The following is a 57,671-nucleotide window of genomic DNA, read 5'->3' as shown; positions in this document are numbered from 1 at the left end:
CATGAGTAAATTATTTAAATACATGGAAAAATATCCAAAATCCAGCAAGTTTTTGATCTGGCGTGAGGATAAAGATTTTAAACAATTATTAACTCAAAGTGATGCACTATATGAGGAAAAAGAATTACATACAAAAATTCCGAATTATAATGTAAACACCAATAAAAACCTAATCAAAGTTAATCTCAAACCAAATTTTAAATTTAATTATAAATTATGAACTACGAATTATAAACTACGAATTATTATGACTGCTATTCATCATCTCTGGCTACCTACACCAACAAATTTAACTTTGCTACCGGATGAGATTCATATCTGGCGCATAGACCTTGAGCAACCAGAAACACAACTGCAAAATTTAGCAGCAATTCTTTCCAGTGACGAAACAGCTCGTGCTGAACGGTTCTATTTTCAGGAACATCGGCAGCGTTTCATTGCTGGTCGTGGTATTTTGCGAACTATATTAGGTCGCTATTTGGATATCCAGCCGTTACAAGTGCAGTTTAATTATCAACACCGTGGCAAACCAGTATTAGCAGATACATTTGCCGATAGTGGACTGGCGTTTAACTTGTCTCATTCCCAAGGGTTGGGTTTGTGTGCGGTGAATTGTACCCGCCCAATTGGTGTAGACCTAGAATATATTCGCCCGATGTCTGATTTGGAAGCTCTTGCCAAAAGGTTCTTTTTACCGAGAGAATATGAGATGTTGCGATCGCTATCTCCCAACCAACAGCAAGAAGTATTTTTCCGTTACTGGACTTGTAAGGAAGCTTATTTAAAGGCAACTGGAGACGGACTATCCCAGTTAGAGCAAGTTGAAGTATCGCTGACTCTCACAGAACCAGCCAAGTTACAGATAACTGAAGACTGGAGTCTTTTTGAATTAGTACCTGCTAACAATTATGTTGCTGCTATTGCTGTAGAGAATTTTGGCTGGAACTTAAAATGCTGGCAATATTAATGTTGATTAAGGTCATCTCCTGGGTGAAACAAGAGACATTTTGTGGACAAATGACAAATGACAACCAGCTTACTTATCTTCCTGCATATTTCGTACAATTTTTGTCACCAGCTTTCTGGGTACAAATCTGACACTTTTTGCAAGTAATTTATTCATAAAGCCAGGAATCGCAATGGTTTTGCCCTTCATTAAGGCGTGAAAACCAATTTCGGCTACTGTTTGTGCATCCATCATCCTCTTACCCTTGAGCAACTTAGAGTCAGCCATTCCGGTTCTTTCATGAAAGGCAGATGCAGTTGAGCCTGGGCAAAGAACTGTCACAGTGACACCTGTACCTTCTAATTCATTAGCGATCGCTTCTGAAAAAGATAAGATATAAGCTTTAGTCGCAAAATAAACTGCCATCAAAGGTCCTGGTTGAAAAGCAGCGGCTGAGGCAACGTTTAATATTTTACCCTCACCTTGCTTTACCATGCCCTTCACGAATAGCTTAGTTAAATGGGTGAGGCACACCAAATTTACCTGTAGCATTTCCAGCTCAGTAGCTAGGTCTGTTTGGTGAAATAATCCATAAATCCCAAATCCGGCATTATTTACCAGGACATCAACATTTATATCGGCTTTTTGCAACTCTGTAAAAATTTCTTCAGGAGCCGTCGATATAGATAAATCCTTAACAATAGGTTTGACAAAAATTCCAAATTCTTCTTGGAATTTAACAGCAATTTCTACTAGCTTTGGCCCATTTCTGTCTACTAAGACCAGATTATAATCATGAGCAGCAAAAATACACGCTAATTGGTAGCCAATTCCACCAGCTGACCCAGTAATAAGAGCAGTTTGTTTGCTCTGTCCTTGATGTGTTGTGTTCATGTAAGAATGTTGATGAATTCAATTTGATGAAGCTGCGTTGCATTTACAGTCGTTCTCGTTCTACAATTAAGTATGCGTAATATCTCAACTGACGAGAAATGTCTTGAGTTATTACCCTTTCAAATGCTTGTGTGATGCCTTGGATAGATGTAGCAATCCGAACGCAAATTTAGGATTTATGCATCGAATAAGTTGGGCATTAAAGAAGTTCAGTTATTTCAAACTACTAGCGTCTGGCTTTTGATTACTCACAAAAGCCAGCAGGTAAAATAAAACTTTTATGCCCGATACTAACCATTCTATCCTCAATTGCTTCTGTCAAGAGTTGAATTCTAAAAATTTACATTATTGGGCATAAAAAAACAGGGCAATTATATTGCCGCTGTTAGTCTATAAGTTGTTGCTGGCATCTGAAAAATTGGCTATTCAGTAGTACTGAGTTTAAAACAATGGACTAAATAAAATTATTTTGTAGTGGAGCCAGTGCGTTGTGAAGGTTCCTCACACTCGATAGCGTAGCGTTACCATTAGCGAAGCGGTAGCGAGTAATCGAGCGTCCGTAGGAACGTCTGACTTGCTAACGCTGCGTTATCCCTTGTCGCAACTGGCGTTGTGTTACAGCTTCTGTAACGCACCGAAAATATCTGGGACGGTGCGTTAAGTTCCTAACACATTCTACGCAATTTTTGAGTTTCTAAGCGATATTTAAGAAGCCACTTTGAATCAAGTACGCGGTGTAAGTCATAAACAATTGAGAGTTAATTGGGGGACAAACAATAGAACTACCTGCTAGTGCATTTAGAGTATCTTGGCAGCTAATATGAGGTCTTCTAGCTTGCAAGTACAAATCAGGAATAGTCAGTTGTTCATCAGACCAGCGTTCTAGTAAAAATGGTCGCAGAGTGTATAAAGGATTGTCCACAGAAGACACATTATTGATTAACTCTGCTTGCCATTTTTCATAGGGAATCATCTCAACTGAATAACCAAATGAGCGTATCCACTCAACTAACATTTTCAAAGCAGCAGGTTGCGGATGTTGTAAATTGAAAGCTTTACCTATGGATTCTTTTTGACGTGATAGATAAACAATTGCTTTACTTACATAGTCTACAGGGGACATATCCAACATATAATCTACATCAGGGAAACTTCCCATTTGTAGACAACCCTTGGTCATCAGATTGATAAAGTCATGTGTGTTACAAATACCTGTTTTACTATCACCGGAAATCAGTGGTGGTCTATGGATAGTTACAGGAAGTCCACGGTCACGAGCAATTTTGACTAACTTTTCAGCTACCCATTTAGTTTGTGAGTAACCAAGATAAATACCTTCCCAATGATTGAATTCATCTTGTTCTTTGACAACCTTACCAGCATAGGCAGTGGATTCAAAAACAGCCACACTAGAAACATAATGTACAGGCTTGACTTTAATTTGACATGCCAATCTCAAAACTTCTTGAGTGCCTAAAACATTGGCTGCCTTCAGTGCTGAGTAGGGAAAAACATAATTCAACAAAGCACCACTATGATAGATAGTATCAATATTGGCAGCTAAAATTTGAAACTGTTCAGAGCCGACACCTAATAATGGCAGAGATAAATCGCCAACAATAGGAATAATTCTGGAGTTAAATTCCTCCTGCCAAATTGCATACTGTTGCAGATTATTTTGGAGTTTGCTTTTGCCTTCTTCAGTATTGGCAGCACGCACTAAACAATAGATATCGGCATTGGTTTCTTGTAGCAATTCCCGGATGATAAAAGCTCCTAAAAAGCCTGTTCCTCCAGTTAAAAAAATGTTCTTGGGTTCACCCACAAGCACATTAGATGCAGCGCCGGGATGGATGGTAGGGTCAAGAACAGCCTCGGCACTTAAATCTAGAACAGAGGGTGCAGCATTGGCATTAGAAGCTGTCACCCCTCTATCTTGAACTGGTGAACCTTCTTGCACTTCCTCAGCTAAACGCTGTGAAAGAGCTTCAATATTTGGGTAATGCCACAGGAGCAATGGAGACGGTTGAAATCCTAGTAACTTTTCTAATTTACTTACTAGAATCATTGCTTGGGCTGAATCCAAACCATAGTTTTCTAAATGTTCTTTGACATCTATTTCATCAGTTGCGACTCCTAGCAAATTAGCTAAGTTAGATATCAAAAATATTTGAATATCCTCTGCTGTAAAAGACTGTTTTATAGCCATTTTAAACCTCCACTAATGTAGAACGAACAGGGTGATACTGACTGTAATAATCGGAAGTTTGCAGTCCTTGAATTTTCAAATTTTGGACACGATACAAAAAGGCTGCACCAGTCATAATTTGATTAGCAACATCAACTACACCACGATTATTTGGTTCAGAAAGGTAAGAACCGCGTACCCAGTCATTGAAACCGCCCATTGCCGGGCCACACCAAATTTGATAATCGACTTCTCTACCTTTTTCACCAGAACTAGACCAGCGAGAAGATAATCCTAGATACCAGCGAAAAATCAACGCCATTTTCAGTTTAGGATTATTAACTGCTTTCCCAAGTTTCTCAGGATTCTTTTGGGACAAATAAGCAGCAGTTCCTTCCCACACTTGTGCAATAGTTTTGCGGAAAACTTGTTTTTCTAATTTCTCTCTTTCTGCTAAAGGAATTTCTTCAATGGAATCATAAGCGCGATAGAGTTCAAATAACTTCTGCGCTCGCATGGGGAACATTGTACCCCGTTTGAGAACTTGTAATTTAACTCCCATTTCAAACATATCTGCTGCTGGGGCCATAATCATATCAGCCATTTCTGCTTGAGCTAATAACTTTTTGGTATGTTCACAAGCCCCAGATTCAATGCATGATTGATTAATGGAACCAGTCATTATATAAGCAGCACCCATCATAAAGGCTGCTAATGCTGATTGTGGTGTACCAATTCCCCCTGCAACTCCGATTCTAATGGGTGTTTGATAATGATATTGTGCTTGAATTTCATCGCGCAAAGCAATAATAGAAGGTAACACACAAACCAGGGGACGATTATCTGTATGACCCCCAGAATCAGCCTCGACGGTAATATCATCAGCCATTGGAACTTTAGCTGCAAGGGTTGCTTGTAACTCAGTAATTAATCCTTGTTCCAGAAGTTCTTTGAGTATTCTCGCTGGTGCTGGTTGCAGAAATTTAGTAGCAACTTCTCGGCGAGAAATTTTGGCAATGACTTTATTTTTGATTTCAATTTGATTGGCATTATTCAAACCCAATCCAGCAACACGGTAATAAACAATGTTGGGGGTCAAGTCGAGAAATGCAGATGCTTCTACTGTTCTCACTTGATATTTGAGATATAAATCCACAGTCCGGCGTTCAATCGCAGGTTCATTAGGGCTGTGAATTAAATTAAATGCATAAGGGCCTTGAGGTAAAGCTTGTTGAATGCGATTTATGGCTGCTTCTAAACGTTCTAGAGTTAAACCACCTGCACCAAAGGAACTCAAAATTTGCTCTTTTCCGAGTGCAATGACCATTTCTTCAGAAGCAATCCCGCCAGCCATTGCGCCGGTCACGTAGGCATATTTTACTCCATGAAAGGAGAGAAAATTCGGATCTCCAAACTGTTGAATGCGGATTGGGGCTGCAAATGTTAGCAGTTCTACTTGTGCTGTTGTGCCATTATCACCAGGGGATAAATACCCCTCATTCGTGACACCGATTTTTCCGGCAACTTTCACGATGTAGCAGGGTTTATTTAACACCATCAATTTATCTTTGATGGTTTGTTTCTCAAAAGATACAGTTTCTAAAGAACCTTTCCAAACCTGGTTTTTGTTATAAGACCAGGCGGAGAAATTAAGGCCATTATCGTGTTTACTTAGTACCGTATCTACGGTTGTCACAGCAGTTATCCCTCGGATTATGATTACTAAAAAAGGGGAGTGGTGAATAGGGAATGGGGAAGAAATGTTTACCTTTTACCAGTTAACCTTTCCCCTTCCCAAAGGTCATTGATGGTTAAAGTATGTAGACTTATGTCAGGATTCGTCGTTAAGCAAGTTTTGGGCGCAAGCTAGTTGCAATTGAATGATTTCATTCATTTGCTGACTGTAATCTTGTCTAGCTTGTAAAAAGGCAGTATGCGCTTTAGTTATCTTTGAATTATTAGCATTGAGCTTTTGATACTGTGTCTTATTTAAATCGAACATACTAATGATGCTACTAATTTTTTGAGTGATGACAGGTGGGTAAGAAGGAAGAATTGGCTGTTTAATTACACTTGACTCAGAAGATTGTAATTGTTCTCTTGTTTCAAAACCGTTATCAATGATATTTTTCGGTTTTACTTCTTCTGGCTGAGGCAAGATGTTAGAAGAATAACTTTCTTCTGGGGTTATTTGGTTGGAAGTGTTAAGAGAATATGTGATTTCAGATTGTTGGAAATTAGGTATATTTAGATGCTGTTTTTTGAAGCGATCGCACTTAAGATCCTCACCCAAATTTTCAACAAGTTTGCGATTTTCGTTGCTCAAAATTGTAGCAGCAATTGCTTTTCCACCCAAGGTAACTGTTCTCAATGTTGCTTTATTTTGATTATCAGTTCCTTGAGCTTTGTTGTACAGTGGTGATAAATCCACGTTCACTTGATGACTGAGTAGTTTTGCTAATGCTTTGACCATTGCAGCATGGTCATCCATTCCTCTACGATTTAGAGAGACTGTGATATGTTCTTGATTGCCAAGAATTTTATCAATCCATCGTGAACAGACATTACCTGCGCCTGCTTCTAAAAATATTTTGACACCATCACCGTAGACACGATTAACTAATTGCGGAAAATCAAGTTCTTGGCACAATCCTTTGGCGATATTGTGAGCGATAGCATTACTTTCAAGTGCGACTGGTTGATAATCGGCGGCAGAATAAAACACAATACCGGGAAGAGTTTGCGATGGTAACGTGTTTACCTTCTTGATTTCCTCGAACTGCGATCGCATCGCTTCACAATGTATCACATGGTCGAAGGGAGCGGGGAAAGAATTACAACCTAAAGTTTGAATTACTCGCTTACAGGCGGCATCATCACCAGCAATTAATACTTCTTCTGGTGTATTGATTTGAGTTAAGTAGACATGATTCTCATGTTTCAGACATTCTTTAACTTGGGATGGAGTCGCCATGAGAACATAGGTATTCCAAAAATTGTTGTTTGGTGAATCTGTTAATCCCCAATATTCACGCACAGCATTTTTTGGTCCAGATAACTTATCCCCAAATAGAGGTGATGAGTTTAAGGTGTTACTTCCGCCCTCAAAATCACTCCAAACTCCTTGGGCAACCATCATACTAGTTTCACCCAAACTATACCCAAAAACACATTGCGGCTTGACTTGAAAATCATCTCGAAAAATTGCCGTCATGTATCTAGCAAAGGCAATTTCACTTTCAAACATTGCCAGGGAATCATCTAACAATTGCTTTTCGAGAGTTTCTAGTTGCCTGGTTGTCAATTTAGGCAAGCTTCTGGGATAAACTAATTTTTCCACATCGGCAGCACGGTTGTAGAGATTGTTACTTTTTAAGTCCTCAAAAACTTTAGGAAATAAACGGAATACACTGCGACCAATGCCAATATAAGAATTGACTGCTGCGGGGTAAACATAAGCAACTGCTCCAGTTTTACCCAATGGTTTTGCGGTGAAATAACTTCCTAAAGGTGTTTGCCAATCTGTGCCGTTTTCAAAAGCATTGTTTACACCTTTGCGGGCAGATTCAATTTCTTTGAGTAAATCTTTTGTGTTACGTCCTGTGATTGATAAGACGTATTTTGCATCAGAATGCTGTTCAAAAGTAGCGAATGTTTCGCTGGCGGTAGCTGATAAAGAAGAACTAGCTTCAATGGATTTTTGGAGATTGTTAAGTAAATCGGGTATAGTGGAGCGATCGCTAACTGCGATGGGAAACAAATGAAAAGGCATTTGCTGCAAATATCTGTTATCGCGCTCCTCTTGGCTGGGTTCTTCCGATAAGATTAAATGGGCGTAACTGCCATCTATACCCATGCTATTAATTGCTGCTATTCTGCGTGTGCCGCCTTTATCGACAAACCAAGGTCTTGATTCCATTGCCACATAGAAGGGACTACCTTCCCATACTTGCGGTGTTTTGACACCAGACCATTTGGGTGTGGCGGGAATATACCTGTAATAAAGACAGAGAGCGGTTTTGATTAAGCTAGCAATCCCCGATGCTGTATAGGTGTGTCCGATATTGGCTTTGACGCTGCCCAATGCACAGTGCAGACTATTGCCCACTTTCGGATAAGCCTGGAGTAAACCTGTGATTTCGGCTTCATCCTCCTGGGGAATGCCACTACCGAACACTTCCACATAGTTAACCTCTGTAGGTTGAATCTCTGCCATCTGGAAAGCTTGTTTGCAGACATTATTGATAGCTGAGGCATCAGGTTTTACCAGAGCGTTACTCAAAGTAGAATTACCTTGTGCGAAACTCATGGCATCAATTACTGCATAGATGCGTTCATTGTCTTCTTTAGCAGCTTCGTAGCGCTTGAGGACGACAGCACCCGCACCTTCGCCAACCGTCCAGCCATTGGCTTGTTGGTCATAACCTAACGTGTTGACACCCGTATTAATTGGTGCAAATTGGCTGCGGAATAAGACATTTTCCACACCACCCGCTAAATCTACTGCACCAACAACCACCGCATCAACTTCTCCCGTAGCGAGTAGCATTTGTGCAACTTCCAACGCCTTGAGGGCAGAATTTTCGCCAGCCGTCATCGTGAATGCAGGGCCAGTGAAATTCCACAAAGCAGAAATCCGACTCGCCATAATGTTGGCGATGTGACTCACATATTCGCCGATTTCTACTGGTTGGTGAATGCTATCTTTGACAATGGTTTCCAGTTGCGCCAGCTGTTCATCAGGTAAAGATATTCCTTGGTTGAGTAAGCCATCCTTAACTTGCCAAGATAGATTCCATCTTTGCTGTAGCTGATGCACAGAGAATTCTGTCTCGGCGGCGACAATCACTGCCACATTGCTGCCTTCCTGTAGTTTGGCATCTTTCACGGCGCGATCGCTAACTTTCAGGAGCAATAATTGTTGTGGGTTTAACTTCTCTATTTCATTCGGTGGGATTTTGCACGATAAAGTATCGATTTCAAAATCTTTGATGTATGCCCCTATTGGTGCTTTTCCATCTGTTAAACCGTACTCTTTCAGGACATTCTCTTGATTTTCTATACCATGCCATCTTTGAGGCGGTAGGGAAGTAAAATGCTGTGTTCCATCATAAATACTGCGTTCAAAAGCATCCAAGCCATTGCAATTACCGAAAAAGGCATCCATGCCGACAATGGCAATTTTGACAGGTGGAACAGGTGCAATTGAATCAACTGATTGTGTTGTAGTTCCTTGTTCTAAAATCAGATGAGAATTAGTACCACCAAATCCAAAAGCGCTGATGGCTGCCCGTTTAATTGGTGCATTAGTATTGGGCCATGCCGTAGCTGTTCTAACAATTTTGTCAGTGGAAATTGTACTACTTTCGGAAGTTAAAGGTTCAGTAATATTAATGGTTGGTGGAATTACGCCATGAGACATACTCAAAACCACTTTAGTCAAGCCAACCATGCCAGCAGCAGTTAGCAAATGGCCAGTATTTGCCTTGACTGAACCTACTAGAGGTGCAGCATCATTATTTTCACCAAAAAATGTTTCTATAGAGTTGACTTCAGTTGTATCTCCCAGTAATGTACCAGTAACATGACACTCTAAATAATCGAGAATTTTGGGATTAATTTTTGCCTCATTATAGGCTCGCTCAAAAGCTAGGATTTGTCCTTTAGAATTAGGACTGAGTAAGTGCTTACCCTTGCCATCATTGGAAAGTCCATTACCGCAGATAGTGGCGAGAATATTATCACCATCTCTGATGGCATCAGAATATCTTTTCAGCATCACCATCCCAACACCATCGGCGGGAATTAGCCCTCTTGATGACTTATCTAAGGGGCGGCTGATGTCGTTTTCTGGATACCCTTGAACACCGGAAAATAACATCCGCACAAATAGGGAATCTGCACTACTGATGGCTCCAGCTAACATGGCGTCAGCTTTCCCAGACCATAAGTAATGAGATGCTACTTTAATAGCATAAAATGATGATGAACAAGCAGCATCCAGACAAAAATTAATCTGGGATAGAGATAGAGCTTGAGCAATTATAGATGCTGGTAAGCCAGATATCATGGCATTGTACAAAGATGCTTTAGTTGCAGTTGAGACAGCTAAATCAAAGTCTTCATACTGCAAAAGTTCTCTGACAGCAGGTGCGATCGCTTTTTGGTAAAGGGGAGAAAATAATTGATTAGATAATTTCGTAGGAAGCGAAAGATTACCTAAAATTACACCACATTTAGAGAGAACAGTTTGATTCCCCCAATAACCACTATGTACAATTGCTTGTTTAGCAGCATACAACGACCATTTAAAGGTATTATCTAAACCAGCAACAAATTCTGATGGTAGATTGTATTCACCAGGGTCAAACTGAAAGTTCCGGATGTATCCTCCCTTGAGAGAATAGGTTTTATCTGGTGTACCTTTAACTGGATTGTGAAAGATTGTCGGATCTACTCCGATTTCTTCGACTGTTGCAGAGGATGTCGAATCTTTTTGATTAACAATATTCTGCCAGAATTCTTCGGGGTTTTTAGCATCGGGAAATAGACATGATAATCCGATGATCGCTATTTTTTCCACTAGTTATATCCTTAAGGTTTGGGTATTAGGCAAGAGATATTTAAAACGCAGGATTTACGCTGTTCCCCAAACTTTAAAAAGGCGGTTGCTGAAGAAATAGCTCACGTATGAGACAAAAGAGGCGCAGAGAGAAGAAGTTGAAGATTACTAGCTTCTGAGTGATTTCATCGACCAAATAATTGCGTGGGCACCGAGCATACGCGAATATATTTGTCCTTGACGGTCATGTATGATAAAGTCAGCGATCGCACTAGTTGCTGTTTTCGCTTTCACTTCACAAGAAACGTAAAAAGGTTTGTTATGTGGTGTAGCTACAAACTGTTCATATTTTTCCACCCTACCAGGTAAACAAGCTTCTTGATAAAAGTGCTGTGTCCAAATCCATAACCCGTGCATACTCAAGTCAATCGTATAAGGATTGATCCATTGCACTGGAAATTGTCCTTGTTGCTTGTCGCTGATTTCTTGCCAAAAACATTCTGTAGTGATTTTTTCAGGGCTAATGTTTAAGACTTTTTGGACTTCTTGAAAAGCAGGGCCATGAAATAATGTACTTCCTCCATTTTGGTAAAAAGCTTTTCCTGTTGCAGTGATGATGTTATCCTGTTCAAGATTAATTGATTCATAAGGGCGGCCAATAGGAATTTCTTGCCGGAGATTGAGTTGAGCGCTAAAATGATAATGAATTTTTCCTTCTGCGTTTTTACTCCAGATTTTCGCTTTAAGTTCGATGCTTTCAAAGCTCACCTTGGAAATTTCTTCTATTTCTAAAATATGTTCCTTTGCTAAAGATTCATTGAAAGTAATTCCCTTCAAAATTTTAAAGTTTTTGTGATAAAACAATCTGTAACCTGGATAAAGTTGTTCACAGGCGTTGATCATCCATGACATTGCACAAGTTGCTGGTAAAACTGGAGAACCAGCGATAGTATGATCCAGCAAAAAGGGATTATCTGCTAGTATGATTTGGCGACGAATATGATGGGTTCGTAGTTGAGAATCTAGTTCTGTAGCAAGTGGAGCAAGTGTGCTACCAATCACAACTTGTGCAGTTGCATCAGTAGCGCTATTTATTTCTTGAACGAGCATTTGTGCCCCAGCTGCGATCGGAATTACTTCAATTCCACGCTCTTGAAAAACTTTTTTTAATTCCGGTGTCACCATACCACTATCCCAAGCTCCCCAATTAATCGCAACTACATGGCATGAGGGATAGTTTTGCTTGATTAGATGGGCTGATTTATTGAGAATTTCATTAGCGATCGCATAATCAGACTGCCCAATATTTCCATGAAAACCTGTTACAGAAGAAAATAAAACTAAATGCTGAAGTTGACTAGGGTTAATGCAAGTAAGTAGATTTTCTAATCCTTGCACTTTAGCAGTGTAAACTTTTTCAAAATCTTGTTCTGTTTTTTTTTCAATTAACTTATCGGCTAAATTCCCAGCTCCGTGAATGATTCCTGTAATTGGGCCCATACGTTGTACAGAAGTGGCAAGTTTTTCCTGTAAAGCTTGCGTATCTGTGACATCAACGCTGATATATTCTGCTTTAGCTCCTGTTTTTTGAATTGCTGCTAAAGTCTTTTTAATTTCGCGGCTGGAGGTAATTTTGTTATATATCTTTTGCACGCTCATGGGTGTGGGCTTTTCTCCTTGGGAAAGAAGATTTTCCATGATGCGTTTTTTCAATGCTGATTCATCACAATCTTGAGCAAAATCTGGCTCGATTTCTAAAAGTTCGGAGCGACCGAGAAGGATAAATTTGCAGGGTTGCTGCTGGGCTAATCTGATAGTACACTCAGCCGTAATCCCTTTTGCACCGCCGCTCACGACAAAGACAGATGATGGACTAAGCTGGGCTGTTTGGGTCATAAATCCTCGTAAATACCTGCATAAATTTGTTTTTTTCTTCCTCCGTGTCCTCTGCGCCTCTGCGGTTTTTTTTAACGAACCACAGAGACGCAGAGAGCGCAGAGACAAGAGATGAAGTGATTAACCTTCAGCAATTAAAGTGACTCGTCCTTGTGAGCCGTAGCCAACTTCACTAATATAAAGATTGGGGTCGTGAAGCTCGGCAATGATGTTTTGTACTGACTGTTTAGCGTCAAGTCTGGGACTTAAGTCGATCGCACGAGTAAATACTTTTGGCCATTCCCATCTCAGAGTTTTGGTTAATCCGAACAAACCAGCGCCGATCGCACCGAAGTTAACTTTGTACTCTAACCCGAAGGCTCCATCAAGGTGAGCAACTGTGCAGAAACAACTACGTCCATGACGCGCAGCTTCATTTAGGGAAGGTTTAAGATGTTTCGCCATCAAAAATACGTGCTTGACGATCGCCTTTTCTTGTTCGTGATAGGGAATTGTCCCGGTGTGATTGGCTACAAAGATCGGATGGAGATGGATGAAGGCCCCAATCGCTCCACAGTGAGATGCGATCGCTTGCAATTGTTGTTGGAGATGTTCTTCACTCAAGTTTGCTAAGGTAACGCGGGTTACTTCTGTGGGTAAGGGCGCTTGTTGGGCGATCAGCGATTGGGGGAAGCTGATAACTACTACTTTCCAGCCTTTGGCCATTAGGGATTCAGTTAATTTATAAGTGGTGAGGGAACCATCATCGGTAATTAAAGCGATGTGTCCCTCTGGTAACGTGAAATCCAAATAATCGGGCTGTGGTAGGCTTTTGAGTTTGATAGGATGGCGCTGGATATTATGCTCTAATTCTGGTGGCTGTTGTTGGACAAACTCAGGCTCAGATTTTTTTTTTTCGCCTCCAGCTAACTGCTGTAGGTAATCAACTATTTGACCGATGGTGCGGAGGTCTCCGAGTTCTTCGATATTGGGCTTAGGTAAGTTGGGGTACATTTCTTGCATCGCCCCTAAGATTTCTACCCGTTTGATGGAGTCAATTCCTAAGTCGGCTTCCATGTCCATTTCCAATTCCAGCATCTCAACTGGATAGCCGGTCTTATCACTAGTGATGGCTAACAGGGTTTCACCTAAGTTTGCAAATTCATCACTTGTAACGGCTTCTGGTTCTGGGGTGAATGCGACAACTAGGCTTGGTTCTGGTGAAGTGACTACCTCAACTACGCTTGTCTCAGGTGAAGTGACTACCTCAACTACGGGTGCAGTCTCTACTAGAATCTCAGTTGCTTGTTGTACTTCGTGAACTGCAATTTCTACAGTAATACTTTTGGAAGCGTGGGATTGCAGATACTCTACAACTTGACCAATGGTGCGTTTTTCTGCTAGTTCTTCTAAATTGGGCTTGGGTAGGTTGGGGTACATTTCTTGTAGCGCCCCTAAAATTTCTACCCGTTTGATAGAGTCAATCCCTAAATCCGCCTCCATATCCATATCCATTTCCAGCATCTCTACTGGGTAGCCCGTTTTGTCGCTGGTGATGGCTAAGAGGTTTTTATCCAAGTCAACAATATCGATGGTTGCGCCAGATACAGGTGCAGCAGTTGTGGGTGCTGGTTCTGGGGTGAATGCAACAACTTCATTGACTGGAGGTGAGCTAATTTTGACTACAACCTCGGCTTGGGGTTCTACAACTGGAGGAATTGGTGATGCCGCTACAAGCTCTACTGTCTCTGTTGAGAAAAGATTAGGGAGCAAAGAAGAGGAATTTTCATCCTTCTTAGCAGTCGGGGATACAGGAGTTTCAACTACAGGTACCACCTGGGGAGCAGGAGGCAGAGGTGCTTGAATAACTGTTGAGCCATTTTTAGCTACTGGCTCATTTACAGGCAAAGGCTGGCTTTCTACTATCTTGGTAGTAGGGGGTACGGGTGCATCAGTAACAGTTGTTTCTGTGGTGAATGGGATGAAATGATCGCTTACCCCATTGCTGAGTTTCTCTGCCAGTTGAGTCGCTCCATCACCTGAGATGATTTGAGAATACTCTTGCTGTATGAGTTGGAAAAAGTTTTTGGTATATTCCAGCTGCTCTTGGAGATATTGCTCATGGATGCGTAGGGTTTCACCTTGTTGGGAATGAAACTGCATCATGCTGCGCTCTAAGCTTTCCATGACAACTAGCTTCATTTTGGCAGTTTCGGCTGTTGATTTACTTTCACTCAACAAAGAATTCTGCTGCTGCATCAGTTGGAAAAATGCTTTAGCGTATTCCATTTGATGGTTGAGATAAGTACCGTGAACTTGTAAATTCTCGGCTTGATTTTCCTGGAACTGTGTCAGGAGGTATTCTAAACTTGCTAAAAGTTGTTCGTAATTTGTAAGTTTTTCTGGTGTTGGTTGCATCTTAGATTCCTGGGCTGGTTGTGACAGGGTAACAGGATTCATTTGTTGCTCTGTTTGGCTGATGATATTAGAAGTCACACCGTTCATTGCTGGGGTGGATTTTTTATGTCCGTTAGTCTCGATCACTCCTAGAGGTGGAGTCACACCTGGGCTGCTAAACAAAGGAGCCGCATCAGAATATTCAAGAGTGGGTAATGTGACTTTGTGCCCATCCTGCAAAGCTAGAGCAAAGGCATTTTTCGTTTTTTCGGATCTGTAGTTTATGCCGTTTAAACGTACATTTAATGTCTTCTTCGTCTCAATTGGGGGGATAGTTTGGGGAAGTTGGTAAGGATCGAGGTTATTCAAAGCCAAACCAATCACACGCAACTGCACAACTGCTTCTCGTAAGGAGCGATCGCTATTCTTTTGAGTGCTGGGGTTCAAAGATACGGTAATATGAGGGCGATCGCCAAGGATTTCTTTCACCAAGTTGCTGAGAATTTTCCTCGGCCCAAATTCCACAAAACAAGTACCACCCGCTGCATAAATATTTTCAATTTCCTGTTTAAACAGCACTGAATTAGAAAGGTGCGTTTCCAGGATTTTTTGAATACCTTGGGGTTCTTTGGGATACTGCTTACTGGTGACGTTGCTGTAAACAGGAATTTTGGGACTTTGGAACTTGACAGACTTAGTAGCGATCGCAAAGGATTTCTGAGCAAAGGCGATTAGCGGTGTATGGAACGCTGCTGATACAGGTAACAATACAGCCGTATATCCTTTCTCGTGTAAAGCGTCTCTGACTCTTGCTATTTCTGCGGTAGGCCCAGCCAAGACAAATTGAGTCGGAGAATTTTGATTAGCGATCGCAACTTGCGGAAAATGTCTGATTACTGCTTCCACTTTGCTGATGTCTTCTTTGACAGCCAGCATACTACCCGCATCATGATCCGGATCTTCGGGTGCAGCCATTGCTTGACCCCTAGCTTTCACCAGGAACAAGTAATCTTCTGTACTCAAAACCCCCGCAGCCCATAGCGCTGTTAGTTCACCAAAGCTGTGACCGGCAACAAAATCTGACTTAAATCCAGCTTGTTGCAATATGCTGTACATCCCTGCACTCAACACCCCGATGGCTGGTTGAGCGTATTCTGTGCGTTGCAAGGCAGCAATTTGGACATTTTTTTCTGCCTCTCCAAACACAGGATGAGGAAAAACGATTTCTGACAACGGCTGCAAATTATCTTTGAGCAACAGGCTATCCATATAACCATGAAGACGGCGCATCAAAGGAAAATTCATCACTAGTTCGCGTCCCATCTCCAAGTATTGCGAACCTTGACCAGAAAATAGAGAGACAACTTTTCCGCCCAACTCCATACCAGAGGAACGGTAATAAATCCCTTGGGGATGTTCCCAAGATGCTGCTGAACCTTTAAGTTTCAGCCAGTCAATGCTAGTTTGCAGCAACTTGCAAGCTTCTTCGAGATTCTCAGCGACAAACCCAAATCTGGCAGCAGAGAGGGGAATCTGTGGCGATTTGCAATCCTTGACTAATTGTGCATAGTGTGTAATTGCATCGGGCGATCGCAATTTACCTAAAATCTCTTCAGATTTGCTCAACAATTGCTCTACTGTAGGAGCAAACAACAGCACTTCACTAGCACCACTGTGTAAGCGGTAAGCGTGGTTCTGGTCGGCTTCATATTCTTCCAAAACGACGTGATAGTTGGTTCCACCAAAGCCAAAAGAACTCACACCTGCGCGTCTGGGTGCTTCCCCTTCTGCACGAATCCAAGGTCTAGTTTCGGTATTCAAATAAAAGGCCGAATTTTTAATGTTGAGTTTGGGGTTCGGTTCGGTGATATTAATTGTGGGCGGTAATACTTTGTGATGTAAAGCCAAAGCAGTTTTAATCAAACTCGCCGCACCCGCAGCCGCTTTTGTGTGTCCGATTTGTGATTTCACACTACCCAAAGCGATGTGCTGCTTTTTGTCATCATGTCCATCAAAGAAGTCTTTTAAAGAACCGAACTCTGTCGGATCTCCAGCCATTGTACCGGTACCATGTGCTTCCATTAAGCCAACGGTAGCGGGAGAAAAGCCTGCATCTTCATAAGCACGTTCTAAAGCTTTGACTTGACCTTCTTTGCGGGGAGCATAAATGCTCTTGTAACGCCCATCGCTGGAAGTACCAATACCTTTAATTACAGCATATATTTTATCGTTGTCCCGTTGAGCATCTTCTAAACGTTTGAGGACAATCATCCCGATACCTTCACCCAGCATCATCCCATCCGACTTAGCATCGAAAGGTTTGACATTCTCACTGGGAGAAACCGCCGGTGTTTTGCTAAACGAGATGTAAGCCATGATGGTGTTATCGGTATCAACACCACCAGTCAGCATCATGTCAGAACGATGCTCAACTAGTTCACTAATCGCCATTTTTAAAGCACCGAAGGAACTAGCGCAAGCGGCATCAACTACACAATTCATCCCGCCAAAATTCAGGCGATTGGCAATTCGTCCGGCGACTACGTTAGCTAACATTCCAGGGAAAGCGTTCTCATCCCATTTCACATAAGCGCTTTTGATTTTATCAACGATTTTTTGTGTATCCTCGTCAGATAAACCACTGCTTTTGAGTGCTTTTTCCCAAATCGGATATTCCAACCTCGCAGAAAGTGGCATTCCTAATTGCTTGGCCATCGCCACGCCTAAAATTACGCCAACAGTCTCGCGGCTAAATTCACGTTGTTCACCATAGCCTGCATCTTCCATCGCTTCTTTCGCAACTACTAAACTTAATAGTTGCGATACATCTGTGACTTCCAAAATGCTGGGCGGTATGCCGAATTCCATCGGGTTAAAATCTACCTCTGGAAGAAACCCGCCTCTTTTACAGTAGGTTTTATCTTCAGTAGTTCTAGGATTCGGATCGTAATAATCTTCGACGCTCCAGTGAGTAGAAGGAACATCAGTAATACAGTCAATTTTGTTTACTATATTTTGCCAATATTCCCGCAAATTTCTGGCTTTTGGCAATAGAGAAGCCATCCCAACAATCGCTATAGGATTGTGTTGTAATTGTCTGTTAATTTTGTTGATTGCCACTGATTTATCTGACTTCATTTTTTTTTCCTCTATAGACCTCATTACAGCCTTTTCACAATTATTGACAAGGCTCTCTAACTCCGCTAAGGCAGTATCAATTGAATAAGCAGACATAGGGCATAGTTAGTACTGTGGATTGTGTAGCTACAGTAATTTCTGTTGCCTACTAAATAATGAAAATCTCTCATCTTGTAAAGCAGCTAGCTATCCTATCTGTGCTAAATGCTTTTTTCCAAATCGACACCACACGACACATACTGCCCTGACAAAGCCTTAGATTTATAGGCGATTTTGGCACACTGCGATCGCGAAAAAATGTTATACAACGCTAGACTCTTGATATTGTGGCAATAGGTGAACCAATTTTGGATTTTAGATTTGCGTTAGTGAGTAATCGGGCGTAGTTTCGAGCATCTTTTAGATTTGTTTTACCCACAATAAGGGGAGGATGAACCAAAAAAAATCAAAATCCAAAATCGGCACGGTCAATGACGTTGTTAAAACTGGTAAAATAGTCTTGGAGTGTAATAGCTGCTTAACCAGTGAATTCAATCCATTTGTAATAGTAGAGATTTTGAGCAATGGTATCCTACTGGAGCGAGGAAAACTGAGGAGTAGCTAAGGAAACAGAAATGTTTTTTTCACCCGAACCCGTTTGATTATCTAGCCTAAACACAGCAACAGAGCTGGTGTTAATAACAATGTTCTGTGTTTCAATTAATGTCATAGCTAGTTTCAACGTCCGGGATAATATATTTTATGGGATTTGACCCAGTAAAGTTGACAAGTTCGTTACAGAAAAGACACCGCCTTTAATCCGAGTTTATGCAAATTGAAAAAGTAATTAAATGATCGCTAGGTAATGACAACGCAGTTATCTTTAGTTATTTTTAATTTAAAAATATCAATTAAATAACTAGTTTGTCTAACCACTTTAAAGCATTGAATTAATAAAAACACTAACATACTTTACAGAAACTAAATCATTCCTTTAAAGTTATTTTATAAATAACCATATACTCTTACTGATATAAACTTTGAATAAAATTAAGCATAAAAGTATAATTAATGACTAGATAAATATGTGAAAAATTTTGATATCTACGGGTTAAACATAAATATTCTCTTGATTAGGTTAACACTACAAATCTGTTGTCTAGTAAGTAACAATTCAATGAATACATAGATAAATTCAATAATTACAAGTATTATTTCTCAGAGAAGCATCATAATTGAGTCAAAGTTTTTGGTTATTTTTTAATATAAGTCAAGTTAACAAACAAAGTGGTTATTTATAAAGCAAATATTAATTTTTAATATGTTGCTTGATAAACATAATATGGGTTAAATGAATCTTCAGTAAAAAGTAAACCGAAACAAAGCTCAGATTTTGCATCTCATCTACCAACTAACCCGCTTTGCAAGTTTCTTACAGGGCTAATAGCTTAAGTAAGGGCAATTCATCAATTACCCCTACTAAAAATCGCTATAAGAATGTCTTATATTACACAACCTCGATCGTAATAATCTGTTAGTAATATCAAATCTGCTTAATCACGAACTATTTATAGGTAGGTATTCAATTGCTAGATAAGAGATTAGCGATCGCGTACATTTTTTCAGCACCTAATCTTACTGTGATGAAATATTTTAGTGAGAGAATCAAGACTTATGCAAATTAAGTTGGTTGACAAGAATCAACTTTTAGTCCATACTTGAAAACAAGTTTATCCAGATTTTGATCTCATTTTTATTAGCGCTTCGTTCTTCTTAAAAATTAAATTTTCTGACTAGCGCTATTGTATTTTACGCTACGGGATTAGATGACAAAATAGGATATAACTTAGGAAGCTTTGAAGTAACACGCCATTAATTTTCACGCCACAATAGTAAATTTGGGCGGTAAAAGCGTATAACAATTCATATAAAACCAATTTAGACCCATCCACTTGATTTAAGGTAGAAAACCCAGAGGAAAAGCCCTCTTGGTAATTTGCGGATGATACCAATTTTAAAAAAGAATGCGACAGATACATACTCCCAAACCTTTGTTCTGTCTGGCTTTCTTAATGCGTGAATTTTGAATGCGTGAATTTTGAATTGGTATGAGTCTATTCTAATCGACTAAATATAACCAGGATATTCCCTAAAAAAGCAGAATTGGAATGAAAATATGGCAGTAAATAAAGAAAGTCGATTACTCACAAAACCCGTAGGCCGCTCGCAAGTAATTTTAGCAGCTTCTCTCACCTTAGCGGCTGGATTAATCGCTTTCTATAGTTTGACACCCTATTGGTCTAAAGCGAAAGTTGTGACAGCGCCAGCAAACCCTCCCAAAGCTGCCACGCCTGCGAAAGTTGCTGTGACTGCCTTGGGACGTTTGGAGCCAGAAGGCGAAATTACTTCTTTAACTGCTCCTGCTTCTAATAATGGGGTGCGAGTAGATAGACTGTTGGTGAAAGAAGGAGATGCGGTTAAAGCAGGGCAATTATTGGCCTATCTCGAAAATTATGGTCGTTCTAGAACGGCATTACAACAGGCTATAGACCAACTCCAAGTTGCCAAAGCTAAACTAGCGCAGGTGAAATCTGGAGCTAAAACGGGTGATGTCGATGCTCAAAAGGCTGCGATCGCCCGTTTAGAGCCACAATATAAAGGGGATGTTGCGACACAACAGGCGACAATCGACCGCATCCAGGCGGAAGTAGACAACGCTGAAGCTGAGAACGATCGCTATCAGCAATTATATAAACGAGGTGCGATCGCGGCTTCTGTAGCAGATACCAAAGCTTTGCAACTAAAGACTACACAACAACAACTAACAGAAGCTCAAGCCACCCTCAAGCGGACTCAAGATATATTTCAAGAACAACGCAAGCAAGCACAAGCGCAACTCACCAGTATTAGTGAAGTGCGTAGTGTAGATGTTCAGGTAGCACAAACTGAAGTTAACAGTGCAACAACTTCTGTTCAACAAGCAAAAGCCGACTTGGATTTAAGTTACATCAAATCTCCCATAAATGGCAAAATTTTGAAAATTCACGCCAAAACCGGAGAAGTCATCAGTACCAACAAAGGATTTGCTGAGATAGGTAAAACATCTCAAATGTATGTGATTGCAGAGGTGTATCAAACCGATGTTCAAAAAGTGCGTGTAGGACAAAAAGCCACCATTAACAGCACTGCATTTACTGGAACAATAAAAGGAACTGTAAAAGAGATTGGTTGGCAAGTTGACAAGCAAAACATCTTTAGCCTAAACCCTGGTTCCGATACAGACCGCAGAATAGTTGAAGTAAAAATCTCCATCGATAATCCCGCAGATAGTCAAAAGGTCGCTCGTTTAACTAACTTACAAGTGGATGTCGCCATTCATATTTAGTCATAGGATATATGTCATTCACAAATGACCAATGACAAATGACAAATGACAAATAATAAATAAATCCATGATTTTCAAAATTCCTTTAGCATGGCTACAGCTAGCCCAGCAAAAAGTTCGTTTATTAGTAGCTGTAGCCGGTATTGGTTTTATTGTGCTGCTAATGTTTGTGCAACTTGGTTTTCAAGATGCCCTCTATTCTAGTGCAACCGCAGTCCATCAGAATCTCAAAGGAGATTTATTTTTAGTTAGTTCGCAATATAAATCTTTGACCTCAAATCAAAGTTTTTCACGGACTCGTTTGTACCAATCTTTGGGGTTTGATGGCGTAGAGTCAGTTAGCCCCATGTATTTGCAATTTGCCAAACTGAAAAATCCAGCAACTAGTGAGAAATATTCAATATATGTTATTGGTTTCGATCCAGGTAAACCTGTGATGAACATCCCAGAAGTTGAGAAAAATTTAGATAAACTTAAAACTCCCGATGTTATGCTTTTTGACCGGGGTTCTCGCCCAGAGTTTGGCCCAATAGCTGAAAAATTTAATGCGGGAGATACTGCACAGACAATTGAAATATTTCCCTTCAATTCATTAATTGGTTATCGAGTGAGAATTGGTGGCTTATTCACGTTAGGGCCTTCCTTTGGGGTAGATGGTAATTTACTTGTTAGTGACTCAACTTTCTTGAGGATAAATCCTAATACTCGTCCAGCAGAGATGATAGATATTGGTTTGATTTCCCTCAAACCTGGTACTAATGCAGAAACAGTACTGAAAAATTTACAAGCAAGTTTGCCTAATGATGTCCAAGTTTTTACGCGTCAAGGCTTCATTGATTTTGAAAAAAAATATTGGGCTGTCAGAACACCCATTGGTTTTATTCTTAACTTGATGTTAACAATGGCTGCGGTTGTTGGTGTAGTTATTGTTTATCAAATTCTTTACAGCAATATTGCTACACAGTTCGTTGCTTATGCCACTTTAAAAGCCATAGGTTATGCCAATAGCTATTTATTAAATGTGGTATTTCAGCAAGCTTTGATTTTGGCAATCTTAGGTTATATCCCAGGATTTATTACTTCTGTCTTGTTATATAGTTTTGCAGCGGAAGCAACTAAGCTGCCAATAATTATGACCACTAATAATGCGGTAATTGTTTTAACTTCAACAGTTTTAATGTGTATAACATCAGGAGCGCTTGCTATCAACAAACTCCGCTCTGCAGATCCAGGAGATATTTTCTAAATGATGACTAGCAGTAAAGTAATCAATTTATTTTGCCACGATATAGACTGATAGCTAGGTATTAGTGCAGCCTCCCTACAGAAAATTTCTTCTTATACCAATTTTAGATTTTAGATTAAAAGTATTTACCAAAACTCCAATTTGGTGTTACTTCAAGTCTTTTATCTAAAAACTCAAATTCACCTATTTAACAATAATTTCGATTTTATGAACCTCAAAGACAAAACTCTCCTAATTACTGGGATTAATGAATTTGTCGGTTTGCGTACAGCCGAGTTAGCCATAGCGCAAGGGATGAAGGTTCGCGGACTACAAACTTCTACAGCACAGAACAAACAGTTACAAAATTTGGGTGTAGAGGTAACTATTGGTAGTATCACCGATTCTACTATTGCTCAAAAGGCTTGTCAGGGAGTAGATATCGTTTTACATACAGAGCAAATTGCCGAAGAAACTGGTGCAATTAAGCATTTTCGTGATGTGAATGTTGGCGGTACTATTAATATGGCTAAAGCCGCTAAACAGGCTGGTGTCAAAACATTTGTGCATCTATCCAGTGTAATGGTTTATGGTTTCAATTATCCTGATGGTGTTACAGAATCTGGGCCACTCTCTGGCGAAAATAATCCCTACTGTCAAACTAAAATAGAAGCTGAAACCGCAATTTTAGAACTGAATAATCCTCCAGATTTTGGCATCATCATTATTCGAGCTGGAGATGTTTACGGCCCAGGAAGTATTTCCTGGATAGTCAGACCAATTCTGATGATGCGACAAAAATTATTTGCTTGCGCCAATGATGCTAAAGGAGTAATCAATCATGTATATATAGATAACCTGATTGATGGCATCTTTCTTGGAATAGAAAAAGAAATTTACAGTGAAATATTTAATATCACTGATGGACAAGAAACTTCGTGGAAAGAGTATTTTATGCGTTTAGCAGCAATGGAAGATTTACAAGCACCCCTTTCATTATCGAAAGATGAAATCAAATTGTTTCTAAAGCTACGCGTTCAAGGACAAAAACTTTTTCGGAAAAAAGTTGATATTCTACCAGAGTCTATAGATTTTATGACTCGTCCTTACGCTTGTTCCATTGTCAAAGCCCAAAATCTGTTAAATTACAAACCAGCAGTTGACCTAGAATTAGGTATGCAGCAAACACATGAATGGCTGCAAAAAACAGATATTCAAAGCTTGATGAAATAGTTCTTTGGGAGTAAGAAGTTATAAAAATTAGAATAGTAGGTTGGATTGAGTGACAGCGAAATCCAACAAAACCTTGATGATGTTGGGTTTCGTTCCTCAACCCAACCTACTGGATTCTGAATTCTGAATTTTTATGTTGCATTTACCTAACTACGATTAAGCAAAAAATAATCCACAGATTTTCCGAATACTTGTTTTCTATGAGTAACAATCAGCCACGATTGAGCATCGGACTACCTGTATATAATGGTGAAAAATTTCTCAAAGAAGCCATAGATTCACTCTTGGCTCAGACCTTTGAAGATTTTGAACTAATTATTTCAGATAATGCGTCTACAGATAAAACTGAGGAAATCTGTAGAGTTTATGCCGAGCAAGACCAGCGTATTTGTTACTACCGCAATGACAAGAACATCGGTTGTGCTGGTAACTTTGATCGCGTCTTGAAACTGTCTTCAGGTGAGTATTTTAAATGGGCAGCCTATGACGATCTACATTCTCCAGATTTTATCAAGAAGTGTGTTGACGTACTTGACCAAGATCCTACCATAATCTTGTGTCACTCCCAGGCATATTTCATTGATGAACAGGGGAATTTTCTTCAAAATTACGATATCAAAGTCAAGGCAGATGCACTAAAACCACACGAGCGTTTTCACGAATTGCTGACCAAGCACTTATGTTATCAATGTTACGGGGTAATTCGTGCTAGTGCTTTGAAAAAGATACCGCCTATGGGTGGTTATGGTAATGCAGATGGAATTCTCTTGTTAAGACTTGGTATTCTCGGTAGGTTTTATGAAATCCCTGAATACCTGTTTTTCTTCAGAAGTCATCCGCAACAATCAATGAGTATGTTTTTTCCCAATTATTTGTTGTTAACAAATAAAAATCAAAAATCATTCTTGAGTATGCTGCCTGATTTTTATGGGTATACAGTCTGGTTTGATTCAGCAAAGAAAGGAAAAATTTTATTCCCACATTGGAGAATGATTTGGGAGTATATATTCTCCATCTGGTGTTGTCCCCTGAGTTTATATGAGCGGCTGTGTTGTCATATAAGTCTATATCAGCAGTTAAAAGGAACAGAACATCTTTTGCTGAAAGATTTGCTAATAGCGTTGCAAAAACTTTGGAAAGCTTGGAAACCAGTATCAATTAAAAAAGAGGAAGTCATTTTTTGAAAGAATCAGGTCACAAATAAAAGCTGACTAATGCAGCTTTCTATCAACTCCAAAATCATCTCTTTTGACTACAAAATTATGCTGAAACTATCTCAACTATCTCATGTTTTGCTTGCTACTTTAGTGAGCATCAGCTTTGCTAAAACAGTGAATGCAGAGCCAACTGCAACACTAAGTGTTGTGGTAAATGGAATACATCACCAAAAAGGTGAGATTTGCTTCCGAGTTTATGCAAATGAAAAAGGATTTCCTATGAGTAGTAGTAGTGAAGCTCAAAGTGGCTGCGCTAAGATTAATGGCAGTTCTGTAAAAAAAGAATTCTCCGGTTTGAAACCTGGAACTTATGCTGTCGCTGTGGTTGACGATCAAAATGGCGATCGCAAACTCAATAAAGACTTTTTCGGTATTCCCAAAGAAGGTTTTGGGATTTCTAAAAATCCAACTGTATCCATACAAACAGGTACACCAAAGTTTCGCGATGCCAGTTTTGTTGTAAACAAAAATACAACAGTTAACATCATTATGAAATATTCGCTTGATTCGTAAAGGCAACTGGGGAGAGGAAGTTAAAAGGTAAAAGGCAAAAGTAAATAGAAAAGAATCTTTTGCCTTTTTACTTTTTACTTTTTACTTTTTAATGCCCAATCCCTTATTCTGTCGGAGACTAAAAATTTAATGGAAGATTTGGCAATATTTCTGTCTAAGTCTTTGATGGGTTGGCTGGTTATTCAGGTGTGTTTCACGCTTGTCTTTATATGGTATCTGCGCTCGTCTAAAAAAAACTTATTACCAGATGACCAGTTGCCCAAAACAGCAGTAATTCTTTGCTTACGCGGAGCCGATCCGTTTTTGCCTAGATGTTTGCGATCGCTCCTAAATCAAAACTATCCACAGTATGATTTAAAATTAATTGTTGATAGTCACGAAGATCCGGCTTGGAAAATTGCTAGTGAAACCATCACTGAGCAAGAAGCGACTAATGTTCAAATCAGCCCTTTGAGAATAGTACGCAACAATTGTAGTCTCAAATGCAGTTCTTTAATCCAAGCTATCCGTGAGTTGGACGATTCTTATAAGGTAGTTGCTTTAGTAGATGCTGATACTATAGTTCATTTGAATTGGCTGCGAGAATTAGTCAGTCCTCTAGGCGATGCGAAAATCGGGGCAACAACTGGCAATCGTTGGTATGTACCGACAGGCAGGTATTGGGGTTCTTTAGTGCGGTACGTCGGCAATGTGTCCACAGTAGTGCAAATGTTTATCTTCCAGATTCCTTGGGGTGGAACTTTGGCTGTGAAAACAGAAGTACTTCGCCAAACAGAACTGCTAGATAAGTGGGGACAAGCTTTAGGCGAAGATTTTATGATGCACAATATCCTGAAAAAACATGGTTTTCAGGTAAAGTTTGTGCCTTCGCTGCTAATAGTCAATCGTGAAGAGACTGATTTATTCAACTTAATAGACTATCTCAAGCGCCTTATCCTTTTTTCTCGACTGTATCATCCCCGTTGGTTGGCTCTTGTTAGTGAAGCTGTTTCTAGCATTTTGTTTCCGACTCTACTGATTATTTTAGTTCTAGAATCGTTGTTAGAGGCAAAATGGGAAGCTGCGGCTCTGTTGTTAGTCTGCTATGGAGTCTACACTGTCGGATTACTCTTGATAATGCTGGTGTTGGAATTAGAGATACAGCGAATGGTTCGCTCTAATAACCAAGCGATCGCCAAATTATCAGCTGCTACAATCATCAAAATGTTGATTGGGATTCCGTTGACACAGTGGGTTTATGGGTTAGCGATGCTATCATCCCTGTGGACATCAACAGTCTCCTGGCGCGGTGTCAGCTATCGGGTTAAAGGGCCTTGGAATGTCCATCTGGTGGAATATCGCCCTTATCAATGGTTGGATCAGCCGATTAATAGCAAGGTTTCTCTTTGAATTAAATCGCTAAATATCAACTAGGGCATGAAAGTTATTACACTAAACATTCCCTAGTCTTCAAATTGTATTATCTTATATTTAGTAGAACTATGTTAGCTATAACCCTTGTAAAAAGATACGTTTTTACTTGTTGAATACCAAAATGGATTTGCATTAATGGCAAGGGTTTAGACAAATGTATTAAGGGGAATTTTGACTTAGCATTTTGGATGTTTTGATAATTTCAATCCTAGTTTATAAACATCCGCTTTCAAATCGACAATTTCAGCTATTTGACAATGCGTAAATCCTTAGTCTAACTGTATTAACGGGAATTTCTGAGCCAAATAATCAGGATGTTCATCAAACATTTGCTGCGTAAATCCTAAGTTAAAAATCAGCAATTTTGTGAAATATTCCCCTTTATTATGACTAAGCAAAAACTTCGCATTGCACTGTTTACAGGGTTGTACGCTCCTTTCTTGACTGGTGTTTCCGTTGCAGTTCACCAACGAGTTCGTTGGTTGCTAGAGCAGGGACATGAGGTTTTTCTAATCCATCCCCAAATCAACGATCGCTACCCCAAAAATGTTGGCGATCGCCCCATGCCCGGTTTAGAAGAAATTCAATCTTTCCCTAATTTTTCTGCTTACGCATTCCCTACAGAACCACTAGTATTCTACAAGTCTCTTCCTCAACCGTTGAACTATCGACATTGGAGCGATACCAAGTTGCTGGAGAAATTCCAGCCTGATATTATCGTGGTTGAAGAAGCAGCACAAATGAGAGGTTTATACTCATTTTTCTTGCAAGGTTATGGTCGCCCTATCGGCACTCAATACGCAAAACGAACAGGCACACCAATAATATCACTCTTCCATACAGATATCGTTGCGTATATCAAATATTACTTTGGAGATCGGTTCTTCAATTTTGTTCGTCCGATCGTTCCCGTTTTAGTCAAGCAATTTAGCGAGTCTTATGACTTCAATTACTTCTCTTCTAAAGAACAACTGACTAAATACGAAGAACTCAAATGCCAACGTGCTGAATACGTCGCTTATCAAGGCATCGATTGCGAAAAATTTCACCCGCGAAACATCTGTTACGATCCAATTCCCAATGATAACCGACCAACTCTTTTGTTTGTCGGACGCATTACCCCCGAAAAGAATGTCAACCAATTACTTGATATCTTTCCAGTCATAGCTGCCAAAATTCCTGATGTCCATCTGGTGATTGTTGGTAGTGGCCCGCTAGATGAAGAGATCCGTGAGCGTGCTAAAAAGTTTGGAGCGGGTATTACTGTATGGGGTGAATCTCATGGTACTGAACTTCTAGGTTGGTTTGCTAGAGCAGATATTTTTGTCAATCCCTCCGTTACCGAGAACTTCTGCACGACAAATAACGAAGCATTAGCGTCTGGAACCCCTCTGGTTGCGGTTGTTGCTCCGTCAACCTCAGAACAGGTATTTCCTGGTCGTAACGGTTTCCTCGCCCAACCGAACAATCCTACAGATTTCGCCCAAAAGGTAATTGCGATTCTGGAAAATCCCGGTTTGAAAGCAGATATGACTAGACACGCTCGCCCTTCCATACTTGACTTTGATTGGTCAGCGTGTATGCAGAAATTTGAACACAAACTTTACCAAATCGTTGAAGGAGCGCAGAAGGTGGAAGTAGGTACAACCAGTATAAGACCACAGCGATAAGAAATATGGCGATCGCTAGTATCTTAAGTACTGGCGATCGCTAAATAGTTATAGCACATTACTAGCTGATGCTTACAATATCGTGATATGCACCATAAAGAAGACAGTTCGTATTTTTATGTGCGTGTCCCTGCACGAGTTTTAGGATGTCTATGTGCTGGTGAAATTACCATTATTCTATTTCCTGGGCATGGGTTAGTCCTAACAAAACCAATCCAAACCTATCTTATTCCTGAAAACTTGAGAATGCCCAATAGTGAGTTTGATGTGTTGTTCAAACATCCTGGGCGAAAGATGATCCGAATCTTACGACACAACGAATTCTGTCCAGAAATCGATGCAAGTCATGAGTGAAGTTCAACTTATTTCAAGCATTGAAGAATCGACATCTAAAAACCAATTCTCATCAACAAATTCTATATTTTCATCATAAATAAGAACTAATTCACCAATCTTTTGAGTGTTATTATTTGGTATTCCTGTGGTATCAACTACATCAACTATAAGGAAAAATTTTAGTTGTAAAAAACGTTCTTGGTGAGTAATACCAATAGAACTGCTAACTAATTTGGCTTTTAGGGTACGAGGCAACGTAATTGTTTCATAATATTCATCTTGTTCATCCCAGTAACCGCATACTTTATAATCACATTGGTTAAGATGTTCTTGAACAAAAATATTGGCATCTAAATTTTCTAATATTTCAGTTAAATCTCTCCAGACTTGATGATTTTTTAATTCTAATCTTGTCATAGTTATGTGGGTTTAATGTTCTGTTACCAAACCAGGGAAGTGTAATCTACCATCAATGAATTTTGCATGAAATCGGCGGTCGCCACCTTTACCTAAGACTTTAGATTTCAAATCGTAGCCTGATTCTTGGGAAGCCACCAACCCAACATTACCGCGAGGGGGCACTTGCCCTTTCTCAATGGCTTTTAAATGTTTCCCTTTCCGATCATATTTTAATCCCAGCTTGATTTGTTCACTGGCAAATGAAACTAGCAGACCACTGGTTGAAAGATATACAGTATCAGGTTGAATATCTGCCCAATTATCGGGTAAAGCTTCCATGAAATTAATACTGGTATAGTAGAAGCACAATTTATTTGAATTAAGTAACTCAGTTACTTAATTACTCAATATTAATCTCTTCAAATGCTTGCTCTAAAAGGATTATCAGAATTTCTGATTTCCTTCGACCAGTACGGTTAGCGAGGTTAGTCAGCTTCTTGTATATATTTGGAGATAAATCTAAACTAACTGCGAACTTAGTAACGGCGGATCGGGAATTTCCAAAAGTACCAGGTTTAGCAATTATTGGTTGGTAGCGATCGCTTATTTAAGAAACAAGGCAGGAGGCAAGAGGCAGAAGGTAGAAGGGAAAAGGATTTGACTTTTTTCTTCCATCCATAACGCAAGCGAGCGCGTCCGTAAACAGCTTTTATCTTCTTCACCACCTTAGCTAAGGTTAACGCAAGCTAAAACCAAGGTGGACTGCTTTTATTATCCTCTTGCATTTTTGTATTTGCATCGCTGTGCTATTTAAACGCAACCTGCTGCAATGCGATTGTTTCGGTTCACAATGCAATTGCATCAACTTACAATGCAATTGTTTCGATTCACAATGCCATTGCATCGACTGACAATGCGATTGTTTTGGCTTACAATGCCATTGCATTGACCGACAAAAATTAATCCACTCTATAAAGTTGCACGATAAAATCTACAATTGGGTCAAGCTAGTCTTAGCACCATGCCATCCATGCAAGATTGGCATAGTAAACAATCCCCACGCTAAACCTGTAATTAACCCAAAAGGCGTAACCAGATAGTTATTAAAACTCCACAAACCAAAAATCTGTGCTGCCAATTCCAAAGGATAAGCCATCATCAGCACACTTGCGATCGCCACACCACTCCCGCCATACTGACTTAACCAGTAAAATCCCTTACCACCAGTTACGCCATACAGCAGACGAGTAATCAGCAAACCCGTGACAGTGCCATAGCAACGCATACACACAGCCATAATAAACGGTGGTGCTAAATCTAACCCCATCTCTGGTTGCGGACAGACATGATTACCCATGAAATAAATGATGTCCGCAATCCCAGGAAGCAAAGACACCCCAGACGCAGCCAAAAAGGGAGCGATAGGCGGGCCAAAAACCATCCCTACCAACAAGAAATCAGCTATAAAACTGACCCAATTAATCTGCAACTCATCACTGAAAGCTACTCTTGTCATTTCCCTTTGTCTGCGCCTTTGCGTCTACGTTTTCTTAACGTACCTTATTTACATAAGGACTTGTCAACTTATCCAACTGCTGAATCAACAGACTCAAGAATAATCCCACATCTGTCACCACACCCACCGATTCTACAGAACCGCGATCGCTTAACTTAGTAACCACAGCTGGATTAATATCTACACATACCATTTTCACACCAGCCGGGGTCATATTTCCCACCCCAATGGAATGCAGCATCGATGACAGCATCAAAATCATCTCTGCACCTTCTAGGTGTTTGGCATATTGCTCCTGTGCTTGAATCAAATCCATTTGGGTATCAGGTAAAGGGCCGTCATCCCGAATCGAACCCGCAAGCACAAAAGGTATATTATTGTGGACACATTCATACATCACGCCACTTTTAATTGCTCCCGCCTCCACAGCTTTCGGAATGCTGCCATAACGGCGGATACTATTAATTACCTTCAGGTGATGGCGGTGTCCACCATGCACGGCGATACCCCGCTTCATATCTACACCCAAGGAAGTGCCCATGATATTTTGCTCGATGTCGTGAACTGCGATCGCATTACCAGCCAGCAATGCCTGTACATATCCTTCCCGAACCAGTTGCGCCAAGTGTTCGCCGCCACCAGTGTGAATTACCACAGGCCCAGCCGTGACAACTACTTTACCACCAGCATCGCGGATTTTACGCAATTCCCAAGCCACTTGCTCAACCACCAATTCTACACGCCGTTCGCTGGAAACTCCCGCCGACATAAAGCTGAATTCTTGGGTGCTGCGGAGTTCCCGCGATTCAGTTTTGCGGATGGTGCGGATACCTAAAACGTCTACAATTACCTGTTCGCCAACTTTTAAATCGCGGAGTATTTTACACCGAGCAACTAAACCTGTGGAAGTTTGAGTAATGGCGATCGCGCCATCCATCCGCTGATTTTCTACCTTCACCCACTGGGCATTAATTCGCACTTCGGTGGGATAAATTGTACTGACGTAGAAATCATCAGGCGCAACGCCATCTTGAATTACTGGCTCTAGTTTGGCATCTCGCTCATCATGGGGTAAATCTACTGCACCCAATTCAATCAACCGGGAGATGATTTCTTCCATCACCTCATGGGATGGTGCTGATACCCTCACTTCGGCGGCTGAGGTACTTTGCCGTTGTTCTCCCAAGTTGAAATTTAGAACTTTGAAACTTCCCCCAGCATCTATAATCAAATCCAAAGCACGGTTAATTAAGCCAGCATCTAGCAAATGTCCTTCCATGCGAATGACGCGGCTTTCTACCGAGACATTCGCATGAATTTCATCTCTAACTGGTTCTGTCACCCGCAAAGTTAAGCATTTAGCTGCACCACCAGCTTTGAGAAATTCCGTAAGTGGTGTTTCCAAAACTTGGAAACCTGCATCCGCAAGACGGGTTTTTAAAGCATCACTCGTCTTATTCATAATGACGATGCTATCCACATTCACCGCATTACAAGCGAAGTTGACTGCATCAGCCTCTTCAATTGCGATTCGCTTTTCTGATGCGACTCGCATTTCAATTAAGCGGTTGGAGTAAGAATCAAAAGCGCCGGGATAGTATAGCAAATAGCCATTTGCTAGGGGACAAAAACAGGTATCTAGGTGATAGAAACGTTCGTCTATTAATCGTAGAGATAGCACCTCAATATCCAGCCATTTAGCTAGATAAGGGTGAGAATCTAATTCCGAGCGGAAACCGTATCCCGCCCATAACCAGCGTCCTTCCCGATCTAGCAGTGCGTCTCCTGCTCCCTCAAAGGGCAAATCTTTGGGAAGTTCATTGACTGTATAACCATTTGCCTCAAACCATTGCTTGAAGAAAGGTTCCTCTCCCTGACGTTCTTTGTGCAAAAAGCGACTGAGGACGACATTATCGCCCAGAACTAAGCCAGCGTTGGCGGTAAAAACCAAATCAGGCCAGCCTTTTTCAGGTGGTACTAAATCTACAATGGCGTGTTGTTTGAGGATTTGATGTAGTCCCTGCCACTGTTCCACGGCGCGATCGCGCGATGATTTGTGAATATTCCCTTCCATCCAAGGATTAATCACATAGTCCACGTCGTAGTGGTCAGGAGGGCACATTAAAAAGCGAATCCGGGAAGTCATAAAAATCTTACAAGCGTTTTGTATGCTACAAGCTTACTTTGAATACAGACTTTTGTTTTTTTACAGGTAAAATCTGCTACTAGAGCTTCTATCTTTTGATAGTTGAAGACTTTACCAAGGCTTCAACTATCAATTCTATGGTAATAATACCAATTCAAAATTAAGAAAGCCTGATTTAATTTAGGTTTCCAAGAAAGTGGGGCAAGTAAAAACACCAGTTTATAGTATGCTAATAACAAGCAACTAACCATCATAGTCGGCAAATATAGTCAAGCGAACGCTCATTTTCCCAGCGTTCGCTTTTAACTTTTCACCAACACCCGTAGCTTCTTGGTAGCAAAAGCCCCCGCAAGTCTTAGTGCAGCAGTGGGGTTTGGGTGAACAAAAAATTCAAACGCAAAGGAAGAGAAGGAAGAAATGCTTAACTCAACTGTATTGTCATATAAATAATTTGCTCCTCCTCTCTCCTGCCTCCTGCGCCCTGCCTCCCTCAAGCAGTTACTATATAAGACGAATTGATCGCTGCTACACGACCAGCATCTACCAAAGCTTGATACACGATCGCCGCTACTTCAGCACGTGTAGCATCGCGGGTAGGATTGAGTTGTTTCAGGTTTGGGTAATTGACGATAATTTCCTTGTCTATAGCTTTTACTACCTCATCCTTGGCATATTCAGGAATCTTGGCTTGATCATCGAAAACTTTGATAGTTGCCGTACCATCACTTGATAACCCCAGTCCATTTACTAAAGAAACAATCACTTGTACGCGCTGGATATTTTTGTTGGGACTAAAGGTATTGTCGGGAAAACCAGAGAGAAATAAACCTTGATATGCTTGCTGAATTACCTTGGATGCCCAGAAATCTGCTGGTACATCTTTGAATTTGATCGCTGCACGGCTTGGTTGTGGGTTGAAAGCTTTTACCAGTATTGCCGCGTATTGTGCCCGTGTCATCGTCGCATCGGGTTTAAATGTGCGATCGGGAAAACCATTAACTATTCCCAATTTGACTAATTCCCGAATAAACCCACCTGCCCAATGATTCGCAATATCGGTTAATTCAATAGTGGGTGTTGGAGTTGGGGTTGGTGTTGGGGTTGGAGTTGGGGTTGGTGTTGGTGTTGGAGTTGGAGTTGGGGTTGGTGTTGGTGTTGGAGTTGGGGTTGGAGTTGGGGTTGGTGTTGGTGTTGGAGTTGGAATTGGGGTTGGAGTTGGAGTTGGGGTTGGGGTTGGAACCGAACTATCTGCAAACTCTATGTTTCCGGTAACTTTAGACGCATCTATTTTATTTCCTAAAGAAATCAGCTTGTTGGAACTAACATTTTGCAAATCAAATTTACCGTTATTGCGTAGAGTATTGCCCCCTGGATTATTGGTACTGCCGATATCCGGTAGAGCAGTTCCAATTACTGTAATCCCATCATCAGTATTATTTTCACTAACATTATTACGTAATACGGGACGCGCACTACCAGAGATGACAATCCCAGAACGGTTTTCATAAATTCTGTTATCTCGAAGGATGGGTGATGCAGTATCACTAATGGCAATGCCAAAACCTGTTTTGAAGTAGGTATTATTTTCAATTTGACCTTTAGAATTTTTAGCGATCGCAATTCCATTGGCTGCATTCTCACTGAACACATTACCTAAAACAACTGGATTAGCATCGCCTGTAGCAAATACTCCCTCCCGCTTATTGTTGATGAAGGTGCTATTAGCAACAGTAGGGGCAGTTGATTCAATCCAGACACCACTACCACGGCTAGCCAAATTTGTTACAGTCACTCCCCGCAGTTCAGCTTTATCTAGCAGCACGAAAGTGACATTCTGACCAGCAAAAGTACGGCTCAGATAGCTACCACTTCCTTCAATCAAAATGCCATTACCTTTATTGGTTTCATTACCCACAACTGTTACGCCAGACGGAATCGTTAACGGAAAGACTTCACCGCTAGCAGCATTGTAATTACCATTTGCTAGTTGAATCTTGGTATTAACAGTAGCTACCTTGAGGGCTTGCGTAATAGTTTTGAAGGGGGCTTGTTGAGTACCTGGGTTGGTATTGCTGCCTGATACTGAATTTACGTAAAAAGTTTGAGCCATATTTATACTTTCATAAAATACATAGCTATCCTAACGCCAACCATGAAGGTGGGTAGCAGTTGATGCATTAAGTAAGTTTAAGTACTTCTCACTACAAAGTTAAAAAATTATGTAAATGCTTTTGGGTTTCACTAGTACTCGACTAAATGAACTACCTCTAGTTGGCTTCGCCTAAACTAGAGGTTTCTACATCCTCTAGAACAATATGAGCAAAGTTACTTTGAGATTGTGGTGGATGATATTGATCGGGAATACGCGCAAATTCAATCAGTAAGGTGTGAAAATTACAACGAAGATTGAGACTGAACCTTGGGGTGAAAGGTTCTTTCAAGTCACAAACCCCAACGGTGTCGTGATTCAACTCGTCCAGTGAATCGCCGAAAACATAGGAGAAACAGTGTGAACTATGCCCCGCCACCTGCAATAAGGATAAATCTCCGCCCTGCTAGCTTTGCTGATTTGGATTTATTGCGCCACTGGGATGAGCAACCTCATGTGGTTAACTCCGATCCTAACGATGACTGGGGCTGGGAAGTAGAACTTGACCGTGCTCCCGAATGGAGAGAGCAATTGATTGCTGAAATTGATGGTCGTCCCCTCGGATTTATTCAGATTATCGATCCAGCACATGAGGATAGCCATTACTGGGGTGATGTTACGGCGAATCTTCGTGCCATTGATATCTGGATTGGGGAAGAAACTGATTTGGGTAAAGGCTATGGAACACAAATGATGCGGCTTGCACTTGCTCGATGTTTTGCTGATCCGCAAGTAACGGCTATACTCGTTGATCCGCTAGCCAGTAATACCCGCGTTCACCGTTTCTATGAACGCTTTGGCTTCAAATTTATCGAGTATCGACGGTTTGGTGACGATGAGTGCTTTGTTTATTGCCTGAGTCGAGCAGATTGGCATGGTGAAAGTGAAATTAGCTGAATCACCAGAAATCTTTTGATTACTCATACCAATTCTTTAAAATAAGGCAACAGATATAAGCCGGGATTGCCTTGCTACATCTAATATCATGTCCGGTTGAAGACTTATCATTAAGACGGCAGGGAGCAGGGAGCAGGGGGAAAGAGGGTTTCCTGGTTTTTGCACAGATGCGCTAATTATAACTAATTAGCCGGACTTGATATAAATTTCTCAATTGCGAATGGGCGAAAAAGCGAATTGCGAATTGGTATAACAGCTTATTTGTGGTTTTATCTGAGGAACAATTCAATCAACAACTGCCCGAATTCAATAAACGACTGCCCGAATTCAATAAACGACTGCCCGAATTCAATATAGGAATTTAGCAAACTTGCTTTTATTAAACACAAAAGCGATGTCTACGACGGGCTACGCCTACGCAAGAATTGAACTGATACAAAGCGTAGACGCTGCATCGGTGAGGGAGTCGCAGTCTTCTTTATGAGACGCTGCGCGTTCGCGTAGCGTTCCGTTGGCGCAGCCTCTCGTAGAGAAGGAAAGGCGGCAATACGGTTCAGTTAAGGCTCAAATAGTTGTAAATTGGGTATTTCCAAAAATGGAAATCCAGTCAGGTGCATCTCAAGGAATTCTCGTTGGTGTCTTCTAAGATACGAAGTACTGAGATATTCAAGGCGATAGAGACAGCTATCCCCGCAACTTCAATCGAACAGGCGATGCCTTCTCTACGAGACGCTACGCGAACGGCAAGTCGCTTGCGAGCGTCTACGCGAAAATCAAAGTTGAAGAAGAACGTACACGCTCGTTACCAGCGCAACTGGTAGTTTGTCTGATAATAGCAATGAGTCTGTGGTATCGCCCTGTTGGAGAAAGTTTGTGATCTACTGATGTTGTTTGGGAAAACTTGGTGATTTATGTGATTCTACTTGTAGTAGGCACAAAAAGCTTGGGGGTGTGACATAGAGATGCAAAAAAATAATATTTTGAGTGAAGTAGTAAATACCTTATTGTTTAGTGCAATTATCTTTACCTTTTACTCTAGCTTTACTGCTGGTGAGCAACAGCTTCGCAATCAACAAATATACCAAGCATGGCAGGTTATTAATACTGCACACGGACAACCGGGTAATGGTGGAAGGATACAGGCATTAGAGTTTCTTAATAGTGAACCAACACGAATTCCTTGGTTTTGGGTGCACTGGGAGAGGGAAAATTTATCAGGATTAGAAGCACCAAACGCTTACTTAGTCCCTTCTCTTACTGGAGAAAAATTTGGTATTCAACTCTCTAAAGCAGACATGACAAAAGCCAATCTACAGGGGGCATACCTGAGCAATGCTAATCTACGGGAGGCAAACCTGAAACATGCCAATCTACAAGAGACATACCTAGAATACGCCAGACTACAGGGGGCTGAACTATTCAAAGCCAATCTACAGAGGGCATTCCTGGAAGGTGCCAAACTACAGGGGGCATTCTTGGGAGATGCCAATCTACAAGGGGCAAAACTGCCAGGAGCCAATCTACAGAGCGCAAACCTGTATGGTGCCAATCTACAGGGGGCAGTCTTGGCTGGTGCCAATCTACAGGAGGCAGTCTTGACTGGTGCCAATCTACAGGGGGCAAACCTGTATGGTGCTGATCTACAGGGGGCATACCTGCCAGGAGCCAATCTACAGGGGGTAAACCTTGTTGCTGATCTGCAAAAAGCAAAATACACAGATAATAGTACTAGTCAAGAGACGTGTAAATCTAAATTTGAAAAATACCCATGTCCCACTATTTTTCCCGATAATTTTGACCCAAGAGCAGCAGGGATGGAGTTAATAAAATAATAAATTTATTTGTAGTTATCATGTATTCGATTCCGGGTGTTAGCCGTAGAGCTAGTAGGGGTAATTCATGAATTGCCCCTACCTGAAAATAAGGATTTCGGTTATTGTTTGCGTAAGTCTTCCGATTAATAGGGCCACTTCCAATCGCGAATTTCCGGCATATCGTCGCCGTACTTATCAATGTATTGCTTATGTTCGATCAGCTTATCTTGCAGATGCTGCTTGACATAAGCTGCCCTATATCCCAATTTTGGTACGCGCTCAATTACGTCCATCACTAAATGGAAGCGATCAAGTTCGTTAAGAACAACCATATCAAAGGGGGTGGTGGTAGTTCCTTCTTCCTTGTAGCCACGTACATGCATCTGATCGTGGTTAGTATGACGATAGGTTAAGCGATGAATCAACCAGGGATAGCCATGAAAGGCAAAGATGATGTGTTTATCGGTGGTGAAAATCGTGTCAAAGTCTTTTTCGCTCAAACCGTGGGGATGTTCGCTTTTTGGCTGTAGTGTCATTAAATCGACTACATTCACCACCCGCACCTTTAAATCAGGGAAGTGCTGGCGCAGAATATCCACAGCCGCCAAGGTTTCTAAGGTGGGAATATCCCCAGCACAAGCCATTACTACATCTGGATCGCCGTCTTGATCGTTGCTTGCCCATTCCCAAATGCCGATGCCTTTGGTGCAGTGCTTGATAGCAGCATCTATATCGAGGTATTGCAATGCTGGTTGCTTTCCAGCAACTATGACGTTGACATAGTTGCGGCTTCTCAGGCAGTGATCGGTTACTGATAGCAAAGTGTTAGCATCGGGCGGCAAATATACGCGAACGATTTCTGCTTTTTTGTTAACTACATGGTCAATAAAACCGGGATCTTGGTGAGAGAAACCGTTATGGTCTTGTCGCCAAACGTGAGAGGTGAGTAGGTAATTGAGGGAAGCAATTGGTTTACGCCAGGGAATATGTCTGGTCGTTTTCAACCATTTGGCGTGCTGATTGAACATCGAGTCAATGATGTGGATGAACGCCTCGTAGCAAGAGAAAAAGCCGTGGCGTCCTGTAAGGAGGTAGCCTTCTAACCATCCTTGACAACAAGTTTCACTGAGAATTTCCATTACCCGACCGTCGGGGGAAAGGTGGTCATCTTCGGGGAGGATCTGGGCTACCCAATCCCTGTCTGTGACTTCTAAGACAGAACTTAAGCGATTCGATACTGTTTCGTCTGGGCCGAGGATGCGGAAGTTGCGCCTTTCTTGGTTAAGTTGCATGATATCCCGGAGGAAAGTTCCGGCAACTTGGGTAGCTTCAGCGATCGCTTGCCCTGGTTTGAGAACATCAACGCCATAGTCTCGAAAGTCGGGCATTTTCAAGTCACACAGTAAGATACCGCCGTTAGCGTGGGGATTGTCACCCATACGTCGATGACCTTTGGGAGCCAGTTCTGCTAGTTCGGGAATCAGCTTACCGTTGCTATCGAAGAGTTCTTCTGGTTTGTAACTCTTCATCCAATCTTCTAGGAGTTTCAGGTGTTCTGGCTGTTTGGCTATGTTTCCAAAAGGAACTTGGTGCGATCGCCAATAACCTTCAGTTTTTTTGCCATCAACTTCCTTGGGCCCTGTCCAACCTTTGGGAGTTCTCATAACAATCATTGGCCACTGGGGACGTTCAGTGAAACCATGTACGCGGGCTTCTCTTTGGATATTTTGAATTTCGGCGATCGCTATATCTAGAGTCGCCGCCATCTGTTGGTGGACATCTGCGGGATCGTCACCTTCAACAAAGTATGGCTTGTAACCGTAGCCTACAAATAAGCTTTCTAATTCCTCATGGCTGATCCGTGCCAATACTGTTGGATTGGCAATTTTATATCCATTCAAGTGCAGAATCGGCAGTACAGCCCCATCATGCACGGGGTTCAGAAACTTGTTGGAATGCTAGCTAGTCGCTAAAGCACCTGTTTCGGCTTCGCCGTCACCGACAACAGCAGCAACAATTAAGTCGGGATTATCAAAGGCAGCACCAAAAGCGTGGACGAGGGCATAACCTAATTCTCCGCCTTCGTGGATCGAACCAGGAGTTTCCGGTGCAACATGGCTGGGAATACCACCAGGGAAAGAAAATTGTTTGAAGAGTTTCTGAATTCCTTCAGCATCTTGGGAGATGTTGTGATAATACTCGGTGTAAGTCCCTTCTAAATAGGTGTTAGCTACCAGTCCAGGGCCTCCATGACCGGGGCCAGCAATGTAGATTGTGTTTAAGTCATATTTTTTGATCACCCGATTTAGGTGAGCATAGATAAAATTCAGTCCTGGTGTTGTTCCCCAATGCCCTAAGAGTCTGGGTTTGATGTGTTCCAGCTTTAGCGGTTCTCTGAGTAGCGGATTGTCGAGTAGATATATCTGCCCAACCGAAAGATAGTTAGCTGCACGCCAGTAGGCGTTTATCTTATGTAATTCTTCATCTGTTAAAGGCTTTGTTTGTGGAGGACTGGCTAATGTCATTTCGACACTCCATTACAAAATGATTTTGACGGATTCACCAGTATGTAATTTTACTTATTTTCAAGATGATGGCCATCTAACCGATGATGAATTTTTTCAGTCTTTGTGACTAAATTCCTTGCTTCTGGGTACAGGATAGAGAGCGATGTCTACGATGGGCTACACCTACGCTATTGATTAATGCTATTAATCGGGATTTTCTTCGTCATAATTTTCTAGTTATAAAGTGTAATCTAATGCCACTTTTAACATTAATAAATAATTAGAAGGAAGAGTTCCTAATTCAATACCATATACTAGTGGTCTGTAAAATTGATTTTGACGGTTAGAGAGACGCGATAAATCGCCGTCTCTACAGGAAACCTATCCATCAATTATTTATTGACAGACTACTAGTACGCCACAGCGTAAATAGAGTAACCATCTAAAATTCCTGCATAGCTTATTCCATAATACTTTTGACTTTTGATTTTTGACTTTTGACTTCCGCCTTGCGGTACTAGTCCAATTTCAGAACTGTCATACTCAAAATAATGAAAATCGATACTTACCTGTCAAATGATAAGTTTATATACAACAAGAGTTCTGATTACTTTTTAATAAGACTGATAAGATATGCATTACCCACTATTTAATAGTTAGATTCAAGTACTGACACAACAATTTTTCCAGATATTACTGAATTTTATATATTGTTAATTGTCAGCAAAGTTACAGCGTTGGAACTCCTACGCTTATCGTTATCCAAGGAAGGAAAATCAATTATGCTTTTGAACCACGCTCACCTAACTACTGCGGTTGTCGGACTGGCTTTAATAGCAGGTATATTTTCGGTTCCTACTCGTACAAAAGCTTCAGTTAACTCCAATTCTTTAACTATAGATTTCACAGAAAATACAATAAATTCAAATTCGGTAATAATAGAAGACACTAACGTGAAGAATTCTCTAGCTTTAATTCAAAAGTTTAGTTCCTATATTCACACATCAAATGAAGGTCCATATAGCATTGACCCTGAGATGAAAAACCGTTTAAGCGTAAAAGATATTGGAGAAGCGGAGAGATTTTTAGCATTTATTAATACTTTTCCATCCATTACACGACAACAACATATAATAAAAGCGGATTCTTCTATAAATGCCAACGAGATGGTGGGATTACGGTATATCGGCGCAATCATTACCCCCGATAGATGCGTACTTTTAGGCTACTGGGGACAATTCCTGGGTGAGTGGAATACTTGGAAATGCTATCAGGTTATCCTTCAGTCAAACGAAGACGGTAACGCCTATGGTTTAATAGCCGATCGCAAGATTTGAAGGTTATTTTGTAATAATCTAATTATTAATTTCCAATAACCCAGGCGGTGGTGTAATTTCAATGCGATTAGATTTCAAGTCTACTACTGGTGCGATCGCTTGTACAAATGGAATCAAAACAGTCTTTTGCTTTTTGTCATTTGTCATTTGTCCTTTGTCAGTAGTAAATGATTCATGCAACTTGACTTCTAACAAATCATTGCCAGCGGGGATGATATCTACCACCGTACCCACGAGTTCGCCAGATGCTTGCATGAAAACTTCCAAACCAATCAAATCGAGGACATGATATTCATCTTCGCCTAATTGGGGGCGATCGCTTGCTGGCACCATTAACTTACAACCACGCAAAGCTTCCGCCTGATCGCAATTTTTCACACCAGCTAATTTGATCGCATACAAGTTTTTGTTACTGATATAACGTCCTGTTAATAATTCGATTGGTTGTGGTTCTGTGCCATCTAAACGCAACAACCAACGTTTTCCTGGCACCTCAAATCTTTCGGGAAAGTCAGATACAGGATAAACCTTCAATTCTCCAGACAATCCTTGAGGGGAAACAATCTTACCAATTTCTAACCAATCATCGAGATTGGGGGCTGGGGATTGGGAACTAGGGGCTGGGGATTGGGTATTTTGAATTTTTGAATTTACTCCTACTCTCTTGCCCCTCTGCTTCTGTGCCCCTCTGCCCCTCTGCGTCTCTACGCCTCTGCTCGCTATCTCTTTGTTTTCTTGATGTTTCATTTCTATTTTCCCTATTAGGCAGTCACCGCAGCACCTTTATAAGCTTCTTCAGCGACTTTTGCTAAACGTTGCATGGCAGTGACAATCTCCTCATCGCTGCCTGTAAGGCTGATGCGGAAGCATTGGTGTTTGTGCGCCCACTCTTCCTCTAAACCGGGGAAGAAGCTACTTCCTGGGACAATAATCACACCTACTTGCTTAACTAGCTGGTAAAATTCCCAGTCGCTAATAGGTAAATCCTGTAACCACAACCAAGCAAAAATTGCTCCTTCACCGCGATGGAGGAACCAAGGTAAATCTTTCGGCATCGCTTGTTCTAAGCTGGTTTCTAAAACGGTAAATTTATTTTGGTAAAAGGGACGGATGACAGTGTGAGAAATTTCCACTAAAGCACCAGAATTGATTGCATAAGCTGCGATCGCTTGGCCGTAACGTGAAGAATGGAGACTCATATTTGCCTGAAAACACTCCAGCACTTCAATCCACTTTTCATCCCCAATAGCTATACCAATCCTTTCTCCTGGTAATCCGGCTTTCGATAAACTCATGCAGTGGAGAATATTATCACCAAACACTGGTGTCATTTCGGTAAAATTTAATGCTGGGAAGGGAGGCGCATAAGCTGAGTCAATTAACACGGGTAGATTGTAAGGCGCAGCCAGGGCGGCAATCTTTTTCACCTCATCATCGCTGAGGACGTTACCAGTAGGATTACAGGGGCGAGAGAAGAGGATACAACCAGTATTTTCTGTAATCGACAGTTGGCTGAAGTCAGGGCGATATTTAAATCGGTGGGCAGCTGCATCGATATCAAGGGTTGGTTTATAGGCGATTAGGGCTTTTGGAACTAAGCAGATACCGCCGTAACCTGTGTAGTCAGGGCTGAGGGGCAAAACGATTTGTTTTAACTCGCCGCTAGGTGTGTAGCCACCGAAGGTATTGGCAGCGTAGAAGTAGAGGGTTTGACTACCGGGAGTGATCAGGATATTGCGATCGCTTAAGTTTAAGCCGTAGCGTTTATTGAAGTCATTGGCGATCGCTTCAACAAATGGTGCATAGCCCTGACTTGAGCCATAACGGCAAACTACCTCGCCATATTCTGGACTAGCCAAAAGCTGTGCAGTACAATCCCGCCATAATTGCTCTACCTCTGGCAAAATCAACGGATTACCAGCACTCAAATTAATAAAATGCTGCCCTGCACCCGCTCGTAATGTCTCGATAATATCCTTCATAATTGCTCTGACGCCAGTCAGGTTGGACATTTGAGCGCCAATTTGAGTTAGGGCAGGGTTCATAAGCTGTGACAAAATATATTAATTTAGGGGTGGACAAATTATTTGGGGGTTGCTGCTGACATCCAGTTTACATTGTTGTCAAAACAGCTGTTGCCGCCTTTAACCAATCTAGCTAGAGAATGGTATTTTAACAAAGTAATATTTATCGTTATAGTGGCGATCGTGCTTAGTAAATATGATGAAGTAATACAAAAGTTTATCATGTGTTCAATATTTATGAGGCGACTAGGGGAGCAGGGGATAAGGGAGATGAGGGAGATGAGGGGGAATTATTGAACAAATCTCTCCCTTGTCTTCCTCCTCTACCTTGTCTCTTCTTCATGCCCAAGGACAAATGACAAATGACAAATAACAAATGACAAAACTATACAGGAGCGCTGACATTGGAAGTTAAAGCAGCAGTAGCTCACAGCGCAGGTAAGCCGTTGACGATTGAAACCGTTCAACTATCGGGGCCACAAGCCGGCGAAGTGTTAGTTGAAGTGAAAGCAAGCGGAGTTTGTCATACCGACGCTTTTACCTTATCGGGTGACGATCCAGAAGGTTTATTTCCGGTTATTTTGGGACATGAAGGTGCTGGTGTGGTAGTGGAAGTAGGCGCTGGTGTCACCAGTCTCAAACCAGGCGATCGCGTGATTCCCCTTTACACTCCCGAATGTCGCCAATGCGAATATTGTTTGAGTTTCAAAACTAATCTCTGTCAAGCCATTCGCCTAACTCAAGGACGCGGTGTTATGCCCGATGGCACTAGTCGCTTTAGTATTGATGGGCAGATGATTCATCATTATATGGGTACATCCACTTTTGCTAACTATACGGTGTTGCCGGAAATCGCTTTGGCAAAAATTCGAGAAGATGCCCCCTTTGATAAGGTTTGTTACATTGGCTGCGGTGTGACTACTGGTATTGGTGCAGTTATCAATACTGCCAAGGTGGAACCTGGAGCAAATGTTGTGGTTTTTGGTTTGGGTGGCATAGGCTTAAATGTCATCCAAGGAGCGCGGATGGTAGGGGCCAATATGATTGTTGGGGTAGATATTAATCCCAACAAACGCGCCTTGGCACAAAAGTTTGGTATGACACACTTTGTTAATCCCCAAGAAGTAGAAGGTGATTTAGTTCCCTATCTGGTTGATTTAACAAAAGGCGGTGCTGATTACAGCTTTGAATGTATCGGTAATGTTAAATTGATGCGTCAAGCATTAGAATGCTGCCACAAAGGTTGGGGTGTGAGTGTGATTATTGGTGTTGCTGGTGCTGGACAGGAAATCAGTACTCGTCCTTTTCAACTAGTAACTGGGCGCGTTTGGAAAGGTTCGGCATTCGGTGGCGCTAGAGGACGTACAGATGTACCAAAAATTGTTGATTGGTATATGGAAGGTAAGATAAATATTGATGATTTAATTACCCATGTGATGCCCATTGAGCAAATTAATGATGCTTTTGAATTGATGCACAAAGGTGAATCAATTCGCAGTGTGGTGACTTTTTAGCTCTCCTTTTAAAGTCCAGTAATAATCAGCTTGGGGCTGACATTGGCTGTGTAAATGTCTTCAGTCAACAGGATGAAGGCTTCGCGGATTGTACAGGAAGTTATTTAAGACAATCCCCTAAATCAGAAATAGCTGGTAGTAATGTACTAGTTTCGATACAACTGATTTACTTATTGACATAGTATGCTAGATTTAGCATACTAACTATTACATGAGCGAAACGCACCAAAAAGCTTTCAAATGGATTGGAAGCGCTTTAGATGACTTAAAGGAGTTCCCTGAAGACGTACAAGACGTAATGGGTTACGCCCTTGATATAGCACAACATGGGGGTAAGCATCCCGATGCAAAACCCCTGCACGGTTTTAAAGGAGGCGGGGTTTTAGAGGTTGTAGATGATTTTGATGGAGATACATACCGAGCAGTGTATACTGTAAAATTTGCAGAGTTTGTCTACTTATTACACGCGTTTCAAAAGAAGTCAAAACATGGTATTGCTACATCACAACAAGATATAGATTTAGTAAAAAAGAGGTTAAAAGCCGCCCAGGAAGACTATTTGGAACAAGCTGCTAAAGAAAAGGAGTAAATAAGTGACTAAAGAAAATAGCGTTTATACTAGCAGTGGAAATGTATTTGCTGACTTAGGTTTACCTAATTCTGAAGAAAGATTAGTGAAAGCTGAACTAGCACGCAAAATCAGTGAAGCAATCACTTTCCGTAAATTAACACAAGTCCAAGCTGCCGAACTTTTAGGAATTGATCAACCAAAAATTTCAGCATTGGTGAGAGGCAGACTTTCAGGCTTTTCAATTGATAGATTATTTCAATTTTTGAATGATTTAGATAATGATGTAGAGATTGTCATCAAACGAAAACCTGAAGACCGCAAGCAAGCTCGGACAACTGTTGTTTGCTAAGTAATAGATAAAAACTCGTGACAGCAAATCTTAAGATACCTCTTTAGTTGATTCTAAAGGGGTATCTTTAAAAGTTAGCAATAATTTAACTTTGCATCGTTAGCCCCCACAATCGGCATTTCCACCCAAAGTCTGGGAAGGAGAAACCAGAAAAGTTTGACACCAATGCACATTTATGATCCTTTACTATAATTAGGGAAAGTTCACCAGGTTTTGAACCCACTATGCAGATACCACAAACCGGACAACCTGCGGTAAACCTGATGCCAAACCTCTACGAAAATGACTTTTACACTTGGACTCAACAACAGGCTAACCTTCTGCCTCATCACCAATGGAACCAGCTTGACCTGCCCAATTTAATTGAGGAAATTGAATCTTTGGGAAGAAAGGAACGCCAAGAATTAAGAAATCGTCTGAGTGTGTTAATTGGACATTTACTCAAATGGGAATATCAACCAAAGCAACGCAGCCGTAGTTGGTGAGCCAGCGCGTTGCGGGGGTTCCCCCCGTTGTAGCGACTGGCGAACCCGAAGGGTTAGCAACAATTAGAGTACAACGACGAGAAATTCTCAATTTGTTGAGCGAGAATCCTAGCCTGAAACCTTACATTGAAGAAGCACTCCAGGAATCATATCAAAATGGTAAGGATTTAGCATCAGGAGAAACAAATCTGCCACTCTCAACTTTTCCCAACCAATGTTTATATCCTTTTGAGGAAATTCTGAGCGATCGCTTTTATCCGGGTGAGGCTGCGACAGATGATTTAATGGAATAAAAGCAATGTTTAGGATGGGCTATGCTTACGCAATGAAAAAGGGCTGCAACACGCTTTTTAGCTGGAATTTCTCACCGATCTGATTCGCACAGTTTCCACGGCTGCTGTCTCCACCCTAATCTCCGTCTTACTTCGGAAGTATCCACTCTTTGCATGTGAATCTCCACAAACTCTACGGTTTCTCGAACTAATGCTTCAAGTTCATTGACAGCTACAGGGGCTTCATGACTAAACAAGTCTTCGAGACGAGAGGCAAGATTGTTAGGGGCAATATCCATTTGCTCAATAAATCTGCTCATTCGCTTGAATTGAAATGTTGAATAATACAAGTGGTTTAATCCAGACAACACACCAAGAAGATTTTGGACTGATTCAACCAAGATTTGGTAGTACCAGAGCGTTGTATCCCGTTTGGCAAGCTTGGACTGCATTCCCCAAATTGGGACAAACTTGAGATAATGCTCGACCATCGTTTGCGCGAGTCCATCGGGATAATTCGCAATCTTGGCTTTCCAGTGCTGAATCAGCGTTTTGCCGTATAACGGAATTCCGACCAGTGTTCCTGACATCGCTTTCATGATCGGAGATTGAACATCAAACTCCTCCAAAATGGTTGAAATTTCCTTTTCCCATTGTGCGATCGTCGCATGAGCAAACTGACATTCAACCCCGTTCACAAGGAAACTCTCGCCAAACGCACCCTCTTGTCGATCGCCTAAAATCCCGATCAACTCTGAACACTGATTTTGCTGACGCGCAAGGTGCAACTCTTCTTCAGAAGGTAATTCATCGTAATAAATCATCACATCGCAATCCGAGTATTCATCGCACAGCCTTTCTGCAACTGAGCCTGCAACCATTACAGCTTTTGTTTTCGGGTTGGCAATATACGCTCTGACATTGCGTTTGACTAATTTCAACAAGTACTGAGTTTTATCATTCACGTTGCTTCGCTTTGAATTCAAAATTCAAAATTCAAAAGTTTCCCTAATATGTATCTATTTGGCATAAGAAAGTAGCAAAATTTGTCAAGTTGATAATACTCCATCAAAGTATCGATCAATTTCTGCTGCCAGTATGTCAAAGTCTACAGGCTTGGTTAAGTGGCATTTGAAACCAGCCTGAAGCGCAAGCTGCCGATCCTCTGGGCTACCGTAACCGGTAAGCGCAATCAGAATTGAGCGAGTAAATTTGGAGTCTTTACTTAATTCCTGTGCAACGGCGAACCCATCCATTTCGGGAAGTCCGATGTCACAAATAATCACATGAGGCTCAAGCTTCTTTGCAGTTTCTACCCCTAAAATTCCATTATTGGCAATGGAAACTTCATGCCCAAAATACTCAAGTACTGCTTGTAATGATACGGCTGAATCGTCATTATCTTCAATGACTAAAATCTTCAACGATTTTTTAGCCGCCTCTGTAATCTCTAGGTCGTTGTCCAAGGCTGTAATCTCTTCGCATATAGGGAGAGTGACTTTGAATTCTGCTCCCAGATTAATCCCTCTACTTGAGGCTTCAACACTACCACCATGAAGTTCCACAAGACTTTTTACTACCGAAAGTCCCAAACCTAGCCCGCCCCGCGAACGATCTAAACTGCGATCGGCCTGGGTAAACGGCTCGAAAAGTTCTGGTAATATTGTCGGGTCTATCCCGATGCCTAAGTCTCTTACAGATAAGACCGCTACACTACCTAAGCCATTCTCACCTGGAATAACTGAGAGATCCACCCAGATCGTCCCATCTGGCTTTGAAAACTTTAAGGCATTATCAAGAAGATTCCCAAAGATTTGGAAGAAGCGGGTGGAGTCAACATAAGCCCACACGGGCGTGTTTGGCAGGTCTTGTACTACGTTAAGATTCCATTTCTTTATTACTTGTGCATGGTCATTGAGACTCTGGCGAACTAATTCTACCAGATTAACCTTCTCAAGGTTTAATGAAACCTTCCCATAAGTGATAGATGATACGTCAAGTAACTCATCGATCAATTTCGAGAGGTGCTTAATCTGGTGTTGCATCCTTAAAACTGTTTCTCCAACTGCGCCAGTCTCGCCTAGCTTTAACTTGAGTAGCTGAACGCTGTTGGAAATGGGGGCAACGGGATTCCTCAGTTCGTGAGCTAGCATCGCAATAAATTTGTCTTTTAGGGCGTTTTGGCTCGTCAGTTTCTGGAAAAGTTGCACGTTTGCGATCGCAACTGCTGTAGTGTCAGTCAAAATCTCAAGCATTCCGATCTCTTGAGGCGTGGCTAGGTGTCGTGTACTCCAGTAGGCTCCGATCGCACCCAGTGGATCGGAAACCCGAATGGGAACCATCACTAAACTTTTCACAAAAGTCACTTTGTAGGTCTCAATAGGAATTCGTGCATCCTGGTAAATGTCCTCAATTACGGCTGCTTTTTTATTGAGCATTGCCCAACCGGAGATGCAAGACTTGAGCGGAAAACGCATACCTTTCCAAAGTGGCCCAATGGCGTTTTCATCTACATAGTGGCAACATTCACCATCCCGCAATACAAAAGTTACTCCATCAGCATTTGTCAGATCGCGAGCAGCCAAACGCACAATCTCAATAATTTCCTCAATAGTCCGTACACAAGCTAAATCCTTCACGACCGAAAGCAGCCTGTTGTAAGACGAAATGCTATAGCTGTGATCTGAATTCTGTTCTTGAGAGATGGAGATGTCTAATGTATTTTTCATAAAGAACTCCGAACAAAAAAGATGTCTATTCTATATAAAAACTCACGTAAAGCGCGTAGGTTCAGCAAACACCTACTCTCAATCGTAATCTTAACTTTGATCTTGAGACGACAATATGTTAGCGCCTTTTAGGTTCTCCTATTATGGTATAAATCTCTTTGAAATTTATGAGTAAATATTAGTAAGCAACTATATTTGCTAATGCAACTTATGGTGTTTAATCTACTGAGGTTACGTAGCAGCTTAAACTCGTTATCAAGAAAGGCAGAGGGCAGGAGGGAACAAGGGTTTAAGACGCTCTTATTCAAAAGGGGTCTGAATCCCTAACTGAGGTAAAACCTTCTGCCCTCAGCATAGCTGCCTTCTTCAATTAGGCGTAGCATTTGCAAGAGAATCGACGATGCGTCACCAAACAATCCTTCATAGACATCATTGATCGCAGGCAAATTATTTGGCGATCGCTAAATAATACTCAAATCGCTGCCCGAGTTGTTTAACTGTTAGATTCTGAGTCCAGTACTCCACTAAAGCGTGACCAAATGCCCAGGCGTTGCGATCGGGTGCAGCGGAGTTTTCCAGCAGTAGCGGCCAAAGGGATAGCAATTCAAAGTTGAGTGAGTTGGAGTTCAAGAGCGAGAAAAGTTCATATCCCATTTGCAGTTTGCCAATCACAATCGGCAACTGTTCGACGGGAATTTGCTCCGCCAGCATATATGCTAAAGCTGGAGATCCGGTTGAGAGGGTAGAAACAAACTGAAGGACGGGACTTTTGAGCAATGCCGTTAATCCTTGTGTTGTCGTCATCTGGAAGGTGTAGTGGTCGATGATTTTGGCAGCGGCGACGATGCGGGCTTCTAGATTACGCAAAAAGCGGGCGAGACGGAGTTGCTTGGTAGGTGCGATCGCATCCACTAATCCCAACGATAGCGCCTCCACTCCCCAAGCGGTTCGTCTTGTTTTGCTGTCATCTGTAACCACGGGTAAAACTAGATTACAGAAGTTTCCCAGCTGTTTGGCGCGATACTCAGTGGCTTCGCGAATCGCAATTTCTTTGGTGCGATCGCCCCATTCCCAATCATAAGGTGGTTGCCATTCGCGGATGGGACGCAGCCGATCTACCTGGGTGACGATCGCGATCGCAGGTAAATCTGCAACTTCTGCTTTGATGTCTTGCAAAAAGTCCACATCCATTTGCAAGGCAGGATCGAGGGCAGGGGTAGCTAACAGCAGCAAATCTGAATTGATGGCATAATCAAGCACTAGATTTCGGAGATCGGCACGGTTGACTTGTTCGTAACCAGGTGTATCCAAAAGCGTTAGGGTTTCCCCAGTTTGAGTCTGCCATTGATAATTCTGAATGCGATCGGTACTGGGTAAAACATCAACGGCTGCGAGATCCGCCTGAAATAGCGTGTTAATCAGGCTACTTTTTCCCGATCCTGTGCGTCCCACCAGCAGAATATTTACAGGTTTTTGCTCAACCGCCTTGGCTGGTTGGGCTTGAGTCAAGATTTCTCGGAGTGTTTGAGTTTTTGCCTTGAGTAAAGTTGGTGTGGAAACTACGGTTGCTGGAACTGGGCTACGTCCGTAAAGTGCGATCGCTTGTCGGCATAAGTTTCTCAGGGCAGCTTCCCGGAATAACTGGCTCAAATTCCCCAATAATTGCTGAGTTGCTTGGTTACTGAAACCCTGACTGGCTTGTTTTGCCACCGCCGCCACCGGATTTAAGATCCACTGTGCCCAGTTCCAAACTTTCCAGAATTTCCGAGCCGATGGTTCCAACTTCCGGTAGACCTCATATCCTTGGTATGCTTGTCCAACCGTTACCTGATTCAGGATCGGGGATAACTTTTGCATCCACTGATCCATATCATCCACCGTTCCGCGAATCAGCCCGTAAGCTTGGGGAACGTAAATATTCAGCAGAGGATATTGAATCTGAGGATTGTAGATATGAGCGATCGCTACCACTAAATCCTGGCATCGCGTCCAAAAAGTTTGCCAGTCTTCCCAAATTGGGCGATCGCTTTGTGCTGCTTGGAGAATTTCTTGAAAGGCGGCTTCTGCAAGCTTTGTGGTGTCACTTCCCACAGGTCGCGCTACTGTATCCTCTGCTGTCGATTCCAGTTCTTCACGGACTTGAGTTAATACAGCTTCTACTTGGTTAACAGCTGGTTGAGTCCATTTGACTAGCAGCCAACGCCAACCAACGAATAAAACGGTGAATACACCCCAAATCCAATTAATGCCCCACGCATGAATTTGTGAACCGGCAGACACCAGTAAGAAAATGATGATAAACGCGATCGGAATTGCTAAGACGACCCACTGCCACAGTTTTAATCGCACCATTACCCCATACCTGCTTTAATAACCCTTCTTATACAAATAGTAACTATGAAAGAAAGTTTGCAAAACTAATTGACTACCGATGATGGTATCTGTTGAATTTTCTAATTTTGTGTTCACACTTTTAGGAAACTGATGTTATGACTGTGTATAAATTACTATTGCCTTTTATTGCATTGTCTTATACATTTTTGTCAAAAATTACTTAAGGGGGAGTTTTCATGGAACGTGAAGATATGCACAGACAACTAGGAATTTTAGATGAAAATCCGAAAGAGATAGACCAAGAAGAACAAGAAGAACAAGAAGAATCGGAAGAACAACAAAATTCTGCCGAAAAGAAAAGAAGAAAAAATTCTAAACCAAAACGACCATTCCCTACTTATCTATTAGAGGATGCTATAAAAATTCCTCAAGTAATAAGACAGTTTAATGGTGGTAATGCTTGGAGTCCTGATGATATTGTAAAAGCTTTAGAAATGGGCAAAGGTAATAATTTTTATTACTTGACAGCTTCATCTCGTGATTATGGTTTTACTGAGGGTACTAGCAGTACTCAAAAAATTGCACTTGCGTCTATAGGGAAAAGTATTGTATATGCAAGATCGGCAGAAGAAGAAATAAATGGCTACAGACAAGCATTTTTTAGGATTCCCTTATTTAAAACAGTACATGAATACTATGATGGACGAACACTTCCACAAATTACATATCTTAAAAATACTTTAATAACTGAATTTAACATTGATGAAGAGTTTCATGATGACTTTTATAAAGTATACCAAGCTAATTTAAATTTTCTGTCAAAGTTGGAGGAAACTACACAAAATAAATCTTCAAGGGTAGAAAGGGTAGAAATATCAACGAACAAAGAACACTCTGCTGATGCCTTTATACTTGGAGAGCCGGAAGAAAAAACTACTTTAGTAGCATTTGTGGCAATGCCATTTTCAGAAAATACCGCAGAATATCCCGAAAGTTTCTTTGATGAAGTATTAACTCAATTAATTACTCCTGCTGCAATACAAGCAGGTTTTAAAGCTGAAACTACAAAAAAGAAAGGAAGTGATGTAATTCAATCAACAATTATAAATGACTTGAGTAAGGCTGATCTGGTGATTGTAGATTTAACTGAACATAATCCCAATGTTTTGTTTGAGCTTGGTTGGAGGATGGCTTTAGATAAACCTATTGCACTGATTAGAGCATTAGGTACAAAACCAATATTTGATGTAGATCACATGCTCAGGGTTTACGACTATAATCCAAGGCTATGGAGGTCAAGTTTAGAACAAGATATTCCCGCTTTAGCAGATCATATTAAGGCATCATGGGATAATCGAGATAGTGATAAATCATACGCCAAAATACTAACAGATAAATAATCCTTAAAAAGGGGATTTAGTAAACTTGTATAGTCTGTTAAATCTCAGTCGAAAGTGACTCGCCTCAAGTCGCCTTTACATAGAATAAAGAAATAATCGCATTCCTATTTAAACAATATTTAGATTGGGTAATCAGGTAATTGTCTTCGATACATTCAGCGATCGCAAGCAACAATAAAGATAGCGATCGCTTGCCATAAAACCTAAAATACTAGTGAATATGTTGTTGACTTGAGTGAGTACGACCTAAATGACACCATTGCAACTTCCCGTTTACGGTAGAGATGGCAATTTTTATCCACAACTCATTGCGATATTGATTCTTCTACCAACAATTCTGATGCTGCTTCACCCTCACCCACGTTATCAGATTTGGAAAAACCATCTGCTACATCTTTGATAAAACCAGCTACAGGTACCGCAACTAGTAAACCCAACACTCCCCCAACATTGGTTCCGACAAGCAAAGCAACTAATACCCATATTGGTCTAATACCAGTAAACTTACCTAATAAACGTGGTGCGATCGCCTGATCGATTAACTGATCGATGACAACAGCTACCGCAAAAACCTTAGCTGCTAGCCAAAAGTCATGTGACGCTATTATTAAAGTTATTAAAACCAGACTAACGACATCACCAAAGGGAATTAAGCTCAAAAGCCCAACTGCCAAACCAAAGAGTAAACCAAACTGGACTTGAAAACCTAAAAACAATAATGTTATTGAAACACCCATCAGCAAAGCCAAAGTTCCCTGACCAATTAAGTAATTTTGGAAGTTTTGCTGAATAGACTGGCTTACCTGCTGGGCAATATTTGCAGGTAATTTCTTAAAAATTGCCTCCCAAATTCTTGGTCCATCTAACAACAAGTAAAAAGTTATAACTACTGTGATTAATGCCTCAGAAATACTATCAATTGTATCTATGATAATACTTAAAAGTTTATCTGAAATAAACTCTAACTCATTAGGTAATTGGTCAGTAATTTGTGCTAATAGCTGAATTAAATTCACATTTAATTTATGTTTAAAAAACCAATCATTGACAATCTGAAGTTTTTCCTCGCTAGAATCAATCCATTGGGGAAAGACTTTAACCATATCATTAAATTGCTCTAAAACAATGGGCACTAAAGTGATACCTAGAGCCACAACAATTACCAATGCTAATATAAAAACTAATGCTACTGCATAGCCGCGTTTAACTCTCCGCTGTTGGAGAATTGAAACAGGATAGTTTAAAACGAATGCAAGCAAGGTAGCCAAGACAAGAATTGTGACGACAGGTTGAAAGTTTTTAACCAGCAAAAATGCTAGCCAACCATTGAGGAAGACTAGAGGAAATAACAGCGTAAAAATTAACCATCTAAGTAATTGATTCAGTGGAAAATTCATAATTAATTTAAAAGCGAAAATTATTCTATTTACTAGATTTAACCGAATAATCAAATCTGCTCAAGAGGATGTAGACAATAGACCTCTTGCATAAGTCGAATATACCCCCCTTAATCCCACGCCACTTGCTACAACGGAGGGAACCTCCGCAACGCAGTGGCTCCCCGATATATTGGGGGGAAACTTGAAATCTTGACCCCTCCCCAACACATCGGGGAGGGTTGGGGAAGGGTGATTCAAGGATTTTTGCAACAGGTCTAATAAAAATTTTCCCCTAGTACAGACGCAATTAATCACGTTTCTCCCAACTCTCCATTCCCTACTCCCTATTGTTCCAATTACTAACTTTCAGCGAAAGCTAAAAATTGCTCCTCATTTATTCGCCCTGCTTGATAGAGAGTATTAGTAATTTCCGAAATAGTTAAAACTGCATGACTGCGATAACCATTTTGCTGTAACCTATCTTTCACCCCCTGTTCATGATCGATAAATACCACAATATCATTAACCTTTAATCCAGCTGATTCCAACTTTCCTGCTCCTTCCATGACACTTTTGCCGCTAATGAGAATATCGTCAACCACTACAACTGTTTCACCAGTATGAAAGTTACCCTCAATTACTCTTCTAGTTCCGTGTGCTTTCACCTCTTTACGCGGGAAAATCATCGGACAATGAAGGCGCAAAGCTAAACCAGTCGCAGTAGGTAATGAACCATAAGGAATACCTGCTAATCTATCAAAATTCAGGTTCTTCAAAATATCCTCATAAGCTGTGAGAACTTGATTAAAAACTTGGGGATTGGAAATAATTTTGCGTAAATCGATGTAATAAGGAAATATAGCTCCTGATGCTTGGACAAAGCTGCCAAACATAATGCAGTCAATATCATAAAGTTGTAAAATCAAATCTTGGTGGGGGTGCTGATTTAGAAAACAAACATCAGGAAACCACACAGAACAAGTAGAATTTTCGTGAATAATTTCAGTTTTGATTTGATTAATTTCTGCACGTAGATACTGGACTTCCTCTGATAATTGTGCGCTTCCCAACATATCTTGAGGGACAGGAATCAGTAAACCATCACCATTACTATTCAAGCCAGCTTCTAAAATTTGCTTCAGATTTTGACCCTCCGCCCAGATACTACGCGCCATAATAATTCGTTCAGGTGCAACTGCTCGAATAAGTGCTAAAACTTCAGGATTTGTAGTTCCCACTTCCAAACCCAATTGTTCTGGAGTTCCCCAGGTTTTGGATTCTTTTACTACCTGTAAATAAAGGGGTGATTCGTTTGTAGGATACTGCTGTAAAGTTTCTGCACCTGGATTAGAAGTACAGCATAAAATAAACACCGCTTTATCAGGATAGACTAAAAAAGGTGCTACGTGATCTTGTCCTGTATAGGGACTGAGAGTGATTGCATCCACCTGCCATTTTGTAAACACAGTCTGGGCAAAGATGGTACTAGTATTTAAGTCACTGTGTTTGACATCTAAAATCACTGGAATGTGGGCTGGAATAGCTGCTAAAGTTTTGTACAGCAGTTCTAAACCAGGAATACCTAACGCTTCATAAAAGCCAAATGTCGGTTTATAAGCACAAACGAAATCAGAAGTTTCCGCAATAATGAATTGTAACCACTTTTCCAAACCAGCAATCAGTTCTTCAGATTCATAACGCCCAGGCATCATCTCTGGATTTGGATCGAGTCCGACAAATAGTAAGCTTTGATTTTCCAAGATATTACGATTCAATTTATCAAAAAAGTTCATTTTTTTTTTAAAAAAGAGTCATTGGTCATTGGTCATTGGTCATTGGTCATTGGTCATTATTCCCTGCGTCTCTCTATCTCCATGACTATAGTTTGTTTACTAAAACATTGATTCTGTTAGTTGAGTACCTCCAGCTTTTTTCCCTAATTGATAGTGAATTACTACAAATAAGATAACCATCGGCACTGAGGCAAAGTGAACAATTCGCAATGCTTGCCAATCGCCAAAGAAATCCACAATCCAGGGAAATTGAGCAGGTTTATACATTCCTATTCCTGTAAATAATGCCAGCAGCAAAATAGGAATAATTGCTGTATAAGCAATCCGATGCCAAGCATAAATTAGGCGTTGGGAATTTTGAGTTTTTTGTAATGCTTTGAAGTCATTAGCACCTACAAAGCGATGTCGCCAGCGTCGGGTAATTAAAATGTAAATTCCATACCACAACAGATTCAGCGAGAATAGCCACATTGCTGCAAAATGCCAGTGTCTACCTCCTGCAAGCCAACCTCCTAAAGTAAATATCAAAGGAATGTGCAAACCTGCGCGTCCACCAAAAACAGGGTTAGCGTTGTAAATTTGTAGTCCACTGGTAAGCATGATAAATAGACTAATGATGTTACAAGAGTGGAAAATTTTGGCTCCTATTGCTTGAGTGGGTCGCTTTCGAGTTAGAGAGGGAACGTTGGAAGTCATAAATTTTGACTGATAAAATTTGCTGTTTATGAAAAAAGCACTTGTTCAAAACCTTGCCCCTTGTAGGCAAAAAAAATCCTTATTTCCCAAGGCAGGTAGAAACCCCACCCGCAAGTGGCGTGGCTGTATAAAATGTTTGAATTTTGAATTTTGAATTTTGAATTGATTCATCTGTCTTGGGTAAATAGCCCAGCAAGTTTGGAGGTGGGCGGTGATAAACGCGGTTTACTTTTCAGACATCCTTTAAGATTAAAACATCAATAGATATCAAACACCATTTAAGCAAGGAGAATAAGATGGCTAACACAGCTAATCTCACAGGTGTGAGAAATTCGGGTCTTGCGATCGCCGATCCCCTGATTGGTAGCACAACTGGAAACACTGCTCAG

General features: G+C 41.1%; 38 protein-coding genes and 2 pseudogenes. 18 read left to right on the top strand and 22 right to left on the bottom strand.

Features of this window, described 5'->3' with window-relative positions:
• The first annotated feature begins 1 nt into the window (after position 1).
• Together HWQ58_RS05205 and hetI are read left to right on the top strand one after the other, a co-directional pair.
• Positions 2 to 220 (top strand): hypothetical protein, encoded by a 219-nt coding sequence (locus HWQ58_RS05205; protein WP_292858657.1) that lies wholly within the window; start codon positions 2 to 4, stop codon positions 218 to 220.
• A 27-nt stretch (positions 221 to 247) separates the two neighbouring features.
• Positions 248 to 967, top strand: coding sequence for a 4'-phosphopantetheinyl transferase HetI (gene hetI / locus HWQ58_RS05200; protein ID WP_292858654.1), 720 nt, complete (start codon positions 248 to 250; stop codon positions 965 to 967).
• A 69-nt stretch (positions 968 to 1,036) separates the two neighbouring features.
• Here the strand turns inward: hetI and HWQ58_RS05195 are convergent, their stop codons facing one another.
• The 6 genes from HWQ58_RS05195 to HWQ58_RS05170 all read right to left on the bottom strand — a co-directional run bounded on the left by HWQ58_RS05195 (position 1,037) and on the right by HWQ58_RS05170 (position 18,096).
• Positions 1,037 to 1,840, bottom strand: a complete 804-nt coding sequence (locus HWQ58_RS05195; protein ID WP_292858651.1) for an SDR family oxidoreductase — start codon at positions 1,838 to 1,840, stop codon at positions 1,037 to 1,039.
• Positions 1,841 to 2,534: 694 nt separating this feature from the next.
• Entirely contained in the window at positions 2,535 to 4,049 is a 1,515-nt protein-coding gene (locus HWQ58_RS05190; RefSeq protein WP_292858649.1) for a thioester reductase domain-containing protein, read from the bottom strand.
• Between the two features lies 1 nt (position 4,050).
• Positions 4,051 to 5,724, bottom strand: a complete 1,674-nt coding sequence (locus tag HWQ58_RS05185) for a PfaD family polyunsaturated fatty acid/polyketide biosynthesis protein (RefSeq protein WP_292858646.1) — start codon at positions 5,722 to 5,724, stop codon at positions 4,051 to 4,053.
• A 135-nt stretch (positions 5,725 to 5,859) separates the two neighbouring features.
• On the bottom strand, positions 5,860 to 10,611 hold the full coding sequence (locus tag HWQ58_RS05180; protein ID WP_292858643.1) for a PfaB family protein: 4,752 nt from the start codon (positions 10,609 to 10,611) through the stop codon (positions 5,860 to 5,862).
• A 147-nt stretch (positions 10,612 to 10,758) separates the two neighbouring features.
• Complete coding sequence (locus HWQ58_RS05175) at positions 10,759 to 12,486, bottom strand: SDR family NAD(P)-dependent oxidoreductase (RefSeq protein WP_292858640.1); 1,728 nt, start codon at positions 12,484 to 12,486, stop codon at positions 10,759 to 10,761.
• Positions 12,487 to 12,606: 120 nt separating this feature from the next.
• Positions 12,607 to 18,096 (bottom strand): type I polyketide synthase, encoded by a 5,490-nt coding sequence (locus HWQ58_RS05170; protein ID WP_292858637.1) that lies wholly within the window; start codon positions 18,094 to 18,096, stop codon positions 12,607 to 12,609.
• Between the two features lie 2,059 nt (positions 18,097 to 20,155).
• On the opposite strand from HWQ58_RS05170, the gene HWQ58_RS05160 reads away from it, so the two are divergent.
• From HWQ58_RS05160 to HWQ58_RS05125, 8 genes are all read left to right on the top strand, one after another.
• Positions 20,156 to 21,364, top strand: a complete 1,209-nt coding sequence (locus tag HWQ58_RS05160) for an ABC exporter membrane fusion protein (protein WP_292858634.1) — start codon at positions 20,156 to 20,158, stop codon at positions 21,362 to 21,364.
• A gap of 67 nt (positions 21,365 to 21,431) precedes the next feature.
• On the top strand, positions 21,432 to 22,610 hold the full coding sequence (devC, locus tag HWQ58_RS05155; protein ID WP_104905320.1) for an ABC transporter permease DevC: 1,179 nt from the start codon (positions 21,432 to 21,434) through the stop codon (positions 22,608 to 22,610).
• 207 nt (positions 22,611 to 22,817) lie between these two features.
• Positions 22,818 to 23,822 carry an NAD(P)-dependent oxidoreductase gene (locus tag HWQ58_RS05150; RefSeq protein ID WP_292858628.1) on the top strand — a complete coding sequence of 335 codons (1,005 nt, stop codon included), beginning with the start codon at positions 22,818 to 22,820 and terminating at the stop codon, positions 23,820 to 23,822.
• Between the two features lie 200 nt (positions 23,823 to 24,022).
• Positions 24,023 to 25,006, top strand: coding sequence for a glycosyltransferase family 2 protein (locus HWQ58_RS05145; RefSeq protein WP_292858625.1), 984 nt, complete (start codon positions 24,023 to 24,025; stop codon positions 25,004 to 25,006).
• Between the two features lie 78 nt (positions 25,007 to 25,084).
• On the top strand, positions 25,085 to 25,552 hold the full coding sequence (locus HWQ58_RS05140) for a DUF2141 domain-containing protein (RefSeq protein ID WP_292858776.1): 468 nt from the start codon (positions 25,085 to 25,087) through the stop codon (positions 25,550 to 25,552).
• Between the two features lie 129 nt (positions 25,553 to 25,681).
• Positions 25,682 to 26,941 (top strand): glycosyltransferase family 2 protein, encoded by a 1,260-nt coding sequence (locus HWQ58_RS05135; protein WP_292858622.1) that lies wholly within the window; start codon positions 25,682 to 25,684, stop codon positions 26,939 to 26,941.
• 410 nt (positions 26,942 to 27,351) lie between these two features.
• Positions 27,352 to 28,635 carry a glycosyltransferase gene (locus tag HWQ58_RS05130; RefSeq protein WP_292858619.1) on the top strand — a complete coding sequence of 428 codons (1,284 nt, stop codon included), beginning with the start codon at positions 27,352 to 27,354 and terminating at the stop codon, positions 28,633 to 28,635.
• 87 nt (positions 28,636 to 28,722) lie between these two features.
• Positions 28,723 to 28,989, top strand: a complete 267-nt coding sequence (locus HWQ58_RS05125) for a hypothetical protein (protein ID WP_292858616.1) — start codon at positions 28,723 to 28,725, stop codon at positions 28,987 to 28,989.
• Positions 28,990 to 28,992: 3 nt separating this feature from the next.
• Here the strand turns inward: HWQ58_RS05125 and HWQ58_RS05120 are convergent, their stop codons facing one another.
• The 6 genes from HWQ58_RS05120 to HWQ58_RS05095 all read right to left on the bottom strand — a co-directional run bounded on the left by HWQ58_RS05120 (position 28,993) and on the right by HWQ58_RS05095 (position 35,503).
• A complete protein-coding gene (locus HWQ58_RS05120) occupies positions 28,993 to 29,388 on the bottom strand; it encodes a hypothetical protein (protein ID WP_292858614.1) in 396 nt (131 codons plus the stop codon).
• Between the two features lie 12 nt (positions 29,389 to 29,400).
• Positions 29,401 to 29,709, bottom strand: a complete 309-nt coding sequence (locus tag HWQ58_RS05115) for a hypothetical protein (RefSeq protein ID WP_292858611.1) — start codon at positions 29,707 to 29,709, stop codon at positions 29,401 to 29,403.
• Between the two features lie 652 nt (positions 29,710 to 30,361).
• A complete protein-coding gene (locus tag HWQ58_RS05110; RefSeq protein ID WP_292858609.1) occupies positions 30,362 to 30,886 on the bottom strand; it encodes a DUF2085 domain-containing protein in 525 nt (174 codons plus the stop codon).
• A gap of 34 nt (positions 30,887 to 30,920) precedes the next feature.
• Positions 30,921 to 33,032, bottom strand: coding sequence for a TIGR00300 family protein (locus HWQ58_RS05105; protein ID WP_292858607.1), 2,112 nt, complete (start codon positions 33,030 to 33,032; stop codon positions 30,921 to 30,923).
• Positions 33,033 to 33,522: 490 nt separating this feature from the next.
• On the bottom strand, positions 33,523 to 35,142 hold the full coding sequence (locus HWQ58_RS05100; RefSeq protein ID WP_292858605.1) for a DUF1565 domain-containing protein: 1,620 nt from the start codon (positions 35,140 to 35,142) through the stop codon (positions 33,523 to 33,525).
• A 157-nt stretch (positions 35,143 to 35,299) separates the two neighbouring features.
• Positions 35,300 to 35,503, bottom strand: coding sequence for a hypothetical protein (locus tag HWQ58_RS05095; RefSeq protein ID WP_292858601.1), 204 nt, complete (start codon positions 35,501 to 35,503; stop codon positions 35,300 to 35,302).
• 38 nt (positions 35,504 to 35,541) lie between these two features.
• Between HWQ58_RS05095 and HWQ58_RS05090 the strand changes: the two genes are divergently transcribed.
• Together HWQ58_RS05090 and HWQ58_RS05085 are read left to right on the top strand one after the other, a co-directional pair.
• Positions 35,542 to 36,078 carry a GNAT family N-acetyltransferase gene (locus HWQ58_RS05090; protein ID WP_292858598.1) on the top strand — a complete coding sequence of 179 codons (537 nt, stop codon included), beginning with the start codon at positions 35,542 to 35,544 and terminating at the stop codon, positions 36,076 to 36,078.
• A gap of 962 nt (positions 36,079 to 37,040) precedes the next feature.
• Complete coding sequence (locus HWQ58_RS05085; protein ID WP_292858596.1) at positions 37,041 to 37,910, top strand: pentapeptide repeat-containing protein; 870 nt, start codon at positions 37,041 to 37,043, stop codon at positions 37,908 to 37,910.
• A gap of 125 nt (positions 37,911 to 38,035) precedes the next feature.
• Here the strand turns inward: HWQ58_RS05085 and HWQ58_RS05080 are convergent.
• Positions 38,036 to 40,417 (bottom strand): annotated as a pseudogene (locus HWQ58_RS05080) (phosphoketolase family protein).
• 764 nt (positions 40,418 to 41,181) lie between these two features.
• Between HWQ58_RS05080 and HWQ58_RS05075 the strand changes: the two are divergent.
• Positions 41,182 to 41,736 carry a hypothetical protein gene (locus HWQ58_RS05075; RefSeq protein ID WP_292858593.1) on the top strand — a complete coding sequence of 185 codons (555 nt, stop codon included), beginning with the start codon at positions 41,182 to 41,184 and terminating at the stop codon, positions 41,734 to 41,736.
• A gap of 18 nt (positions 41,737 to 41,754) precedes the next feature.
• On the opposite strand, the gene rimM is transcribed toward HWQ58_RS05075, so the two are convergent.
• Together rimM and HWQ58_RS05065 are read right to left on the bottom strand one after the other, a co-directional pair.
• A complete protein-coding gene (gene rimM, locus HWQ58_RS05070) occupies positions 41,755 to 42,483 on the bottom strand; it encodes a ribosome maturation factor RimM (protein WP_292858590.1) in 729 nt (242 codons plus the stop codon).
• Between the two features lie 14 nt (positions 42,484 to 42,497).
• Positions 42,498 to 43,781, bottom strand: coding sequence for a valine--pyruvate transaminase (locus HWQ58_RS05065; protein ID WP_292858587.1), 1,284 nt, complete (start codon positions 43,779 to 43,781; stop codon positions 42,498 to 42,500).
• A gap of 383 nt (positions 43,782 to 44,164) precedes the next feature.
• Between HWQ58_RS05065 and HWQ58_RS05060 the strand changes: the two genes are divergently transcribed.
• The 4 genes and pseudogenes from HWQ58_RS05060 to HWQ58_RS05045 all read left to right on the top strand — a co-directional run bounded on the left by HWQ58_RS05060 (position 44,165) and on the right by HWQ58_RS05045 (position 46,972).
• A complete protein-coding gene (locus tag HWQ58_RS05060; RefSeq protein ID WP_292858585.1) occupies positions 44,165 to 45,274 on the top strand; it encodes an S-(hydroxymethyl)glutathione dehydrogenase/class III alcohol dehydrogenase in 1,110 nt (369 codons plus the stop codon).
• A gap of 211 nt (positions 45,275 to 45,485) precedes the next feature.
• Positions 45,486 to 45,863 carry a type II toxin-antitoxin system RelE/ParE family toxin gene (locus HWQ58_RS05055; protein ID WP_292858583.1) on the top strand — a complete coding sequence of 126 codons (378 nt, stop codon included), beginning with the start codon at positions 45,486 to 45,488 and terminating at the stop codon, positions 45,861 to 45,863.
• A 4-nt stretch (positions 45,864 to 45,867) separates the two neighbouring features.
• Complete coding sequence (locus tag HWQ58_RS05050; protein WP_104905298.1) at positions 45,868 to 46,194, top strand: helix-turn-helix transcriptional regulator; 327 nt, start codon at positions 45,868 to 45,870, stop codon at positions 46,192 to 46,194.
• 224 nt (positions 46,195 to 46,418) lie between these two features.
• Positions 46,419 to 46,972: pseudogene (locus HWQ58_RS05045) on the top strand (DUF29 domain-containing protein).
• Between the two features lie 71 nt (positions 46,973 to 47,043).
• Here the strand turns inward: HWQ58_RS05045 and HWQ58_RS05040 are convergent.
• The 4 genes from HWQ58_RS05040 to HWQ58_RS05025 all read right to left on the bottom strand — a co-directional run bounded on the left by HWQ58_RS05040 (position 47,044) and on the right by HWQ58_RS05025 (position 52,032).
• Positions 47,044 to 47,937, bottom strand: coding sequence for a hypothetical protein (locus HWQ58_RS05040; protein WP_292858579.1), 894 nt, complete (start codon positions 47,935 to 47,937; stop codon positions 47,044 to 47,046).
• 63 nt (positions 47,938 to 48,000) lie between these two features.
• Positions 48,001 to 49,680 (bottom strand): ATP-binding protein, encoded by a 1,680-nt coding sequence (locus tag HWQ58_RS05035; protein ID WP_292858576.1) that lies wholly within the window; start codon positions 49,678 to 49,680, stop codon positions 48,001 to 48,003.
• Between the two features lie 323 nt (positions 49,681 to 50,003).
• Positions 50,004 to 50,126: a hypothetical protein gene (locus HWQ58_RS05030; RefSeq protein ID WP_292858573.1), complete on the bottom strand. Its 123-nt coding sequence runs from the start codon at positions 50,124 to 50,126 to the stop codon at positions 50,004 to 50,006.
• A 1-nt stretch (position 50,127) separates the two neighbouring features.
• Complete coding sequence (locus HWQ58_RS05025; RefSeq protein ID WP_292858570.1) at positions 50,128 to 52,032, bottom strand: GTPase family protein; 1,905 nt, start codon at positions 52,030 to 52,032, stop codon at positions 50,128 to 50,130.
• A 218-nt stretch (positions 52,033 to 52,250) separates the two neighbouring features.
• Here HWQ58_RS05025 and HWQ58_RS05020 point away from each other — a divergent pair, with 218 nt between their 5' ends.
• On the top strand, positions 52,251 to 53,414 hold the full coding sequence (locus HWQ58_RS05020; protein ID WP_292858567.1) for a hypothetical protein: 1,164 nt from the start codon (positions 52,251 to 52,253) through the stop codon (positions 53,412 to 53,414).
• 305 nt (positions 53,415 to 53,719) lie between these two features.
• On the opposite strand, the gene HWQ58_RS05015 is transcribed toward HWQ58_RS05020, so the two are convergent.
• The 3 genes from HWQ58_RS05015 to HWQ58_RS05005 all read right to left on the bottom strand — a co-directional run bounded on the left by HWQ58_RS05015 (position 53,720) and on the right by HWQ58_RS05005 (position 57,282).
• Positions 53,720 to 54,811, bottom strand: coding sequence for an AI-2E family transporter (locus tag HWQ58_RS05015; RefSeq protein WP_292858565.1), 1,092 nt, complete (start codon positions 54,809 to 54,811; stop codon positions 53,720 to 53,722).
• Positions 54,812 to 55,152: 341 nt separating this feature from the next.
• On the bottom strand, positions 55,153 to 56,586 hold the full coding sequence (locus HWQ58_RS05010) for a bifunctional orotidine-5'-phosphate decarboxylase/orotate phosphoribosyltransferase (protein WP_292858563.1): 1,434 nt from the start codon (positions 56,584 to 56,586) through the stop codon (positions 55,153 to 55,155).
• A gap of 99 nt (positions 56,587 to 56,685) precedes the next feature.
• On the bottom strand, positions 56,686 to 57,282 hold the full coding sequence (locus HWQ58_RS05005) for a cytochrome b/b6 domain-containing protein (protein ID WP_292858560.1): 597 nt from the start codon (positions 57,280 to 57,282) through the stop codon (positions 56,686 to 56,688).
• Between the last annotated feature and the right edge of the window lie 389 nt (positions 57,283 to 57,671).

The sequence above is a fragment of the Nostoc sp. LPT genome, assembly GCF_017115165.1.
In the GTDB taxonomy this organism is placed as follows: domain Bacteria; phylum Cyanobacteriota; class Cyanobacteriia; order Cyanobacteriales; family Nostocaceae; genus Nostoc.
This window is presented reverse-complemented; position numbering and strand designations above follow the sequence as displayed.

Excerpts from the sequence above, each read along its gene's own strand:
- devC (WP_104905320.1), top strand. The coding sequence starts at position 21,432 with ATGATTTTCAAAATTCCTTTAGCATGGCTACAGCTAGCCCAGCAAAAA.
- hetI (WP_292858654.1), top strand. The coding sequence starts at position 248 with ATGACTGCTATTCATCATCTCTGGCTACCTACACCAACAAATTTAACT.
- HWQ58_RS05100 (WP_292858605.1), bottom strand. The coding sequence starts at position 35,142 with ATGGCTCAAACTTTTTACGTAAATTCAGTATCAGGCAGCAATACCAAC.
- HWQ58_RS05125 (WP_292858616.1), top strand. The coding sequence starts at position 28,723 with ATGCACCATAAAGAAGACAGTTCGTATTTTTATGTGCGTGTCCCTGCA.
- HWQ58_RS05105 (WP_292858607.1), bottom strand. The coding sequence starts at position 33,032 with ATGACTTCCCGGATTCGCTTTTTAATGTGCCCTCCTGACCACTACGAC.
- HWQ58_RS05140 (WP_292858776.1), top strand. The coding sequence starts at position 25,085 with ATGCTGAAACTATCTCAACTATCTCATGTTTTGCTTGCTACTTTAGTG.
- HWQ58_RS05170 (WP_292858637.1), bottom strand. The coding sequence starts at position 18,096 with ATGTCTGCTTATTCAATTGATACTGCCTTAGCGGAGTTAGAGAGCCTT.
- HWQ58_RS05130 (WP_292858619.1), top strand. The coding sequence starts at position 27,352 with ATGACTAAGCAAAAACTTCGCATTGCACTGTTTACAGGGTTGTACGCT.
- HWQ58_RS05005 (WP_292858560.1), bottom strand. The coding sequence starts at position 57,282 with ATGACTTCCAACGTTCCCTCTCTAACTCGAAAGCGACCCACTCAAGCA.
- HWQ58_RS05195 (WP_292858651.1), bottom strand. The coding sequence starts at position 1,840 with ATGAACACAACACATCAAGGACAGAGCAAACAAACTGCTCTTATTACT.
- HWQ58_RS05085 (WP_292858596.1), top strand. The coding sequence starts at position 37,041 with ATGCAAAAAAATAATATTTTGAGTGAAGTAGTAAATACCTTATTGTTT.
- HWQ58_RS05135 (WP_292858622.1), top strand. The coding sequence starts at position 25,682 with ATGGAAGATTTGGCAATATTTCTGTCTAAGTCTTTGATGGGTTGGCTG.
- HWQ58_RS05115 (WP_292858611.1), bottom strand. The coding sequence starts at position 29,709 with ATGGAAGCTTTACCCGATAATTGGGCAGATATTCAACCTGATACTGTA.
- HWQ58_RS05120 (WP_292858614.1), bottom strand. The coding sequence starts at position 29,388 with ATGACAAGATTAGAATTAAAAAATCATCAAGTCTGGAGAGATTTAACT.
- HWQ58_RS05110 (WP_292858609.1), bottom strand. The coding sequence starts at position 30,886 with ATGACAAGAGTAGCTTTCAGTGATGAGTTGCAGATTAATTGGGTCAGT.
- HWQ58_RS05150 (WP_292858628.1), top strand. The coding sequence starts at position 22,818 with ATGAACCTCAAAGACAAAACTCTCCTAATTACTGGGATTAATGAATTT.
- HWQ58_RS05010 (WP_292858563.1), bottom strand. The coding sequence starts at position 56,586 with ATGAACTTTTTTGATAAATTGAATCGTAATATCTTGGAAAATCAAAGC.
- HWQ58_RS05065 (WP_292858587.1), bottom strand. The coding sequence starts at position 43,781 with ATGAACCCTGCCCTAACTCAAATTGGCGCTCAAATGTCCAACCTGACT.
- HWQ58_RS05145 (WP_292858625.1), top strand. The coding sequence starts at position 24,023 with ATGAGTAACAATCAGCCACGATTGAGCATCGGACTACCTGTATATAAT.
- HWQ58_RS05175 (WP_292858640.1), bottom strand. The coding sequence starts at position 12,486 with ATGACCCAAACAGCCCAGCTTAGTCCATCATCTGTCTTTGTCGTGAGC.
- HWQ58_RS05075 (WP_292858593.1), top strand. The coding sequence starts at position 41,182 with ATGCTTTTGAACCACGCTCACCTAACTACTGCGGTTGTCGGACTGGCT.
- HWQ58_RS05190 (WP_292858649.1), bottom strand. The coding sequence starts at position 4,049 with ATGGCTATAAAACAGTCTTTTACAGCAGAGGATATTCAAATATTTTTG.
- HWQ58_RS05055 (WP_292858583.1), top strand. The coding sequence starts at position 45,486 with ATGAGCGAAACGCACCAAAAAGCTTTCAAATGGATTGGAAGCGCTTTA.
- HWQ58_RS05025 (WP_292858570.1), bottom strand. The coding sequence starts at position 52,032 with ATGGTGCGATTAAAACTGTGGCAGTGGGTCGTCTTAGCAATTCCGATC.
- HWQ58_RS05015 (WP_292858565.1), bottom strand. The coding sequence starts at position 54,811 with ATGAATTTTCCACTGAATCAATTACTTAGATGGTTAATTTTTACGCTG.
- HWQ58_RS05205 (WP_292858657.1), top strand. The coding sequence starts at position 2 with ATGAGTAAATTATTTAAATACATGGAAAAATATCCAAAATCCAGCAAG.
- HWQ58_RS05020 (WP_292858567.1), top strand. The coding sequence starts at position 52,251 with ATGGAACGTGAAGATATGCACAGACAACTAGGAATTTTAGATGAAAAT.
- HWQ58_RS05160 (WP_292858634.1), top strand. The coding sequence starts at position 20,156 with ATGGCAGTAAATAAAGAAAGTCGATTACTCACAAAACCCGTAGGCCGC.
- rimM (WP_292858590.1), bottom strand. The coding sequence starts at position 42,483 with ATGAAACATCAAGAAAACAAAGAGATAGCGAGCAGAGGCGTAGAGACG.
- HWQ58_RS05035 (WP_292858576.1), bottom strand. The coding sequence starts at position 49,680 with ATGAAAAATACATTAGACATCTCCATCTCTCAAGAACAGAATTCAGAT.